The organism is [Eubacterium] eligens ATCC 27750 (assembly GCF_000146185.1).
Lineage (GTDB): Bacteria > Bacillota > Clostridia > Lachnospirales > Lachnospiraceae > Lachnospira > Lachnospira eligens.
Map to the genome: position 1 here is coordinate 1,797,740 of NC_012778.1, position 57,671 is coordinate 1,855,410.

Consider the following 57,671-nt stretch of genomic DNA (forward strand, 5'->3'; position numbering starts at 1 on the left):
CATCTGTCTTATTCAGACATCTTAATACAAGCACACACGATATAAACTGTGAAAATATTGTTGCGATTGCCACTCCTGCAACCCCTAAGTTAAACACAATAACAAGTACCATATTAAGGCATGCATTTATGATTCCCGCTGCCATAAGAAACATCAGCGGTCTCTTGGTATCACCAACTGCTCTAAGAACAGCCGCACCATAGTTATAAAGCATAAAGAATGGCATACCAAGAAAATATATTCTCATATACAGTGTTGAGAGATTAATTACATCATCCGGTGTTCCCATAAGCTCAAGTGCCGGCTTAGCCATCAGCACGCCTATCAGCGCCATCACAACTCCGCTTATTGCTGCAAATGTTATCGCAGTATGCACTGTCTCTGACATCTCTTTATGTTTGCCTGACGCATAGAATCTGGCAGCCAGTACATTTGCTCCCAAAGAAACTCCTATGAAAAGATTAACAAACATATTAATAAGCGCTGTCGTTGAACCTACTGCTGCTAACGACTGGCTTCCTGCAAATCTTCCAACAACAATTATATCTACAGCATTAAACATTAGCTGTAGTATTCCTGAAAGCATCAATGGCACTGAAAACGATATTAACTTGTCCATTATTGTGCCATTGCACATATCTATTTCGTATTTATTCTTACTCATTACCGCATTCCCTCATGAAGCATCCTTATTCCCAGTAACCCAGTTCAACACCCTTCTGATATAAACCAAGCCCCTTAGCATAATATCCATATGCATTAAAATGTGTCCAGTCCGAACGAAGTTTCCCTGATATACATCCAAATGCAGCATACAATCTGTCAAGCGCAGATGCTTTAAGTCCACAATTACTCAGTCCGTATTCCAGCATATATACTCTTGTATTAAAGAAATGTTCACCAAATGCATCTCTTAAAGCTACTTCCCAGTCTGTATAATTCTTTCCTGTTCCGCCTTCACTGTTATCCATATTTATAACACCTTCATCAGCTAAAGAACTGCCAGGATCATCCGTATCACCTACAATAATATAATCCTCACATCCTGTATAATCTATAATCGACTGATATTGTGCTATCAGCTCATCATAATTATCCCAGCCGCCATTACTGCCCATTTCGATGATAAGAATATCATCCCTATGGTCCTGTGCTGCTTTAGGAACAACCCTGCTTCCCTGCGCTACATACATGCCATCTCTATGCTGTTCATTCTCTATATCGTACAGCTTTATTCCTACAACATAATCTTCCTGCTTTAAATTATCGTAATCTCCCGGTATAAGTTCATCGCCAAAATCCTGCAATATATCAAACCAGTCTTCTCCTTCTTCCTCTGCTGCTTCCCTCTCTGCTTCCTGCTTTGCTACGCGGTCTTCATAACGGTTCTCTATCTGGCATAAAATGCCATTTATATATACTGTATCCGGATAATCATTATATTCAATACCATAGCCACTGTAATCATACATATGAACCGGTTGTCCGTCATCACCAACTAATACAACATCTGTATACTCATATGGAGTAATATATACATTTCTGTCAGTATATAGTCCCAGTCCTCCGGCGCGTATTGAAATTTCATCAGACTTCTCACCTGATACTCCGAAATTATATGTCCTGATTCCTGTAAGACGTTCTATTGTATGCGGAGATGTATAATAACTTATATCTACCCTGCCAACACCTGTAAGAATATATCCCTCATCAGTGCCCAGACCTTCTGTCATACTGTCTCCCCAGCATGCAATACCACGATCACTTTTATAATCAGCTGTTGTATCCCTGCCATCTGAATCTAAAATACTGTCATCACCGGAAATACTATCTGAAACACTTACAATATCATGAGTTCTGTCGCCTTTTGGTATTTCAATTTCAACATAACTACTGTTATCATTCTTAACAATACTGTTACCATGTGCCAGAACAAAACTTGTAACAGTCCCCATTAAAGCTAATGCTACCGCCCCCACAATAGCAAATTTCTTTAATTTCATACATATCACCTTTTTCTGCTGAATGTATCAGCAGTATTGTTATAACATTAATTTGTACTTTCTTCAATATTTCACCAGACTTACTTAACATCAAAATAATAATGATATAAAAACGCAAAAAAATAAAGCGGGTGATGGGGTGCCAGGTGCCTGTGGCACCTGCCTGGCACCGACCGGAGCGAAGCGTAGACCGAACCCGTGGGTTCGATTCACATCACCCTGAAATAGTTCACTTAGACAAAAAAATAAAGCGGGTGATGGGAATCGAACCCACGTATCTAGCTTGGAAGGCTAGTGTTCTACCATTGAACTACACCCGCATAACCACTGATATCTCAGTGCTTTGTTAAGATATCATAATTATATTATAAAGTCAAGTATTTTATGCCAATATGTTCTTTGCAACATGTTTTATCAACATATATACTTGACTTTATCTGTTCTTAGGAATAAATTATGTTAGTTGCATTTTAGTTTGTAAAATATTATGGAGTAATTTCAATGACTAACAATTCAGACCACATTTTTTCTAATATAGATATAAGGAAACTTCTTATTCCTATCATGCTGGAAAATCTCTTAGCTTCACTTATGGGAACTGTTGATACTATGATGGTAAGTAATGTAGGTGCATCTGCTGTTTCAGCAGTATCGCTTGTTGATTCCATCAATATTCTTGTAATACAGGCCTTGTCAGCACTTGCTGCCGGAGGTGCAATCCTGTGTTCCCAGTACATAGGAAGCAGCAACCCTAAAGGTGCCAACCGCGCTGCAAGACAGGTATTTCTTGTCATGACAGTGCTGTCGGTTTTCATATCAGCAATATGTCTCGTTCTTCGTGTACCAATGCTTAAGTTCATCTTTGGTTCTGTCGAAGCTGAGGTTATGGCTGATTCACAGGCATACTTTCTTTTTACACTGTTGTCATTTCCATTCATTGGCCTGTATGACGCTGGTGCGTCCATTATGAGAGCCCAGAAGGACAGCAAAAGCCCTATGACAATATCAATAATATCCAACTTCCTTAATATAGGTGGTAATGCAATTCTTATATTCGGACTTGGAATGGGCGTTGCAGGGGCTGCAATATCAACACTTGTATCAAGAGTTTTCTGTGCAGTTGTTGTAATTATTAAATTAAGAAATCCATCTCAGACCATATGCGTAAACAGATATTACGCAATCCGTCCCGACTGGGATTTAATTAAGAGAGTCTTATATATTGGTGTTCCTTCAGGCATTGAAAACAGCATGTTCCAGTTTGGAAAGCTGGCAATCCAGTCAACAGTTTCAACGCTTGGAACTGCTGCCATCGCTGCAAATGCTGTGACCAATATTCTTGAAAACCTTAACGGAGTTGCTGCACAGGGTGTAGGAATCGGACTTATGACTATAGTTGGCCAGTGCATTGGAGCCGGAAGAAAAGATGAAGCCATATATTATATAAAGAAGCTCAGTAAAATGGCTGAAGCTGCCATTATTATAAGCTGTCTTGTTGTATTTGCATTGTGCAGGCCGATTACCATACTCGGTGGAATGGAAGCAGAAAGTGCAAGAATGTGTTTTGAGATGACTCTTTTCATAACAATAACCAAGCCAATATCATGGGTATTGTCATTCATTCCGGCGTACGGAATGCGTGCTGCCGGAGACGTGAAATTTTCAATGATAACATCATGTGCAAGCATGTGGTTATGTCGTGTAAGCTTTACTATATTCTTATGCCGTGTATATGGCTTTGGTCCTATTGCTGTATGGATTGGAATGTTTGCCGACTGGTCTGTGCGTGGTATCGTGTTCACTATACGTTTCCACTCCCGCAGATGGCTTAATCATCATATAATTGACTGATCTTAACGAATTGGATTAACAATAAAAAACGCATGTCAGATTGAAAAAAATCGGACATGCGTTTTATTATTTTGTTATAAATTATAATATTGTATCGTAAACCATATTATTACAATCAGCCATTATCCTAGAATCCCTTACAGTTACCCTTAAGAGTTGCTCCTGTAATATTAACTTTTCCATTAATATTAGTACAATCCTCAATAATAGCCTTGCCAAATGTTACTTTATAACCAAGTGCAGATGGTTTTCCTGTAAGTGGCCAGTGATAATTATTACCCTTATTAGAATCTGAAATACAATTCTTCATTGTTACAACACCACTCTGGTTGTTTCTATCGAAACCATTAGCATAGTTTCCCTTAGCTGTACATCCAATAAGCTTATGGTTAAGAGGATCAAGGTGAGCTGCCTTTCCTGGTGTTTTATTATCTACTCCACCCATCTTAAATCCGTTACCATCACCATATATTCCATCACAGTATCCATTGTAGTTAGCCTGACAGTTTACAAGTGTTACTGCTCCATGAGCTGCATAACAATCCCAGCCATCATCACTATTGTATTCAGCTACACAGTTTTCAAAATAATTGCCTTCACCTGAATGAAGTTTTACTGCAAAACCATCAGCATTCTCACCCTTAGCATCTGCATTATGATGGGACTTGCAATTATAAAACTTGTTATTAGCTCCTCCGTTGCTTACCTGAAAACCTGCATCTTCATTATAACAGCATGTTACATACTTTAATGTATTATTAGAACCTGAAATAAAGATTCCATTATCAGAAGCATTCTTAACTGTAATGTTAGAAAGTGTGCTTCCATTACCTGATAATGTAATTCCTCTTCCTGAACTTCCGCTTGTCTGTGAGAAATCTATTGTCGCATTATTCTTTCCTGCAAGATTAACACCTGCTGGAAGTGAAACAGCTCCGGACTTAACTGTTCCATCAATAACTACTGTTTGTCCTGACTTAGCCTTCTTAAGTGCATCTGCTAAAGACATACCACCTGCCTTAACCACATAATCACCTGATACAGATGAACCTGTTGATGAACCTGAAGATGAGCTGCTTCCTGATGAAGAGCTGCCTGAACCTGATGAACTTCCTGATGAAGAACCAGATGATGAGCTGCCCTTAGAATCAACCTGTACTTTGTAAATGTTGATTCCGCTGTTCTCTGAATACAGATATATGTATCCCTTAGAACCTGAATATGAATATGTTCCTAAAGAAGCTGTCTTATTAGCTGCAATAGTTCCAAGCTTCTTTCCATTAGAATCAGCTACGATTAAATTACGGGTAGAGCTTCCACTGCTTCTTAACACTACCTTAATTGTATCAGAACCTGACACTGGTACTTTAACTGAACGGTATGATGTAGTGCCTGTACCAGAAAGAGCCAGACAATATGTATATGCTGTGCCATCTACTGTTACAGATTCCGCCTTAACCTTCATATTCTTACTGCTTGTTGCCATAAGACCAAGTCCGTCTACTGTAGTACTTGATTTAATAGTTCCTAACTTCTTAAAATTAGAATTCTTGAAATTCCATGAATTCTGTGTTGCCGCATTAGCTGACAACACCGGAGCTGCTGTAAAACATACTAATAATACCGCAACAACAGCTGCAAAAACCCTTCTTGCCTTCTTAATCATGATTAACCTCCCAAACATTATAGATTAAATAGCAAAAGAGGCGTTATTTTGCTGGCAGTGTCCGATATCATGCAAAATAAATCGCCTCTGATGCTAAAAATACCATAATAAGGATAAAAATGAAATGGCTTAAAATTACAAAGATTTACGCAAGTGTTTGTGCATTTTGTATAGTCAGTTCTGAAATATATCATTTTCTTGATACATTTTTACTTAAGAACTGATTTATTGTCACCTACCTTGATGTGAAAGAGGTTATCCTATGTATAATATTTGATTCCTTTAAGAGGATATGGTCAACATTTTTATGGACGTAAAAATGTGTTTTGTCACACTTTTATGTACGAATTTTTGTGTTGCATTACATTTTTCCGCACTAACTTTTATATTATATCACATTTTTCTGCACGAACTTTTCTCAATCCACTCATCTGGCATCTCAAAATGCTGGTAATCTTTTGCATGTTCCCAGTCGCCGCCCCACTCAAATCCATGTTCTGCAAATACCTTATAGCACAAATCGTCATGGTCGATTTTGTGTGGAAATTCAATGCTTCTGTCTGTATACTTTTCAGCATTGGCAGGCTCTACATTTCTTCTGCCATCAACATATTTCACATAAGGATTATAAAGCGTGTTAATGTCAACCGCCAGCCCTAACGCATGCTTTGACAGCTTCGTTGAATAGGAAATGTATCTAAAATTAAACGCTGAAGAATTATTATCCCTCATCGACTTCTCGTCATCAGCATCATATTCATCAATAAGTCTGATTTTTTCAATCTCATAGCCAGCCTCGTAAAGCTGCTTAAATATATCAAGCACATCATCAGCAATCAGCCTGTTCACAACCAGCTCACCTATGTGCGTTTTCCCATCAAATCCGACATGCAAAACTTTAAGATACCGCAAATCTTCTCTTGGCACGGTGCAGTTGTCCTTAAATGATTTCCCCTGCATCTTTGCAAATATGTCGTCTGGAATTGGTGATATGGTAAATGGTTGGGTGTTCATTTGTGTGCTCCTTTTTCATATGGATATATTAATTTATGGTCTATATTATAGAAAATGTCAAGGTCATAAACTTTAAACATATTATTTTTGTTATTTTAAATCAATTCGTATTTTGCACATAATTTTTATTACAATATTATTAATTTTACATATATACAATAAGTTGCATTATGTTTATATTATATAAAAATAAAAGGAGATTAAAAAAATGAATAAAATTACTCGAGTCATTGATTTTCAAAAAATGTACAAATTAAAAACACCTGCATCAAGATATTCTGAATTGAGTGTGTCTATTTCAGAAAAAGGTATGCTTACTATAAGTTCATCTCTTTTTAACAAGATGGAAAAATTTGATAACAAAGTTATAGCGGATTTTTATTTAACATCTGATATGAAAACTCTTGCTATAAAATCCTCTGCTAATGCAAACTTTAAATTCCCTAAAAGCAGACGTCTTCAATGTAATGAATTATTGTACCTACTTGATAGAAATGGTTTTTCTACTCCAGTTAAATATATTGTTGACTGGAATGATGCTAATAATTGTTTCACTGGTTCTCTTGCAACATTATAAAGCACGACACTGGAGGCGCATGAATATGCTCATACAATTAAGCACTTGGGAAATTTCAAATATTTCGAATTTAATCAATAGTATTTATGAAACTTATGATTGTAATCTTGATAAATCATCCTGTTTAACTATCGGATGGATTTCATATTTAGAATGTAGAAATTTATATCCGTATAGTCTATTTTCAGACGACTTCATACAATATGTTTCTGAAAAAATATCGGCTTCTTTTTCAAATTTAAGAAAAGATAGAAGTAACAGAATACGAATCACAAGTAAGTGCTCTCTTTATTCAACATTCAACGAAAATGGCGAAGAACTTATTAATTTCTTGCCTGGCAATAACGGTTGCTTTGAAAACTCAGTTTCACTATGGGATTACGCAGAGCGCTTGGGTAACTTAAAATACAAAATATTAAAATTAATGTACCATAAAGAATCTGATCTAGAAATAATCGAAACATTACATTTATGTCCTGATGATTATTTCGTTATAAAGGAACAACTAAAAGAGGATTTTCTCAACTACATAAACATTTAAATTGGGAGATAACTTATGAAAAAAACTTCAACAAATAATAATTCATTCTCAGAAAAACATCCTGTTGCTAATTTTGTATTAGGCTGTTTTATATTATTTTCTTTGCTTATTGCTATTAGTTCATTATTATTTTTGTTTCTTTCTTTGATAGGAAAAGGATTAAATCAAGGGGCAATATTTTTAAAACATTTTGTCAGTACTACAGATAAAGTTATTATAGTAGCAATGATTACTGGTTCTGTTTCCATAATTGGTGTTGTAATTTCATCTATTATTGCTAAAATCATTGAGTATAGATACAATGTCAAAAAATATATGTATGATAAACGCGAACTTCCATATGAACAATTTATCAATATGATATACACAATAATGGAAGATACCAAAAAACCTAATTCTCTAAAAATGTCCGAATCTGAAATGTTAAAACAGGTATCAGAATTTTCCAAGGGACTTACTTTATGGGGATCTAATCGTGTAGTTAAAAAATGGCTAAAATACAGAAAAGCATCTCAAACCCAGCCATCATCAGAAAATCTTATCTTATTAGAAGATATCATATACGAAATACGTAGAGATGTTGGTCAACGAAAAAGACTTAAAAAAGGTGATATGCTATCTTTCTTTATTAATGACATTGAAACTATTATTAACAGCAAATAATAAGGAGCAGTAACTTATTTTAGTTACTGCTTTCTTATTTTAATATTCAAACTCTCTCCATATAATCAAGTGTTTTTTTCAATAAATTCAATACTTTTTGATACCTGTCATTGAATAGAATTACGGTTATGGAGTGATCTTTACCTCATACAGGGCAGATATATAGTAATAATGGGTACACCAAATAAAGCGTCATCACTATCCGTTTTAAATGGCTTCGATGTATACCCATCCCTATATGGCAGCTCACCTCTCATGTCCAACAGGATCATCCTCCTTGCGGTGGGTCCTCACTTCCTTCGTTCTGCCTGTCCATAACCAGGGTGCCAGCTTAGCTACTATTCAGGGTCATGCCCTCTGGTTTAATTTCCTGCCGGCTACCAGCTCATTCTTTGTACTTTCATTACTGATCCAAACACTCCGATTACAGCACCTTTCGGCGGACGCTTACTGTAATCATTATGGTTGTTCTTTGTTACTCGGTTACGCAGCCTTTAACTGTTCTCCCGGATGTCTGATATCTTTCAACATCTTTGATGCATCATATCTGATTCCCTTAGTTAGAATCGCATGGAATACTCTTATCAGCTTACATGCTACTACTATCAGCGACTGCATCTTTTTTAATGGATTCTTTTCTCTGGTGGTATAATACCTGTGGATTTCTTTGAATTCTTCATTTTTTCCCACCACCGATATCGCTGCCTCGAAAAGTAAATATCTGAGACGCTTGCGCCCTCTTTTACTTATCTTTGTCTTTCCGTTGTGCTTACCGGAACTATCTGCCACCAGTTCCAATCCCGCCAGTTTCTGAAGTTCTTTCGTGCTATCAAAGCGCGTAATATCGCCAACTTCTGCTATGAAACCTGCTACTGTTGTTATTCCTATGCCTTTTATTTCAAGCAGCTTATCCGCATACCTGACCTGTTGGCACAGTCCTTTGATCAGGTCATTGACCCTTTCAAGGCGTTTTGTCTGGAGTTCATAATCCTCTATCAGATCCTGTATCTCCATCCGGGCTTCTGTAAGACCTGCTTTTAATCCTATGCTTCTCATTGCTGCCGCAAGAATCAACATAGCCTTCTTATGACCATTTCCTCGAAGTTTAGCGTCTTTCCATATCTTTATGATACCTTCCACTCCAAGTCTTACTATCTCCTCAGGTGTTGGTGCCTTTTTTAACACCAACATTCCTCCCTTGGCATCTATGTGTGTATAAATTCCCTTATATTCTGGGAAATACACTGCAATCCATTTCTGCAGACGGTTCTTCGCCCTTGTCTGTTCTTCTACAAGCACAAATCGACGGTTTGACGCATTCCGCAGTTCTGCATATGCACCTGTCGGCATATATGAATAAAAATACCGTCCATCCCTTACAAGCCCTGCAATAACACGAGGATCTTTCCTGTCATTTTTAGATGGACTGTTGTCATCTAATTCTTTGGTCTTATGCACATGGTGCGGGTTTACCATTACAAACTTTATGTCCTTTTCACCCATGAACTGCCCAAGATCAAACCAGTAGTGACCAGTTGGCTCTATTCCTACCAGTGCCTCTTCAAGTTCACTTTTCTGCATCAGTTCCACAATCGTATTGTAAAAGCTGTTGAATCCCTCCATAGAGTTTGAAAACGCTACAGGCTTTCTGGTAAGTTCGATGCCTCTCCAGTTAAAAGCTCTGAAATAATGCTTTTCACTGCCAACATCAATGCCAACAATCATTGTTGTTTCTTTTACTTGCTCAATCTTCTTGTTTTGTGTACAATTCATTTATAGATACCTTCCTTATTCTGTTCATTTGCCAACTTGCCGGTCAGCAATGACAGTTTAACTTAGGTATCTATTTTTGTAAAATCATTTACTCTTTACACTTTGAATTATACAGGAAGCTACTATCCTGCAATTCTCACATATGCATGCTTCCACTTTCGTTCTGTGGCTCGCCTTAAGCGGTGTGATTTCAACAAATCCTTTGGCTGTTTTCGCATTTGTGAATACTCCAGGCACTTCATCGGCAAAGCTGAATGCGCCGTCTTTACTGCTGAAAAGGTATCCTTTTCGCATTTCCTTATTACATTTTGGACAAATCATACATAACACCTCATTCCTTAATATCTTTACTAAGAACCGACATTGCCATGCTAAGTTTCTCTTCAAACTGCTCCGCTTTAACAAGCGCTATGCCCTCATTGTCATCGCCAAGCACAACCAGCCTGCTGCCATTCACCAGTCCAAAAGTCTCTCTAGCCTCTTTAGGAATAACTATCTGACCGCGGTCATTCACTGTGACAACACCCCACATGTGTTTGCCTTTCGGTGCTGGTGCCATCTTCTGCCCTTCAAGCTGCACATCATCCTTTATTAAGGAATCCATCGTCACGCCATAAAATTCTGCAAGTCTGCCGCATTTTTCAATATCAGGAATTGTTTCACCACGCTCCCATTTGGCATACGCCTGCCTCGATATTCCAATAACCTCTGCGATATCCTCCTGAGTCTTCCCCGCAAACGACCTCAGCATAATAAGATTCTCCTGTAGCATAATGTCAGTCCTTTCTGTTGTTATGTATGTATTATAATCCTTGTAAATGCGAATTCTACCAATTGTAGTTGTCAGAAAAATTGGAATTGTGTTGGCGTTGGTTGCGTAATAAAGCATATCATCTTATACTTTTAAAATACTGTATTAAAATATTTTTTATATAATTATATCTACGTGCATATGAATTTTCTACTCTTATAAGTTCAAATCCATGTTCCTTACATATTTTGTTTTTCATTTCATCTCTTGCTTTTACCATTGAATTTTCACGATGTTCTTTTCCATCCAATTCAATTGCCAATATAGGAATATCCTGCCCTTTATATCCTTTTTCATATACAACAAAATCAAATCTTCCCGTGTAAAATAAATCATCATAAGATGTATTTTCTTGAAAAACATGTGCAATACTAACTTCCTTTTGAACTACACATCTGTTATTAGTATTAAGCACATTATTCAATGCATGATTTAATGTTGTTAAAAATGCTGCTTCTGTTTGTGTACTATATGGTTTAATTCCTAATGCTCTCGAAGATGTTTCTCTAGCAGTTACCTGTGATTCTCCATTTGTATTTACATATTTAACAAGTTCATAAATATCATCATCTTTATCATTATGTAGTCTTCTTAACTGATTAACATCTGTCAATATAACCAACTGATCTTTTGCTCTAGATGTAGCAACATTTATAAGTTCTTTATTATTCTTTAGCCAGTCATATGTTCCTTGGTTTGTTTGTTGAGTTAATGCTAATGAAAATAAAACCACATCTTTTTCGTCTCCTTGAAATGCATGAACTGTACCACATGGAACATCATCAATTTTATTTTCCTTTAACATTTCATTGATTAATTCTTTTTGATTTGAAAATGGAGTTATTATTCCGATACTTTTATCACTATTATTTTTTATATATTCAATTATCTCTTCTGCCTCTCTTGGCGCAGTATTTTTATAATGCGTTGTTTCTCCTGTAATATTTTTTAAAATAAGAGGTGTATCTGATTTTCCCGCACTATTAATAACTAATTTGTTATTATAATATTTCTTATTATTAAAAGAGATTATCTTTCTATTACATCTGTAATGATGGCTTAACAATATTTCTTCACTTACTGCATCACATGCGAGATAAGTTTTATATATTGAATTTTTAATATAATCATATTCTGATGTTATACCATATATTTTCTTCAATTTTTCATTATCAGTCTGATTTAAAAGAATTACTGGGCTCAATTGTTGTGGGTCTCCAACTAACATCAGACTTCTTCCTCTAATAATTGGCACTAGTGACATTGCAATATTTCCCTGACTTGCTTCATCCATAATAACCATATCAAAATATGTGCCTGGTTTACCAATTTTATGAGCTGATATAGATGTAGTAGCAATTATAGGAAATATTCTTTGAAATTTTTTCAAATTTTCTTCTTGTCTAATATAAGAATTAAATTGTTGAACCTTTTTTCGTTCGTCTTCACATTCTACAATAGCCATCAAATCCTGATTCTTTGGCTCTTTAAGTCTTTGTATATATTTAGCTGATGTATAATATAAATACTTTTTAAATACTTCCTCATCTTGCTCCACCAATTTTAAAGCTTGTTCATCTGTAATATCACCTATCTTAGATAACTTATCTTTAACTTCTGCTAATTGTACTCCTTGAAGTTCTGTCTGAAATGTAAGATGATTATTCACATCTATCATTTTTTGAATTGCTTCTTCTCTTTCCTTTAACTCAATCTTATGCTCATGTTTCTCAAGAAGCTTTGTTAATTCTGCCGTCCTTTTTGTTTTATCATCTTTGTTTTTTTCAAGAGTACTATCAAATATGGTTATATCCTTGGTTTTTTCATATAACTCTTTAATATAATTTAATGCTTCTAAAACACATCTGTCGTTTCCTAACCTAATAATTGGGAATGGTATAGCACCTTTATTTCTATATTTAATAGCCTTCAATTTGTCGCATACTCCGTCTATCGGATGATTATTATATGATGCAAACAAAACAGTTTTTTCGTTAAAAAAAGCTGTCACCATTGTATTAACAATTGTATTAGTTTTCCCTGTTCCCGGAGGACCCTGAATATATGCCAATGGATATTTCATTGCATTATGTATAGCCAATAACTGATCAAGATTAATTCTTTTATCTAACAATGTTATCGGATAATTCTTTCTTCTATCTACCTGCTTGAGAAGTTCACCAAAAAAAGCTTTTATTGGTATTGTTACCTCATTATTCTCATACATTTTATTTATGGCTTCATATTCTTTATGAAGATCAACCATAACATTTCGACCTATTGCAATTACATAAGGCATATCATCTACACCATTAATATGGGAATTATATTTTGTAATTTTATCCTTTATTAATTCCTGATTTTTATCAAAATCATTTAACAATTCATAATCATCTGCATCCAAAAATTTTCTTACACTAAACTTTGCTTCTGTTTTATTCTTTTCAAGTGCAAATTCCATACAAATAGTTATTTCATCATCCTGCCTCAACATATGTTTAGCTACATCTAATCTCAACTTACGATAAGCTAATACATATAGCCCTTTAGGTGTATTAATACTCAAAACATTAATAGCAAGCTGCTTAATAGTTTTATTTGCATATTCATCATGTGTTTTATATTGAAATTTTGTAACAATCTGCCTGAACTGAGTTTCATCAAGCTTATAATTTCCATTCCATTCACCATCAAAATTATCAATTAATGCATAATCAGTTTTGTATGGAACTGAATCCATTTTATTACAATCTATTAAATAATTTAGTATTTTCAAATTGGCAACATTATCAAATATTCTTTTATATTTAACAGGATTCTGATTGATATCATCTATTAATTTCTGATTTGGCTCAAAATATGAACCCTCAATAACACATGATGATTGTATTGAATCAATAAAAACATATAAATTTCTGGTTGTATATTGTGCCAAATGTAATCCTTGTACTATCATAGATTTTTTTATTGGATCAATTTCAACAATTCCTATCCAGTATTTTGTTATTTCATTTTTCCCATTTTTATATTCAATACTTAACCATTTCCCCTCATGAATGGCTCTGAATATATCTCTGCAAACTGTATTCATACTTTCATCCCCAAAATGTATAAATTTTTAACCATATTATACATCTATTTATGACTAAAATCATTATCGTTATACACTATTTCACATTTTCTTTCGACAAACCATATCTTATCTCTAATCCCCCCAAACCTTTCCATTGTTATTTTTCCCAGCCTATATTATAATTTTTATTAACTACACCAATGAAGGAGATTTATTAAATGAAGAAAAATAGTATTTTTCGCAGCCTGCCGTTTAAATTGCTGGTGGGCGTTATTGCCGGCGTCCTGGTGGGACTGCTGTTAAGTTCAACTGATGGCAATGCATTTTCACGCGCCATTTTGAATATTGTTGTAACTCTGAAATATATTCTCAATCAGATAATTAATTTCTGCATACCTCTGATAATCATTGCATTTATTGCACCTTCGATTACTCAGATGGGTAAAAATGCATCAAAGCTTCTTCTGATTGCAGTTACAATCGCATATACATCATCAGTTGGTGCTGCATTTTTCTCTACAGCATCCGGATATCTTTTGATACCACATTTGTCAATATCCTCTACTGCTGATGGATTGAAAGAGCTTCCGGCTGCGGTTTTCGAATTATCAATCCCGCAGATAATGCCTGTTATGAGCGCACTCGTGTTCTCAATTATGATTGGACTTGCTGCCGCATGGACAAAAGCAGAATTGATTTCAAATATTCTTGAAGAATTCCAGAAAATCGTGCTTGCGATAGTTTCAAGAATCATGATACCGATTCTTCCATTTTTCATCGGACTTACTTTCTGCGGACTCTCATACGAAGGTTCAATAACAAAGCAGGTTCCTGTGTTCCTGAAAATCATAATTATTGTATTAATCGGACATTACATTTGGATGACTCTGCTTTACACAATCGCAGGATTGTATTCTAAGAAGAACCCGATTGAAGTAATCAGACATTACGGTCCTGCATACCTGACATCAATTGGAACAATGTCATCTGCTGCCACACTCGCAGTTGCACTCCAGTGTGCCGGCAAATCAAAGGTTTTGAGAAAGGACATGGTCTCTTTTGGAATTCCTTTGTTTGCAAATATACATTTATGTGGCTCAGTGCTGACAGAGGTATTTTTCTGCATGACTGTATCAAAGATTTTGTATGGCACTATTCCATCAGCCGGAACTATGATTCTGTTCTGTGTGCTTCTCGGAATATTTGCAATCGGCGCACCTGGCGTACCTGGCGGAACAGTTATGGCTTCGCTCGGACTTATTACCGGCGTGCTTGGATTTAACGACACTGGAACTGCCCTTATGCTTACAATATTTGCACTTCAGGACAGCTTCGGAACAGCCTGCAATGTAACAGGCGACGGTGCGCTCACACTTATCCTGACTGGATATGCAGAGCGCCACGGCATCAAAGAAGGTACTGACAATTAATATATTTCTTTGACATATGTAAAGTGCTATAATCATCACATGAATACACGCGCCTGCGGCGCAGAAATGAGGTAACATATGCCATTTATTAATTCAAAGATAAGCACTTCTCTTACAGAAGCACAGGAAACTGAAATCAAAACCCGTTTAGGTCAGGCTATCCAGACAATTCCCGGCAAGTCAGAAAGCTGGCTCATGGTCGGCTTTGAACCTGACTACAAGCTCTACTTCAGAGGAAGCAATGCCGAGCCTATAGCTATGGTCGAGGTCAGCGTTTACGGAAGTGAGAACCCATCTGCCTTTTCTAAACTGACTGGCCAGATATGTGACATTTTTAAAGATGTTCTTGGAATTGCACCAGATCATGTATATGTAAAATATCAGGCTGTTTCTAACTGGGGATGGAATGGAGATAATTTCTAATATGCATTAATAAGCGGGACACTCATTTTTTTATGAATGTCCCGCTTAAATATTTTTTTCTAAAATTCTTTCTTTTCCATAATCCGGACACTAATTGCATAAGAGAGCAGTATGAGAAGTACTGTCACTACCACTGCAATTCCTGCAAGTATCCAGCCATTCATTTGGTTTAAAAATGAAAAGGCACTTAATACATTTGTCTTTACCAGCTCCGCAAATGCAATGACAGACGCTCCCATTACACCACATGCCCCCGAAATGACTACTCTGCTCTTTTCTACTCCGGATACTAGCTGCAGCGGAATCAGCAATGCAATCAACAATGCCGTAACCGGCAGAAACACCAATACCACAGGAATCTGGGAAGCCATGTCTACCGGCATCTGCTGTTTCATTTCTAGGATCATGTAAAGTCCCGCTGCCACAAGCCATGAAACCGTTCCTCCTGTAAGACAGAAAAAATATTTTTCCCTCACATACGTTTCTGCATCAATCGGCAAAGTCATCAAAAATCCATATCCTTTATCAAGCTCGTCATAGGTAACTGTATTTATCAGAAGAATACTGATTGCAAACGGTAACCACCCCAGGATAACCGCTTCATTCTGTAATCCTATCACCACTCCAATGATAAGAAGGAAAATTAATGCCTGTTTATTACACCAAATTAACCGGAAATCTTTTTCTACTAATCCTGCCATTATCTGTACCCTCCCGTCATCATAAGAATTAATTCATCAATTCCGCCCTGCTCCACCGCAATCTGCGGATAATTTTCCTGATAAAATCTTCTGTCATTAGTAAAGCAGGCATAACCATAAGTTTCTTTCTGTACTTTTATGACTGCTGTCTTGTCTAATGTCCTGTATTGTTCCTCATTCACCTTCAAAATACCATACTGTTCTAAAATAACATCTGTGTCCTCATGCAAAATGATTTTTCCGTCATGAATGAGATAAATGTCGTCACAAAGTGACTCCAAATCTGTGGAAATGTGCGATGTAATCAATATTGTGCGCTTCTCGTCCTGCGCTATATATTCCCGTAGCAAATCAAGGATTTCATTCCTTGCCTCCACATCAAGCCCTGCGGTCGGCTCATCTAAAATCAACAAATCAGCTTTATGGCTGATTGCTGTCAGCACCCTCAGTTTTGCTTTCATACCTGTGGAAAATTCTTTTAATTTCTTCTTCCGTGGAAGCTTTAAAGCCTCACATTTTTGGTCAAAAAAATCCTTCTGGAAATCAGGATACATTTTAGCAAGGATATGCCAGACATCTTCCACCGTAAATTGTGAACTAAAGCCTGCCTCCGTCAAAGATACTCCGATTTTCTGCTTTACCGCAGCCGGAAGCTCTCCACCTTCATTACCAAACACACAAATCTTTCCAGCATCCGGCTTTACCAGTCCAAGTATCAGTTTAATTGCCGTACTTTTTCCTGCGCCGTTTTTTCCTACAAACCCTGTAATTCTCCCCTCTGGTATTTCCAAGGATAGTTCCAGTTCAAAGTCCTTATATTTTTTTCGGACATTCTGCATTGTTATCATAATTCGCCTTTCTATTTCTCATCAAGTATGAGCTTTACAACCTCTAAGATTTCTTCTTTCTCCATCCCAATTGCCACTGCCCGGTCAATGGCTTTGTCAAAGTCCTCTTCCACAGCAATTCTTCTCGCCTCCGACGCAAGCTGTTTATCCGAAGCAGTCACATATGTTCCCTTTCCGTGAACAGTCGTAACAAAGCCTTCCTCTTCTAACTTGTCATAAGCTTTCTTTACAGTCAGCGCGCTGATGCGAAGTTCCCCTGCAAGCGTCCTCACAGACGGAAGTGCCTCTCCCTCTTTTAATACAGACTGGATAATCTCTGACTTTATCTGCTCCATAAGCTGTTCGTAAATCGGAACCATGGAAGAATGATTTAATATAATATGCATATTTTTGTTTTCTCCTTTGTGATAAACAGTATATAACAGTTGATGTGTGTTGTCAACTGTTATATACTGTTTATTAAAAATATACAAAATAAGAGCCACTCTAAGGTGACTCACATTTATTTTTATATTTAACTTAACTAAAATATTTTACCTATTTTTCTGTTAATCTACAAGAAGTTCCCTACAATAATATTTTAATCCTTTTTGAGCATTCTCTTTCTTATAAATATAAAAATCGTACCAAACTTTCAAAGTTTAGTACGATATCTCCACTATAATAGGATTATTTCCTCTCGACTATCCAACCAGCTTATCTAACATTCCTACAATCTTTTCTCTTTCACCACAGCCATTAGTCTTAAATCTTAATAATGGAATTTCATACAAATCCATTATGCGATCCTTTAATAAATCTCTTGAAGCCTGTACGGTATCCTTTTTATGAAATTCATATCCATCAACTTCAATCGCTAAAACCGGCTTTTTACTGATTCTGTTGTAAATCAGAAAATCCAGATGTGTTGCAGGATTCATTGCATACTGGCACTCCCTGTCATTTAATAGTTGAGGATTTTTAATCAGCATATTCAATGGAAAATGACAAACAACATCTAAACTTAAGACATTTCTTCCTTTTATTTTCGTCAAATGTGTGTCCCAGCAGAACACAAGTGAGGCGCCTTTGCTTTCTTCAATCTTTGTTGTTTTTAGTCGATCTTGAACTGCTTTTGTTGCACCAATCTCCATATGTATCACCTGCTCATCTCAAGTATTCTTTTTACTTCATTCTGTAATTCATCACTAAAGTCTGATAAATCATTATATGTAATTACTTTCAGTCTAATGAGACGAACAATATCCCATATTACCTCTGATTTTTTCAGTTCCATGACAACTCCCGGATGACGTTTATCTTCTTTTATCCGTTTTTCAAGTTCCCAGAATTTCTCTGATGCAGGCTTTTTATCACCATTCAGAAAATTTACATACTCTTTAACAAGACCTTCCATGTAATTTTCCTGCCAGCCTGATAATTTTTCTCGAAATAATTTCCAATCCCTTTTACTTATGTCCATGATTTTGAACCTCCTCAGTCTCATGTTAGTCTCAACAAACGATTTCAAAAATGAGACTGTCTTGAGACTACAACTTTATAATTTACCTGCAAATCCCGGTTTTATCGCGTTTTGCTATATCATAGAGTCTCACTCAGTCTCAAATCTCGTGAGACTTCGTTGAGACTAACTTTGAAATATTCGTTTTTCAGAAAGCTCTTTAATCGTCTCTCTTTAGAAAGCTTTTTCTTAGAATATTCTGATTTTAACCACTTGATTTTTCTCAAAATTTCTATGACATTTTCTATGACATTTCTACGACATTTTCTGTGACATTTCTACGACATTTTCTGTGACATTTCCCATCTTCATTATAAGCGTTACCTAAAACAAATTTGTGCCTTTAATCAATTCAATTTTTACCTTCTCCCTACTTCCATACATAGAGCTTTTACTTTCATCAATAGTCTATACCTGATGTTTATTCTATGAATACATACTTTCCCTTTCCTTTACCATTTACCACTTTAACAACTTTCATGTCTCTAAGTTTTGTCATGACTGCTCTTGCTGTGGATGGTGAGCAATCAAGAATTTCTTTTATTTCTTTTGTTCCAAAAATCTGATTTTTCTCTATTTCATCATACACCTTAAGAATATTTGCTTTCGAAGGTTCATTATATTTTTGTTGCTCAATCGCCGACTTTATCATATCAACCGCCGATTTTTTATCGTCAATCGCCGACTTTTCTTCTCCAATCGCCGGCTTTTGGTAATCAATCAACGACTTATTGACTGCAACAGCCAATTTTTTAAATGAATCAGCGGTTTTTTCAACAATAGTTTTTCCAACTTTTGAATTATAAATAACTGCCTGCAACATAAAAGCATTTGTATGATAAACAGGATCTTTTAGTCCCACCTGCTCCAACTCATTACGCAGTCTTTCATTAACGCTTTAAATGTTTCTTATTGACATTATGAATTTATCGTACTAACCTAAACTCGTAGAATATATTTCAATAAAGGTAATGTTTCGAAAACTTTTGGTTCCGATTATAATAGAGCAGCTTTTAGCATCTCTCATTGGAACCTGCCAGTGCAAATCTCTGCTTTGAGACGGTTCCCTTTATCACAATTACCAAGCCAATCTGCTGGGTACCATTCTTCATTATTCACAATTCTGTATAAATAAAGAACAACTCATGTGGGATTGGGGATATGCCTCACTCATTATTGGAACAAGAAAATAACTGCAAAGGAGATTTTTACTATGAAAGAAATAATTTTAGGAAATCACATACGAAAGGTTCCTTCAGTTGCTGTTGGATGCATGCGCCTTTCTGAAAAATCGAAGGATGAGATGAATCGTTTTATTCATGCAGCTCTGGAACAAGGTGCATATCTCTTTGATCACGCGGATATCTACGGTGATGGTATGAGCGAGAGCATATTCGGCGAAGCGTTCGCAGATGATTCATCCATAAAGCGTGAGGATATTTATCTTCAGTCAAAATGTGGCATCCGTCAAGGCTTCTATGATCTCTCAAAGGAGCACATTCTGAAATCTGTCGATGGCATTTTACAAAGGCTCCATACAGATTATCTTGATCTTTTGCTTCTTCACCGTCCGGATACACTCGTAGAACCGGAAGATGTTGCTGCTGCATTTGATGTTCTTTATGAAAGCGGAAAGGTACGCCATTTTGGAGTTTCAAACCATAAGCCGATGCAGATTGAACTGCTGCAGAAATATGTCCGCCAACCACTCGTTGTCAATCAGGTTCAGTTCAGCATCCCTGTTTCCAATCTTGTTGCAAATGGCATGGAAGTCAATATGGAAACCCCAGGTTCAATCGATCACGATGGAAGTCTGCTCGACTACTGCCGCCTCCACAATATCACTCTCCAGGCATGGTCTCCGTTTCAGATGCCGGCATGGAAAGGCTGCTTTCTCGGAAGCGACGAATACCCTGAACTGAATAAAAAACTTCATGTGATTGCCGAAAAATATAATGTCAGCGATACTACTATTGCGGCTGCGTGGATTTTACGTCATCCGGCAAATATGCAGATTGTTACCGGCACTGCAAGTGAAAGCCGCTTGAAAGAAATTATCGCGGCGTGCGATATTACTCTGACTCGTGAGGAATGGTATGAGCTGTACCTGGCGGCAGGTCATCTGCTTCCGTAGGGATTATCGATTACCAGCATTATTTTCAAAATGCTGGTAATCCTTAGAATTAGCAAGTTGTACAAAAGAATCTTCTCTTTTACGAAGTCTGGTCTCATAAACGAGATAAAGGTTCTGGCAGATGCAGAGCTTGTGTTGAGCAGATCAGAGTACACGACCTCAGACACAGTCACGCCAGCTTACTTATTAATCAGGGCTGTGATGCCTTGATGTTAGCAGACAGGCTCGGACATGAAAAGGTATCCACAACACTTAACACATACTCCCATCTGTTTCCACATAAACAGCAGGAGCTTGTGCATAGTCTGGAATCATTGCAGGCAACAGATTCGCCAACACCTGAACCACCATCTGATAACCCTCTGCTTGAAGCCGCAGGTATCACATGTGAAGTGCCGCAGACTCAGAGCAACGGCTCAGATGTAACAATCCGACCTCAGTTTGGACCTCCGTTAGTACCATCAAATACCGCATCAGGGAAAATCATCCAGATGCCACAAAGAAAGATCATATAGAAGAAATCCAGCAGTCATCAGGGTTTCTTGCTATTAAAGTTAATGACAACCATATGAAAACGATAGAAAAAAAGTAGTTGCTATTAGTAGCAAATTAGTAGCAGTGCAAAAGAAAAAGTCTCGGAATCCGCTTGTTTAGCGGGTTCCAAGACTTGTGACTTCTACTCAAACTCTTGGGCGGAAAGATTTATCTGGCTGTTTCTTGGTACACATTTGTGTGTTTTATTCTTCACATTCATCTTATTTTGCATTTTTGTGTACCTAATCTAAAATTTTTAGAGCCAAAATGGAGCCATCAATCAACTTGTTTTTTATGAGTTTTTCCAACTACTAATTTAGAGTATATTAACCAATTTCTTAACAGCTTATGTTTCCATTTTATACTTACTTCGTTCCACTTATCTACTTTCATTTCATCCAATATATTAGTAAATACCTCTAAAGGTTCCTTATTTGTCGTTTTAATTTGTTCTAAATACTGACAGACATACTCTAAACCCAAAAGTTTTTCTCTAATATATGCTCTTTTTTCATTGGGTTCCTTGCCAAGAAACTCCAATCCGTTTTGTGTTATTTCATATTCACTTCTAGATATAGGTCTAACAAGCCCTAAAAAACATGCATCTATTAGATGACCATTTAAACTTGATCTTTTCATCGATTTTTTTAGTTCTTGAATTGTCATACCTTCTTTATTATCAGCCAATAGTTCCACTACTTTGATAATTTGTGCCAACATCGTCGTTGGGAAAAAAATTTCATCACTTAAAAAATCACCAATTTCTCTTCCCAGGTTATTCGTTGAAATAGTATTATTTTTATCCATATTAACCATTGTAGCAGCAGATAACCATTTACACATAACCTTACTATATTGCTCCCAAATTTTATCTGTTGCATCTATAAACGGCATTTCACTTATTAATATATTTTTAACTTGTTTCAAAGTTAATTTCTTATTTTTCTCCAATTCCAAAAGTATTTTTTTAATCAAAGTATTATCCATTAATATATTAGCTAAATATTTTACAATATTATTTTCTGTATAGTATTGATAGGCATATGGATTAAGTGAAAAATTATTATTAGACCCTTCAATAAATTTCAATTTTTTTAATTCTCCCAATATATTTATAATACTCGTTTTCTTAACCCGAGAATTTTCAACAATCTGATCTACATTACATAAATTCTTACTTACAATAATTTTATACAAATTTAAAACAGTATTTGGAGTGTAACGAATAAGATATCTTCTTGACAAATTTACATGCCCAGTTTTTACAAACTCTTTCAAAATATCATTATAAGTATCATATGTTCTACCAGTTAGTCTTATTAATCTATAATCATTCTGCAATATTTTTAATTTAATTGATAAATCCTCATCTGTAAAAATTTCAGATAATTCTGCATATGTAGATGGCAAATATGCAATTAATCTATAAAAGAACTCCCTAATAGCTTCATCCAATGCTAGAATATCTTCGTTAAATAAGTCTTCTAACTGCATTCCTGATTGAACAATATTCTTTTGTTTTTCACCACTTCTAACAAGTTTTATTATATGTGCACAATATTTTTTTAATAGCCAAGGAAAGCCATTTGATATCTCTAATACTTGTTCTTTTAATGGCTTAATTAGAGATGTTCCTATTTCATCATTTATATGGCTTATCAATTCTATCGCTTCTTCTGTCTTAAAATCTTGTAGGACAATTGGCTTAGAAATGCTCTTCAATCGATTCAAATCAATCAATGATGACTCATCATAAGTTGTTGGCTGATCATTTTTACGAGCTATAACAAAAATAAAACTTTTAAACTTAACATTAAACTCCAATATTATATCAATAAGTGTATTATAAACAGATGGTCTAGCAAAAACACTTTCAAATTGGTCTAAAAAAATCAAGGACATTTTACCATTTTCTGTATTAAATTCATCTATTGATTTACTTATAATATTAATCTGCTCTTTCTCTTTTGGTACCTCACAATTCAAATTACAATGAAAATTAAAATCTTTTACTAACATTTGAAAAATCTGCAAAATATCAATATCTGACCGTATATTTCTAGAATCTACAATAGCAGTTGAGAATCCTTTTTCTTTATATAATCTTTGAAGTTTTAAAGAAATTGAACTTTTACCCACTCCCGAACGACTTAATATTTCAATAACTTTAGTACTTGTAATTCCATTCTTTACATCGTTTACAGAATCATTGAATGCATTAATCAAAGAAGTTCGTCCTATAAACCTATCTGGGTTAGCAGGAAACTGGTAATCAAACCATCCTTCTCCATGCATAACTCCTAAATATGAATTATCCACTTCACTTTCACTATATTTAGTTTTTTCTCCGTGTTTATAATATTTTAGTTCTTTTAGCAATTCTATTTTGCTAGAAACTCTCAAAATGAAATCCTCATCTTCTATAGAGTTTCCAAACATATCATAACAAACAAAATATGATGGTAGTGTTTTCCCATCCTCAATAAGCAATTGAATATAATAATATCCTCTATCACTTACTAAAAAATACACATCTCCACTACATAAATTTATATTATTTTGAGAAATATCTCTAATTTGCTTTACACTCAAATAATTTTTTTGAGAAACCAAAGCATCTATTATTGAATCCCCCACTATATATCTAATATGATACCCAGCATCTACCAAATCATCTACCTGTTGTTTCACATCGGATGTTAAATCACTTATAGATATAAAAATCCCCCAATCATTGGGTTCCTTTGATAAAGTCCATATAATGGTGTAAATTACAAATTTATATAAAAAAGAGCCGAGAGCTCATCTTTCAGTTATAATTAAGTTACCACACAAAAACATAATTGAAAGGATGAAACTCATGGCTCAATTACATTTTACATTAGATAGTGATTTTTTTGTAGGACTTTTTTCAGAAACTAAGGATGAAGCTTTTGGCAAACTTATGGAAGCTTTACTTAATCAGGTTCTTCAGGCTGAATCTACTGAACAGCTTGGAGCAAGTAATTACGAACGATCTCAAGAACGTTCTGATTATAGAAATGGAGTTAGGACAAGAACATTAACCACCCGTATTGGAAAGATTGAATTACAGGTTCCAAGACATCGTAATGTTCCATTTAAAACTTCCTTGTTCGAAAATTATCAGCGTAATGAACAGGCTTTAATTACAACAATGATGGAAATGGTTGTGCAAGGCGTATCAACCAGAAATATAAAAAAAGTAACTGAAGAGCTTTGTGGAGAATCTTTTTCAAAATCTGCTGTTTCTGAAATCTGCAAGGAACTAGATGTCCCTGTTAAGCATTTCAAGGAGCGCTTATTGCCGGAACACTATCCGTTTATTATTGTTGATGCGATATATTTAAAAGCTCGTGAAGATCATCGTGTTAAATCAAAAGCGTTGTTTGTTGCAATTGGAATAAACAATACCGGGCACAAAGAAGTCCTGGGATTTGAAGTTTATGATTCAGAGAAAGTGAACACCTGGAGAGACTTTTTTGAAAATCTTAAAAGTCGCGGTTTGCGCGGTGTAGATATTGTAATATCTGACGCACACGCGGGGCTTGTTGAAGCAATAAAGGAGAGTTTCTCTGGCTCTTCATGGCAGCGATGTCAGGCTCACTTTACAAGAAACATCATAAATAAGTGTCCTAAAAAATACAGCACTGGTTTAGCTTCTGAGTTACGAGACATGTTTAACGCAGCTACTATTGAAGAGGCCCGTCGTTTAAAAGAATCTATATACGATGAATATCAGGATGTTGCAAATGAAGCAATGACTGTCCTTGATGAAGGATTTGAAGATAGTATTACCATCATGGCACTTCCCTCAAAATATCGTATAGCATTAAGAACCAGCAACATAATAGAACGCGAGAACAGAGAAATCAGAAGACGCGAAAAAGTTATTCAGATTTTTCCAAATACAGAATCTATTATTAGATTAATTGGTGCAGTCCTTCAAGATGATCATAATGAATGGAGTGTAGGTCATAAAATCTTTGATATGAAAGAGTACTATGATAAACTAAGCTCCATTCAGTCAAATCTTTTGAAGATAAAAGTAGCGTAGATAAAACCACATAACTGAAAGATGAATTTACACACAAATTTGGACTTGACTGTTCCTTTATCCAAAAATGCATCATTTTTGCTATAAATGCCATAATTTCCGAAGATATTTTTTTATCCCAAGCTTTAGCTTCTCCTATTAACTTTTGATTTGTAACCTTATTATTAGCCACAATATCATATTCAAGATTATTCGCTTTAACCCTCATTTCTATATCATTATATCCACTTGCATCTAACAAGTCTTTGCACAATCTTTCAAACAATACACCTTTGTCATAATTTTCGGATTTAGTTGGCGTATCAAAATTTATAAAATAGAACATAATTACACCTCTCACAAAAAGTTTAAAAATCATTTCAATTTCTACACATAATACTCTCATTACTCGCTTTCAAATTCTTTTTTATTATACTACTTTTCCATCCATCATACCACTATAAAGTATATCTCCCACATTCACTGTAACTATCATCAATCCATCCTTCCCATTATCTTGTCCCATAAGACCTGTCATACCGCCTTATCTGCTGTTCTGTACGCTCCTGTTCCCTTACCTTACGAATAATCGTATCAATCTGCTCTGCACCGGCATATCTCTTCACACGCTCCAGATCATCAGCCTTTTCCTGCAACAGCTCTGTCCTATCCCTCATATCCTTAATCTTGCCCTTGAAAAACTCCACATCATCTGACAATCTCTTCTTTTCCTTCCTTAGCTGTAATACTTCCTCTTTTAGCCTTACACACTGGATTGTCAGATTCTTTATCAACAACTTCAGCTTATTCACAAATGGCATAACCACCTTATCCCGAAATGACTTAGCACTTGCAAATGCTCCCGGTTCCGGCAATTGCCACTCCGGTGCTTCATCATACTTTCTTACATCACGCTGTAATAACTGCTCCGACTGTACTATCTGCTCTATATGGCTCTTAAGCTCATTCTGTTGCTTTTCAAGTTGAACATTATTCTGTTGCAAATCATTGTATTTCTGTCTTAGTGCCTGATTATCAGATTTCAATGAATCATTCCTTTGCTCCAGAGTATGATTGCCAGCAGATAACTGAACATTCACATTCTCCAATTCACTATTCTTGTATTGTAAATCTTCATGCCGTTGTTCCAGTTCTTCATTATCTGTCTGCAACTGTAACTGCTTCTGCTTCAAATCATGATTATCCATACGAAGTCTATCTTTGCGACTCCCAACTCTTTGTACCAATTATTACATTATCAACACTTTTGTCGGCATGCAACACAAACCTTTGATTAGGATATCCAAATTCTTCAATCAGCTTGCCCTCTTCAAATCCAAATTTCTTATATAATTTTCTAGGTGCAATTCCTTTAACATCATTTTCTCTAAATGTAGACACAGTTATATCTTTATCTCTGTCAAGCTTATCAATTGCTTCTCTTAAAAGAAGCGAAGCAATTCCCTTTTTTCGATAAGCCGGATCAACAGCCAAACAACATATCATATTATACTTCCTTGAATATAAAAGTACGCCAACAATCTCTTGTTCGTTCTTCACGCACAAAGCACGTTTGTCATTCATGAATTTCAGTACTATTATTTTGTGTTCATCTATACTCTGCTCTGTCTCTAATCCTGGAAAATTCCAACTTGCTTTTCTCACTAATCGCATCCATGAATCAATATCTGATGTTCTGCCAAATTCTACCTTCATATTTTCTATCATTGACTATCTCCTCAAATCTACTTTGAAACAAAATGTACAATTTCTTTCCCTGACTCAAGGATATATGGTATCAACTCTAAAGGATATACCTTAGTACCCTTCTTTAAATCTTCTAGTGAAACCCAACAGAAATCCAAATCAATTCTTTCATTATCCAGCTCATCATATCCATGAAACACACCATCTAATGGAATATTATCATCCATCAGATGTACATTATAATATAAGCATATCTGATGACAGGGTCTTTTTCCCCATGGAAAATAAATTTCTCCGATTGCTAACAGATTATCTACCTCTATCTTAGCATGAAGCTCTTCTTCAAATTCCCGTTTAAGAGTTTCCATACTTGTCTCCATAGCCGCAACATGTCCGCCAATAATGGCATAATCATCATTCTTCGGACGCTGTAACAAGATTTTACCATTATGTTTCAATATACCGCCAACTCTGTATGAAAATACAAAATCATCATTTTTAAATAAAATATCCACTTAACCACCTCCAACCTGTTCATAAAACTTGTAGTAAAAATATATTTATAAGATCATAAATCTCCTGGTGCAAATGTATCTTTCTCACATATAAGGTAAATGTCTTTATTCATTTTCCCCTCAAAATATTGCTTCAAATTCATATTGGAATTCCACTTGTCCTGCGGATAAAAGCCATACCTTTTCTTTACGTCATTCATCCTATTTTCTATATCAAGAACTCCTTCTGCTCCTGCCAAACAATCGCACAATTGAATTAACCGGTCATATTCATCATATATGGTCTTTGCTAATTCAGTTTTTATAATTGTCAATTCTTCATCTATAACATCAAATTTTCCGATGTATTCATCTATCGTATGATTATTAAAAGAATGGGTTAAACATATCTTTGCTACTTCATCATATCCCAATGATTTCATATATACGTATCCATCATAAACATGTCCAAGATGTCTTACACCAAATTTTCTTCCTATATCATGTAGTAAACCTAATATATATGCTTTCTCAACATCCATATCACCACATGCACTTGCTATTTTTTCTGCACAGTGTGCTGCTGTTAAACAATGTTTTCCCCAAGGTCCCGGATTAAATAATAACCCATCACGAATTAACTTCAGTGCTTCTTCTCTTGTTGGCAACATAGCTTATACCTTCTTCCTTTTTTATTTACCTTTTCAAAACTGATAACTCCATTACTCTCCCCACAAATAGAGCCAAACTAGAGCCATTTGATAAAACAAATGCCGGAAACCCGCATAAATACAGGCTTTCGGCATTTCTGTCCGTTATTCAAACTCCTCTTTGCAAAGTTGTTGTGTGGTGTAATGTGTTGATTTTAGTAGTAAAGTTCCAGGATTTTTGTCTGTATTCTACCTGTTGCGTAGATTTTTAAGAGATTGTATTGTCATTTTGTTGTCACTCATCTTTCATTTTTTATGCATTTAATCTAGTTAATAAGTCCAAAACTTGACTTCCAGGTTTCAAACTAATAACCGTATGTTTTCTAGCTAAAGCAACAGGAACCACTGTATTTTCATACAAATCACACTCAAACTCGTTAAGCAAACATAAGCTTTTGTTCAAATTTTGATATTTTTTGATATCAGATTTATTTAAAATAAAACTTTTTATATCTCCCTTGCTTTCAAATGGATATGGCAGATTAAACACAATTAGTTTTCCCGACTTTGCTTTATATATAAAGTCCTGACCATAATATGTTTCACTACCAAACGTTGAAGACGAAGCTTTTCTATCATAATTCACATACTTGTTTCTCACTTCATCAGACAAACATAAAATAGTTTCCTCTTTTATATCCTTCTCAATCATCTTAAAATAATCAACGATAGCACCACTTTTTACTAAACCAATTATTAAAATAGGATTTTTATTATGCTTTTGCATAACCACATTTATCTCGTGAAGATATTTCATGATAGCATTATGCACCCATGCAGCATTCCCATAAATTGCAAGTGGACCATCCATAAAAAAACATATATCACTTAATGTTTCCACATAGGATTCTGGTGAAAAATCAATTATCATCCTTATATAGTGCATAACAAATAGATGTTCTATAACATTTGTAAATCTCGTGAGTGCTGATTGATTTGAACCATTATCCTCAACTTCTTCCCAAATTCTTAAACAATCTGAAGGATAAATAGTTTCTCCACACTCTGGACAAAATTGTTCTTCATCAATATTCCAAACAGAAATATTCTTCGCGTTACATTTTGAGTTTGGACACTTATGTAAAATAAGTTCATTATCACTATTCGTACAATTAATTCCTGTACGATAACATGCCAATTTAAATAAAGTTGTGCGCAAACTTGTTTTTATATCGCTTGGATTATTTCTATATTTAAATAAATAGTTATCAAGTGCTAATCTAAAACCATCCCTTACCGATTCCTTACCTCCATATTGCATATTACTACTAGGTAAAGCAAACACAGTAGATGATGTAGCTTTCTCCATTTCCGCTACCAAAAATGGATTTATGTATTTCTGTTTGCCTAAATTGTTATATTCATCTCGCTTAATTAGTATGTTTCCAACCTTTACATATCCAACTCTTGTATGTGGCAAATTATCACTAATACTAGCCTCATAACTGCTACCATCTATGGAAATAATATTGACAGGTAATTTCTCTTGCTGTAACGGATACTTCACAAACAAGTCTGCCACTTCTTTTGCTTCTTTCCCTGATGGTTCTACCATATATCGACACTTTGATAAAAATTCTCTTACATCTGGATTATCTATAATTTCAACATGTGCCGTTTTATCAATCGCATCAGACATTTGCATCCCCCTTGTTCATAAATTTCTCCGGAGAAAATTTATCTATTTGCACAGGAACAACAAACGGACTAGACAATGTTTTGACTCTTGTAAAGCCTACATCTTGTGAATGCAATAATGATTTACTAAAATCCGAAAAATCATAAAAATGTGATAGTTCTTTTATTTCTGTATCACTATTCAAATGAGATACGAACCAGTTTTCCGTATTTGCCAATATATTTTTATGTACGGAAGATACTTCTTGTGTTGCATATACAAGTGCAATTTTATATTTTGCTCCTTCTTTTGCTAATCTTGGCCATGTTTCCGTTAAATCCATCCCTTTTCCAATTAAATTGTGAGCCTCCTCAATATATATCACTATGTTTTGTGGCATTCTTCCTTCCGTAAATACTTCCATTGATTTATGAAAGATATAACTTGCAATATTTTTAGAAATACGTTCTCTTAAAGTCGCATTACCAACCGAAAGATCCAAAATAACTATTTTCCCTTGGCACAAATAATTATAAATTTCATCGCATACCTCCGTTGTTTTTGCTGGTGAATGGTATTCCTTTGCAATTTCAATTGTTCTAAATCCTCTAATATAGCCATCATTCGCACTTAAACCAACTAATAAATTTAGCATAGCAATACATTCGTTATCTAACCATGCATTCTTACTCGCTGTTAAAATAGTTCTTTCTTTATTGGCTATTCGAGCTGCAGCAAACCACTTTTCTGCTTCTGAAAAAGACATACCCTTATTAGGATCTATAGTTTTGTCTTCCATTTTATCATTAACTGTTTCTACAATTTTTTGTGCTACTGTGAACTGCACTCTAAATACACCAGAATATTCATATCCTGATTTTTTTAATAATGTTTTATATAGTGCAGTTTTAACTTTCCACCTAGTAACCTCTCCTCTTTCTGATTCATCTGGTTTTTCCAACGACATATTTATGAATGTATCAATATCCGCAGAGCCATCTTTTCTTGCTTCTTTTATCAGATCTCTAATTGTATATAATCCTTCTTGTAATTGTTCATAAAAATTATTAAGCAATGGTTCAAATCCTTCTGAAACTTTTATGCGATACTTGACACACTCATCTTTAAATATTGTTGATATCGATCCGCTATCTTGTTTATTTGCATTTGCGTATTCTCCATTTATATCAAATATAAGCTGACCTATTTTTAAATTATGTTTACTTGATATTTCTTTCACGACTGAAACAGTTTGCTTAATCATATTTGATTTACCAGTTCTTGTCATACCAAGAACTGCTGTCCTTCTCGCCAAGAAATCAGCCGGTTGAATATAGAATTTTACTTTTTCAACATTTTCTGCTCTATGCAGACGATCAGTAGAAGTGTATCTGACTGTTCCAATACGAAACGGAGAAACTTCCCCCTGAATTCCTAATTCTCTAAAATCTTCCAAAGAGCGTTTTTTCCTAATTGGATCTACAAAATTAACCACTTTCTCTAAAGAATTCGATGTAGGCATAAATACACGCATTTGTAGTGAGGTATAAAATGTTTCAACATCACTACCTAAATTTAGTTCCTGCTGCTTCATGTAGAATGTCCCTAGTACTCGGCATTCCAACCCTCCAAACTGTAATCGATTTCGCGTCAAACTATCAAAACCAGATTCATCATTAAATACTCCAGTTTTATTTTGATAATTATCAATTTTAGTTTTTATCATATCATCATCTTGTGGTAATCTACACGAACCAATAACTCTTAAAAGAATGACCTCTTTATCCGCTTCCTCCGCCTCACCATATTTATCCGGTTCAAATGCTGTTGCCAATAAAAAACTGTTATGAGGAATACCTTTTACGTTACTTTTCCACAAATCATTGGTAATTACTAATGCCTTTTCATAATCTATTGAATAAATCCAACCAACAAAATTTTCTTTCTGTATCAATGTTAATAATTCATCTTTAGCTAACTGACTAGTATTAAGCATGCATTTCCTCCCTTAAGTTTAGTTTTATTTTTTTCTTCTGCATTTCTTGTTTGTTTGGCCACAAATCTCCCGTGCATAATATCATTACTTCAGATGCTTTCTTTTTTTCTGCTACACTATATGATAAATCAAAATATCTCTTTGAGAATCGCTCATACAATTTAGCTATTTCTGGTTCTGCATCATATGTAACCATCCATATACTTTTTTCATTTTCTAATAAATCTGCAATTTCCTTATGATCTTTATCAACAAAAAAATTCTTGTATAATTCTTGTCCTTTTTTATAATATGGTGGGTCTAGATATAAAAAAACATTCGAATATCTATGTAAATAATTTTTCATGAAAGAACGAACATCTTTATTGTAAACTGATATATCATCTTTTCGTTTAGCTATTCGCAAAATGCGATTAATCAATTCCTCTTTATTATATCTTGCATCAATTAAATAATTTCCGTTTTGCTCATATCCGCCAATTGGGCCTGCTGCTAATATTCCAGAACGGTTAGTACGATTAAGAAAAAAAGTTGCAAATGCTAGTTCAACCGAATATCGATTTGATTGATTGGTATATATATTCTTTTGTCTATACCATTCATCAATTGACACTTCGGTGTTTTCTATTAAATCAACAAACTGATTTGTATTCTCTATGATTGCTCGCCAAATGGAATAAATTGCCTTGTCGTAGTCATTTATAACAATATGGTCGACCTCACCAGAAAACAACAATTCCAAAGAAACCCCTGCACCTCCCGCAAAAGGTTCAACATATGTAACATTTTTCATTCCTGATTTTTCAATTAATAACTTTACCATTGGTGCAATCTTAGTTTTGCCACCTGGATATCTTAATGGAGAATAATTCACTTTTTCTACCTACCTATCTATTTACAAAGTTTAATGGTACATTTTTTCTCTTGCGAACATATTTTTCTTTTTTTCACATCATGTAATTCTATTCCAACAATAACTTCACTTTCCCTTAAATTATATTCTTGTATTTTTTCAATACAAGCACTAGATAATCCAAAGCGCAAATTTTTCTGTATTGTTGTATATGGATCAACGGAAAATGGTATATTACTAATTATATCATTTTCAGCCATCCTCTGACTATCTATATCGATTATGTCTTGTACACATGCCGAAAAACAATGACCAAAACATTTAAATATCACTTTTATTTCCTCTATCAAGAAATTGTCCTTAGCATTATTTTCGAAGAGAAAAGTTAGTAAAAATAATTTTCTAACTTGATTATTTATCACAAACTCCCGTTCTTCTATTTCACCTTTACATACTTGTATGCTCCTTTTTTCTCGTGATTCATATATTTCATCCAAATCTCTTCTATTTGCTTTATAATTATCTGAATTTCTCCGAACAAATACTTGCCCTTGCTGTAATAACGTCCTTCCCTCTCGCACATAGTCTTTTTTTACCATATATGGTTTGTCAAAATAATCTGCTGAAATTTTTATGTATGCCACATTCGTTTCCTTATAAGAGAAACAACACAGTTCTATTCCAATATATGGTTCACAATACTCTCTTAACAATCCATTTATTTCTGATACATCTGGAAGAGAATCTATTTTCATATTGCATAATTGACGTGTTTCATCATCAACGTTAAATATTATATACTTATCACCACACATAGTACTATTTGCAAAAGAAAGAATATCTTTTATCATATCTGCTTTCTTGGCTGTATGGTAAAATTCTCTCTTAAAATCACAAAAATCTGTTTCTTGTCCACGCTCTATTAATTCAATAACTTTATCTTTATCGACCATATATGCTCCTATTCAAATAATTTCTGCATAACCCCATTCTCCATATCATTGATACTGTAAATCGTATCCATAACCTCAAATGTCTCTCTTAAATTACCTCTTGCACTCTTCCAGCCAATTCCATCCGTAAACCACACAAATGTAAAGCCCTCAATAGTATCTGCCTCTTGCGCAAGCATTTTATAACTTCTTGCAGTTTCATTTAGTTTTGAACCGCCACCGCCATAGAAGTTTGTTTCTATACCATAAATCATCTTATCCGTCTTGATTACAAAATCAAATCTCTTTGCAGCTTTTCCCTGATTTGAAAGTGCCGACAAATCAATATTCCATTTAGATTCAATATCTTTTAAGTACATCTCTTTAAAGTAATTCTCGTTCTTTTTGAAACCTGCTGCCACAATATACTTCTCGACCAAATCTTCCATCTGATGACCGCCACGATTCTTACGACCATTAGAGTCCAATCCGGTTTCGATACCCAAAGCATAATCCACAAGATTATTTACCAAATGATTTGCAATCATATCAAACAATCCGGTCTTACGCATAAATACCTTGTACTGTTCCACACTGTAATTCATTTTCTTGAAATTATATAGGAAAGCTCCTTCTTCATCCTGGGCATATATTTCATGACCTCGCACCGCAAGAAGCAGAGGAACACATTGTAAAGTTTCCGGATACTTTGTCACTATCTTCTCAAATTCTTCTTCAATATTTTTAGAAGCAATCAAGGAATTTAAGATGTTTAATTCCACCTTGATTTCATCTACATTTCTTACGACCTTTGCAAAGTCGATATAATAATCATAACTTGATATACTCGGTCTGAACTTACTCAGCCATTCATCAAAATTTCTATTTGTCATTTGCTACCTTCTCCAATCTCCTCTTGGATATCTCCAAGTATTCTTCACTTACATCTATTCCGATAAATTTTCGTCCAAATCGTACCGCCTCTACTCCGGTAGTTCCTGATCCACAAAAAGGATCCAAGATAACTTGTCCTTCCTCCGTCGATGCCAGCACAATTTTTTCAAGCAAATATTCCGGTTTCTGCGTAGGGTGCTTACCTTCTGTTTTCTCCGAAGGTTTCGTCAATGCTCCTGTCCACACATCCTTCATCTGCTTTCCACCGTTCATTTCTTTCATTTTCTGATAATCAAAAAAATGCCGAGACTTCTTATCATTCTTCTGTGCCCATAATATGGTTTCCGTAGAATGTGTGAAGCATCGACATGCTAAGTTTGGTGGTGGATTTGTTTTCTGCCATGTAATGTTGTTGATGATTTTGAAGCCTTCCTGCTCCAATGCCATACCAATCGAATATATATTGTGTAATGTTCCTGATATCCATATTGTTCCGTTCGGCTTTAGTACTTTCCTACATAACTTAATCCACTTTCTGTTAAACTTGTGTTTTTCTTCGACGCCGGTTCCACTTTCCGAAAGCTTATCCCATGAGCCTTTATTTACCGAAACCATTTTCCCACCCTGACAGGTAATGCCATCATTACTTAAAAAATAAGGTGGATCTGCAAATATCATATCAACAGATTCCGGTTTCATCTTTGTTAGAATTTTAAAGGAATCACCTAATACCAACTGTGATTGTTCTGTCTCGAAATATAATGGCACCTTTGAACCCCAAACTTGATTCATATATATTTCGCCTCTCTATAATTAACGTTTTATTCTTGAAACGATATTATACAATTCTCCTACATCATTCCAATTTCTAGGTATATATCCATATGCAACAGCTTTATCTATCGCTTCTTCTATTTGATGATTAGTATGTACTTTACAATATATTGCTTCAAGATACCTATAAAAACACATTTTTCTTCCTTGGAAACGTTCCCCTGGATAATTGATATCTTCTTGAATTGCAATATAAAACATCAAATCGGTCAACACTTCAAATGAAAAACCATATTCAAATGCCGAGAGTAAAGATACATCAATATTAATATCACGACCTATTGTCGCAACATCCTCAATATACTGTTTCATGTGCTTATAATTTTGCATAGTAGTTTTATTATATAGATCAGTCATAATCTCAACATGAGAAATAGGATGTTCACCATCTTCGTCTACTAAATATACACAATAATCACATTTAGCTCTAGTTGTCTTATATCCAGGATATCTTATTGCCAATTGAGAAGAATCTGCATAAGTCTCTAATACCTGATAATTACTTTTCAAATTATCCTTATTTTGTGTTAATTCTATTATCATACCATCGTGAGTGACATAATCAACAATTCTTTGTTGTTCATCAAAATATCCCATTGCTTTATCTCCTTAATAATTGCATATAATCACTTCTTCGCCAACTCTGTTAGATGCATCTGAATTAATCATACGCTTTACACTTACAACATCTATTTTATAGCCTTTGTTACCATACAGTTCATTTATCAAGTCTGTATTATGGTTTGTGAGCATACAGTAGCAACCTCTGGCTGTTAATTCATCGAAAAGATTTGCTAGTCGCTTATGACTTTCTATATCAAAACCCTCTTTTGTGTATGATTCAAAAGAGGTAGGATTCAATGGTGCATACGGGCTGTCAATAAATACAAAATCGCCCTTCTTTGCATCCTTACAAGCCAGTTCAAAATCACCATCTATAATGGTTACTCCCTGCAAGTAATTTGAAGTAGCCATAATAACCTCTGCATCAACTGAAACCCTACGACTATTGTTGTATGGAACATTGAAAAGTCCCTTGCCATTTACACGATACAAGCCGTTAAAACAGTGCTTATTGATAAATACAAACAATGCAGCCAACTCCACATCAAACTCCGCTTTCATCAGCTTATCATTGTAATGCTCCCTAAGAGAATAATAATATTCTTTGCCGTCCTCCCACATTTCCTCATCCAGCTTCTTTACTGCCTTCAGAAATGCTTCCGGTGCATTACATATCTGCCTGTAAGCATTTATCAACGCTTTGTTGATATCGTTTATCAAAGCATTTGCAGGTAGCAATTCGAATGTAACTGCACCGCCACCCACAAATGGCTCATAATAATCATTATATTTTTCAGGCATTCTCTCCTTTATTTGCGGAATTAACTGACGCTTCCCACCAGCCCATTTCACAAATGGAGCTACACTTGAATTACTCATTTTGATTCCTCTTCTCTATGTCCGCAAAAGGACAATCTTTTACTCATTTATTATACTTGCAAACATACAAAATAACAACCAAAACTTTCACTCTTTGTGAATTATCTTACTTCTGAAATACAAATATATACTCATGTGCCAGAAGCAGAAAATTATTGTTTCGTTTTTCCCAAAAATCAGTAGAACGACAATTATGCTGCTCCTTAATTATAATTTCTTTATTTGCAAATCCTGCCTGTAAAAAGCATTCCATCATACGAAATCCTAACGGAATGACCTTTCCATATTTTCTTAAATCCCCAATCATTACAGCACACATTTTTCCCTTCTTTAACACACGATATGATTCCTCTGCCACCTTCTGCATTTCTGTCAAAAACTTTTCTACATTAAGCAATGAAATATCCCCTTCTATCCCTTTGCTGTATTTGATGATATTGGCATATGGCGGATGCGTACAGATAAAGTCAATTCGACTATCTTTGATAAAATGCAAATCTGTAGCATTTCCATTTCGTGTAAAGATTTTTGAATTTGTTTCACATCGGAATTGTAAATTCGTTTCAGAGATTGAAACAGATTGCGGATTGATATCAACACCTACCGCATGACGATTGAGTAGCTTTGCCTCTACTAAGGTTGTTCCACTACCCATAAATTGATCTAAGACCCAATCACTGGGATTAGAATACCGAAGTATCAGATTTCTTGGTACATATGGCGACCAATTTCCTCGATACTTTCCTGAATGTGTTGCCCAACTGCCTCTGTCCGGAAACGACCAGACTGTTGTTGGTTCAAGCCTAAAATTATTTGGTTGTAAACTTATAAGACATACCTCCTTCTTTTTTGTTCATTTCTACATTGTAACTCAATTTCATACAAAAATCCATAGTGTTCTTCTTTCACTATAAGTGAATTTATGTGTTATACATCTCATGAGATAATATTCACAAATAGTGAAAGAGGCAAATCCATGTATTTCGAAAACGATACTGACCTATATCGTGTTATAGGTGCAAATATAAAAAATTACAGAGAACAAGCAAAATTAACACAGGTACAACTTGCCGAACAGGCTAAAATCAGCATCAGCTATCTCTCCAAAATCGAAGCTGCCGGATGTGATAAGAGTCTTTCTATTTCTGTGTTGAATCAGATCGCAAATGTACTTGGTGTTGAGATTAGTGAATTTTTTAAGGAGGTTGATAAAACATGAAACTAATAGAAGCTCAGAAAAGAATCGAAAAACTTGCTTATATTCCATTTAAGGAATACCTTACCGAAGAACAGTTTAATAATATTGTTGTTAATAAAGGTAAAACCGGACAGATTTTAGAACTCACTATTGGACTTCAACTTTCCAATACTACTCTCGATTTCGAAGATGGAGAGCTTAAAACTAACAAATGTAATAAACTCGGAATTCCTGCTGAAACAATGTTTATCACACAAACCGCATCTATTATTGATGAATTACTATCTTTCAAGCTCTTTGAAGAAAGTAAGTTATATAAAAAAATCAATCGAATGTTATATGTTCGCATCAACAAAGAAGGAGCGCCTGAGAATTGGATGTTTTTGCCACCTATATTAGTAGACCTATCATTGCCAAAATATGCCGAACTTGCTGCCCAACTAAAATTTGACTACATAGACATATGTGACATTCTAAATGACCAACTTTGTCTTTCGCCTGACGCAATGTTACATACTGCAAATGGAAAGTATATTCAAATCAGAACGAAAGATTCCATTCCTTATCATGCAATTTATTCAAGGAAATATGACAGAATCGTATCAGACAAAAATAGAGCTTTTTATTTTAAAATTCCCTGCTTAAAATATTTAATTACACTCGAATAGTAAAAAAATTATTTTGAAATATAGGAAGGTGCACATCACCTTCCTCTCCCCACATCCTTGACCTTCTCCCCGAGCCACTCCATAAACTTCTCCAGCAGATTAATCCCACCAATTACAAACTGTCTCATAAACTCATACGCCTTTTCCAGCTTTTCCTTGAGGCTACGGTTTTCCTCCCGCAATATCTGGTTTTGATACCTCAGTTCTATCACCTGCTCCTTCAGATAATCGTCGCCATCGACCGCTCTCAGAAGTTCCTTCTTAAGTCTTTCTGCCTCTTCCAGTTCAAATTCAGCCCGTTCAGTCTGTAATTTTGCAGTATCCGATATCATCATCCACTTGTCTGCCTCTTTTTGCGCAGCCTCAATTTCCTTCTGTTTATCCGTGAGCTTATCTACATTCTCATAATATTCCAGTCGTAATTCAGAATTCTTTAAGCGTAAATCCATTGTTTCCGACTGTAATTTCTGATTTTCGGCTATGGTATCATCCAGCTTCTTTTGAGCCTCAGACTGTTCTTTTCTAAAACATTCCCGCTTACTTTCAATTTCTTTTTCCAAAGACTCTATCTGTTCCTCTTTTAATTCCAGAACAACCTGTGCGCCCTCCAACTCCTCCTCAAGTACAGCCACTTCTTTTGCCCGTTCCTGCTTCTTATAATCCAGTACGGATAAATGCTGATTATGCGTGTTTTTCTTCTTCCAGTCAATCCCGTACCGACGCATGATAAGGGCAATATCATCTTTTTCAGTCTCTGCCCACTGCTTCCATTCGGTGTTCCCTTTACCCTCGCTTGCAAATCCTCTGGTAGCATGTGCCGCCTTAAGACTTGTCTTTGTCGCCAATCCTCTCTTGCAACCGGATACCCAAGGGATAAAATTCAGATGCAAATGTGGTGTTTCCTCATCCAGATGAATATAAGCACCAATCACATAAAGCTGTGGATTGCGAAGTTGAAACTTTTTCACATAATCCTTTAGCACCCATGTTGCAACCTCTGCAGAAGAACTACCTACTCCGGTATCATCCCTATTGCCTATCTGAACGATAACCTCATAAAATAATTTTTCCTGCTTGCTTCGGGAAATCTTATCATAATAACTTTTAATCTGCCTGTCCTTGCGTTTCTGTTTTGCATTGTATTCCTTAAGTGCCTTGTCAAACAATTTATGATAAGCCTGCTTAATATCCTCGTGGATAAGAGTGATGTTATTCTTGGTACGGCTGGCATCTACATTGTCAGCTATAAATCTCCTAGTGTTGTGCCCGATGGAACCTTCTCCATTCATGAAACTGATTGTTCTTTCCATTGTCAAAATCCTCCTCTTTTGGTATGTATATAGGCACCACCTTCTTATCCGTAATGAGTGCCGGATACGGCACGAAACAGCAGATTTCCTTGGGAAGGTTTTGTTACTTTTGTCAAAAGTACGTAAAAGCACTTTTGACAGCTTCGCCATCAAAAATGCAGACCCGCAAGCGGGTTTTGCGCTCCTCGCCGGAGTGGCTATACGGCTCTCGTCGCTGGATAAAGCTCCCTTTTGTGAGCTTATGAGTCGCGTATACGCGACATACTATTTACCAGCCACAGCTCCGATACAGAACTCCACTTATCCCCTAATGAAAACAATTCACCACATCATGCAGAACTACTTCCTCTGCTATCATTCTCGCCTGAGTCCGTAGCTGATACATTTCCACAAAAGAATTCGACTGCTTGGGTTTGTGTTTACGCAACCACTCATTTTCAATATCCTCCAGCAATTCATAAGCTACTTCATTTACCTTGGTCGCCTTATCATGTAATTTGCCAAATCGTACCAGACTTCTGTATCGCTGCGGATATTCCTTCTGTATGTAATCCATCCACATACGACCATATTTCCCAACATCTGTACTGTTTTCCTCTCCACCTAATGTAATCAACGGATAAAAAATGCCGTCTTTTTCTATGTATTTCACACCTAATTTTTCAAATAATGTTTCTTCGCTCATAGCAGTCACTTCCTTTATACAGAATATCTGTTATTCCCCATTTGGTACTGTAAGTTGCTTCATATCTGCCAATGTTTTCGGTTGCTCCTTGAATCCTTCCAGTATTTCCAGCATGGAGCGGATGGGAGTTAGCAACTCCCCATCCATATCCGATGCCTTTTCAATTCTTTCAAGCTCACGCCCTATCTGTTGCAGATTCTTCCGAAATTGCACCAGCATCAACGGATTGCCCGTTGCAACCACCTTCTGATGAAGAACACTCTGGATAATATAATCCTGCTTGGTGCGAAATCCGCTGAGTTTCACCCGGTTATTTAGTTCTTCATTCTCCTCCGGTGACATGCGAAATGCGATTGTCACATTACGCCATCTGTTTTTATCATCTCTATTCTTTTCTGACATCGACCAACGCCTCCCTTTCTGTTTCCAGTTGTGCTGCCATATCCGTCTGCACCGTTGGAAATAAATGTGCATAATGATAAGTGATATCTACCGACTCATGTCCGACTCTTTCCCCTATTGTCAATGCTGAAAATCCTAAATTGATTAACAGGGAAATATGCGAATGTCGTAATCCATGGATTCGGATTCTTTTCACTCCTGCAAGCTTCGCTCCCCTATCCATTTCGTGATGCAGATAGCTTTTTGAAATGGTAAAAATTCTGTCATCCATCTTGATTCCATATATGTTTTTTATAAAATCCTCCATCTCTATAGTAAGGAAATCCGGCATGGCAATGGTTCTGTTACTCTTTGGTGTTTTCTGGTCTGTAATTACATCTTTACCTTCCAACCTCTGATATGACTTGTTTATCCGAAGCGTTTTCTTTTCAAAATTGAAATCACCCAGTGTCAAGGCAAGCAGCTCACCTTCACGAATACCAGTCCAATAAAGTATTTCAAATGCATAATACGAAATAGGCTTATCTACCACACACTCCAAAAATGCCTGAAATTCCTCCTGTGTCCAGAACTCCATTTCCTTATTTTCTTCCTTACCCATAGTTCCGGCTTTTCGTGCCACATTATCTTTCAGGCCATACATATTTACCGCATGATTTAATATGGCACTAAGCTGATTATGAATGGTTTTCAGATAGGTAGGGGAGAATAACTCCCCGTTATCTTTTTTCAGCTTCATAATCTCATTCTGCCACTGGATGACATTCGAGGTTCGAATATCATCCAGTTTTCGTTTCCCGAAATAAGGCAGAATCTTTGTCTCAATAATGTGCTTCTTTGTCAGGAAAGTATTGCGTTTTATTTTTGGCTCTAAATCCGTCAGATAAATATCCACAAAACTTTTGAAGCTCATACTGATACTCTGATCCTCTTTCAGCTTGAAATTACGCTCCCATTCAAGGGCTTCGCTCTTCTTTGCAAAGCCCCTCTTGGTTTTCTGTTTCCTTGCTCCGGTCAAATCCTTATAATAGGTTCTCACCTCACACATTCCAGTCTTATAATTCTTGATAACCGCCATCTATCCCACCTCCTTATCCGTAGACAGCCCGTAGATTCGTTTCATAAAATACTGTGTACTGACACGCCCTTTTATTGTCACGAATCCATCCGCCTCAAGTTCTGCATTCAGCCGTCGTATCAGTTTATAGGAATACGATAGCGAAACTCCCAGCATATCCATGACATCCTGTGCTGTCAAAAATCTCTTGTTCTCCATAAGCCAATGCCTCCTCTCTTTCGTTTTTATTATTCAGTTCATTTCCGAACGGTTTTGATGTGCATTATATTAGCAGTTCATTTTTGTACTGTAAATACTTTTTACTAAAAAACATTTCATTTTTGCACTGTTGATGATATAATATACACAGATGCATGTTTTGTACCTCGTGTCTTCGTGCATTCTACAACACTCATTACACTAATAAGGAGCAGTAAAAATGAGCGAGAAATTCACCAGCCGGGTAGGCTATTTGATTCGAAATTTCAGAATTGCATCTGATATGACGCAAAAGGAATTAGCAGATAAATGTGGATTAAACGAATCCACTATCAGAAACTATGAGCTCGGAAACAGATATCCGGATGAAGCAACTTTATTAAATATTGCAAACAATCTGGGAGTCAGCTTTTATGCATTATCTGACCCTGATGTTGCAAACATATTCAGCGCACTTCATGTGCTGTTTGACATTGAATGGGCATATGGACTACGACCTACCCTGAAACATGGAGAAATATGCTTCAAATTTGAAGAGCGGCTTCCTAGTGCCGGTCCCCGTCCACAGGAAGACCTTGATAACTTCCGAAAGATGGTTGAGTATTGGGCACGTTTACGAGACAAACTGGAAGATGGAGAAATATCAGAAACGGAATATTATCTTAAAGAGGTAAAATACCCAATGAACCCAACAGACCCAAATAAAGAGTACACTGTTTCGTTGAATCTTGATGATGACGACCAGCTACTGGTTCAAAAAATGAATGAAGATGACGATGTAGAAGAAGCTGCTGAATTGTTAAAAGACTTGTTTCCGGATTTCTCTTATGTGAAAAGGAAAAGGAAACCGAAAAGAGAATAATCTGAAAGGACACAATTATGGATAAATTACAATACGATAGTTTTTACAAATTTCTCGTTTCACTAGGCATGTTGCTTATCACACTACCTGTATTGGCATATCTTTATATACTTAACACAAACTACAAACTCATAAGCCAAAATGATTACGATAACCTATCCGAAATTTCAATTCAAAGGATGAATGATAATTTAAAATTATTAGATTTCACAACCACAATTATGCCTGTAGTTTCCATTCTACTTATTGTAACAGGTCTAGTCTTAATAATTATTGGCTGTTGTAAATGGTATAGCATTCAAAAAGAACTTGACGAGCAAATAAAATCTGATACCATTACCAAAAAGATTAACGCCACACAATTAAGTTCTTCAGAAACTGTTGAAAAAGTAGCTAATGAAATCTCTACAGAACAAAACAATTCAACAAATGTTTCATCCGACAGAGTTGTAAGATACATGCAAATAGAGGATAAATGTTACAAATATTTTTCCCAAAAGCTTTCTCGCAGATATCTTCTCAAACAAAACTTGCGTATAGGCAGACTCGAATACGATATTATCGCTCTCTCAAAACATACCAAGAATGACTTGATTTTTGAAATCAAATATTGGACTATTACTAATATTACAAATAATAGACTTGAACATTTGATAACGAATGTTAAATATATGTGTGAAAACTATAAATCTAATACAGACCGTAACTGTGAATCTGTGATAGTCATAGTTGCACCCAAAGAAAAAATCGAGAAAATTCAAAACTGCTGTCTCAATCACTTTGATGATTATGAAGATTCACTATTAGAAAATGTTAGCTTTGAATTCTTTGCAGAAGAAGATTTATAAGCAATTCCCCAAACCCCTTTTGGGAATCTTTTGTTTACAAAAAAAACAAATAAAAAACTTTAGAGGTAGAAAATGATTGGATTGATTGTTGCAAGGTCAAAAAATAATGTTATTGGTAGAAATGGTGAGATTCCTTGGAAAATCAAAGGTGAGCAAAAATTTTTTAAGGAACTTACAATCGGAAATATTGTAGTTATGGGAAGAAAATCTTATGAAGAAATTGGTCATCCACTTCCAAATCGCCAAAATATAATAGTATCAAAGACAATGAAATATGAAGGCGAAAACCTAATTACTGTATCATCTTTGGCAGAAGCATTGGCACTTTCTGACAATTCAAATATTTATATAGCAGGAGGGTATGGAGTATACAAAGAGGCTATCCCTTTTGTTGATGTAATGTACATTACAGAAGTAGATATGAATATCGAAGATGGAGATGTATTTTTTCCAGAGTTTGATGTAAATGATTTCGATTTGATTATAGGTGAAACATTTGGCGAGAATACTAAGTATACGAGGACTACATACATAAGAAAGAAGTAGCCATTGTAACCAGGACCTTCCAAGAACGTCCAGACAAATACAATATACTGCAATTTGAATTTGATACTGATCAATCTTGCTTGTTGAGTGTTATTCAAGATATTGAAAATGAAAATATGGTGATATGGAATGATTACACCAAAAATAGGAAGGCGGAAATTATATGCTCAATATAGATGCAAAAGGAATATTAAAAACACTGGTAGAATAACCCCCATCTTTCCCGACATTCGTCCTACCACAATGATTAAAGAAAACTGTATGACAACCTCTGTTCTTAGCTTTGATAGTGCTGTATCCTTGAACGAATCTATCCCCGCTTCCATTACTTTTATTTCACCGAAATATTATGCAAATATATTATGGCTCAACAAGTGTTTGGATATATATGAAGGTCCAAGAGTAATAGGCACTTTCATAGTAACTGAAATAACAAATCCTATCCTTGATGCAAATGCTGAAAAGTGGATATTCATTGATGGACGTGATATCCATACGCTTAATGATTTTTTTGACCAAATAGAACAGAAATTAACTTCTAAAATTGACTTCAAAATAGGTCGTAATATGAATGCTTTTAGCGACTTGCTGTGGGGTGGATTTGGCATTCACGAATATGCTGAACCGCTTCACATTGTTTGGATATATTCCACACAAAGCAGAAAGGCATTGGGAAACAAATATTTCGATACAATCATATCAATTATTGAAAACCACGAAAGTAATAACAAATACTTGGAACTATACGATGAACATATATTTTGATCTGTCTTTACGGGGCATCAGATTTCAAATATTAGATAAAATGTCCCTTTTTGACAAAGACTATCTTTCTTCCCTATGAGATAATGCTATATATACGGAGGATGCAAATGGAAAATACAATCGCAAAGAACATCATCTATTATGCTTATAACAGAACTAAACAACATGAAGTAGCAAAAGCGCTAGGCTATTCGACAAAGCAATTGACTAGAATTTGCAAGGTCGTTTTTAATCGTACCTATAAACAATTTCAGCGAGAACTAATTTTCTCCACCATTTTAGAACGAATACGTGACTGCAATACACCTCAATCAATTGCAGAGGAATTCTTTAACGGGAATGTACATCAATTGTATGCCTATGTAAAATCTTTCTTAAATGTTCCTCCTAAACAAATCTCAACCAAAGGAGGGCACTATATGACTGCAGCCGAAATACAAATTCTCGAAACCAAAGTAATTACCATGTTGGCTACAAATCCAATCAAAAATCTTACTTTAAAACAATTAGGAGTTCCAAGATTTATTATCACAAATTTAAGACAAAAAGGATACAATATTATCTCAGTTCCAGGTCGTTATAATGGCGGATACAACCTTAACTATACCTCAAAGTCTAATTGTCTTAGCTGGATTAACAACATCCGCATATATCGATATGGATTACCCGGAAATTATTCCTTCTAAATCAGTTTTCAAATATTATTGTCATTTGATTGTCACTCAACCAAAAATGAGCCAAGAAACGCCTTAAATTCAGCATTTCTTGGCTCTTGTACCTTATTCAAACTCGCAAAGTTTGGTTTGATGTAGGTTATTTTAATGTGGTTATCTATACTGTTTTGTATTGATAATCTATACTTTTTCCACACGTTATTTTTCGTTTCACATATTTTTAGTACCAATCCAGTACCATTGCATTTTTTCATTATTGTGTGTAGTTCAGGTGGCTTGCAGGTTTCTTTTACTACTCACAGAATAATTTTCTGTCGGTTTGCTTGTCCACCTATGGAAATTATAATCTACATCCAATATTTCTGCAAGAAAAAGTTTTGTGGTACTAATCGTTAGTACCAGTCTCATGCAAACTCTTTTTCCTGTTTGTTTTTTAATAAATATGGTGTTATTCAATCACAAAATTGTATCATCTTGATGCGATTTTTAATCTTGATATTACAAAACTATTGTATCCAAAACAGAATGTAAGCTGAAGGGCATTTTCACGTTACTAAACAATCCCCCAACTTTTATACGCTTCGTCTGAGTAACACCCCAAAGCACCCCCCTTAGGATACTTTGAATTAACAACAGAAAACTGATTAATCGCGTCAAAAATCGGTTCCTTTTTAAAAGGTATATGTATACAATGGGCATTTCCATTTTGTATTCGTTCCGCTAAGGATTTTGGCCACATGGTATTCAATTCTGAAGGTGCCCCAATCTTAGAATACCCTGGATACGCTATTATGATTGGTAACTCATAATAATCAACGGCTTTTTCAATTTCCCAATTAAGAATTCCTCTATCATAATTTGTCTTATCCGTTATAATCAAAAGAAAATTCTTACTTGCTGATAATCTAGTTTCCAATCTGTTAAAAAGCGTTGCCTTTGATGAGCTATCCCGCACTTGATAAGTTTTTTCATGTGAATTAGTAAACTTGAAATCTATACTTCCTAATCTATTCCATGCCTTCAGCAAGTTAAAATAATGAATATCGCTTTCTGTAGGATCTGTAGTTCCTTGCCCATCAAAAGCAACATATGTACCTGTTCTGTTCATGTGTGGTCCCTCCCTATAACATTTTTAGGTTCATCAAACCTATTTTTTCTTCTTTATCCCTTACAACAATATGTATATCACAATCTATTTTATCCTTAAAAAGTTCAATTGTTTTAACAATATAGACAGCTAAGTCATTTGCACTGCCCACATCAGCCCCTCCCGTTCCAATTACAGGCATATATGTAGGAAAGCCTTGAGAACGTTCTGAAATATATTTTACTAAAGAAGCTATCGCTTTTATATAGTCTTCTTTTTCGACATGGGCTCTTAATTCATTGTCAAAATATGTCAGTCCTAAGATAAAATACTGTTCATTGTTGAGGCCCTTTATTTCAGCAACCGATCCGATATCATATCGACGCAAGTTTCCACTTCGCTTTTCTTTTTGTTTAATATTCGTATACTTATATCCATGCAATAACAAATTGTTTTGTATTTCATTTGAGACTGTATCAGAATCTCTGTTGTTTTGCTTATATATTCGTTCTAATGCCAAACCATGAATTTTTTTTGATCCTACTAAGTCATCATCTACTATCGTGTCAAAGCATCTATTCCCAGCAAAAACAATGTTCTTCTTTTCATTTGGATTTCCATTATTAAATAAATCCCCATATTCTACAAACAGCGAATGATTTGAGTGAAGATCAAAAATTTTCACTTGTTTTCTTTGCTTAGTATATATTGTGACACCTATCACTATGGCAAAATAGATTACCATCAAAATAAACACAGCTACAATCATTCGCATAACTACATTATCAATACAATTTAACATAATGTCTGTTGGTGTAACTAATGTAACGAATCCCCAAACAGAAAAGAGGGATGCAGTAATTTTGTTGCTTGTAATAAATATGTAATGCCAGTTATATCTCATCGTACAAAATAATACTTTCATCGTATCTCTCCTAGAACTACTTCTTTCATCGGTCTAAATGTATCTAAGATGTCATTTCTTGGCTCTATTTTATCATAAAAGCTTGTGTAATATTTTTCTTCTTTATGCTTTGTGTAAAAATTCCCAATTTCCCAAGCACACCATTGGCGAATGCTATTATTACCACGAATCCGCAACTCACTATTTGTCGTTCTCAGAAACAAAAACTGATTGCTATCTTTTAAAGCTTCTTCCAATTTCTCTTTGGTGACGGAACTGTGATTATTTACTCCATCCCACATCCAATTAACATATAATAATCCAGAGCGACGCCAAAAATAGTAAAACAAAGCTTGAGTTAATCCCTTGTCGTAATATGCGTATGATAAAAAGGTTTTCTTTCTCGCGGTACGAATGCTTTCATCATCCGAAATTTCAATAAAATTAGTTTCTATAACTTCTTCTTGATAATCTGCAATAGCCTTTAATAAGTATTTAAAATATGTTTTAAATAAGTTGGAAAAAGACTGTTCTTTTTCCATTTTTTTACTCATTTGCTGTTGTATTTGATTTGTTACTCTATGCACGAAAACTAAATTTTGGACTTCTTTTACATTGCGATCAAACATTGCTTGGTATTCTTCCATTTGTGGCATTCTCTCCCCATTGTTAATTATGTCTTCAAAGCCACGTAAAAGTCGTGCAGAATCATAATACATATTCTTAACCGATAGATAATCCCTAAAGCGTACTATTCCCTCACCACTTTCTATTAAATCTCCGCTTTCAATAAAAAGATTATATCTTGTCAAAGAACTTAGTCCCATACTGTATACCTCTCGTCTTTATCATATTGTTACATGGCAAATATCTATGCCACTATTGCGTTATCGTTTATACTTTCAACAATCTTCTAAATTTCTATCCAAACACTCAGGTTAGTAAATATATACATCTCACTTCCCTAATATGTTAACAAAGCTTACTGTATTACAGAAAACACTTCATAATATCATTATGGAAATAAACTCAATGTACTGATTAAAACCCCAAATGTATTTACATCACTTCACATATATCTTAATTCAAAAATACATAGTTTTTTTGTTATTATCCACTTAATATACAACACTTTTGCCAACTTATAGAAACTTTTCTACACCTTCAATATTTGTTTTCTCATCATAATCAAAAACAATTCCTACACTATATCTTGCTCTTGTTATTGCAACATAGAATTGAGATCTTGTTTTCGGTTGTAATTTTTTTGAATGATCCATCATCCACTTTCTCATTGTACTGGTTGGATAAATAAGGACTCTATCATATGTCAATCCCTTAGCTTCACCCATATTTATTACTGCATATCCGTCATTCACTTTTATTGTTCTCTTCTCTCTTAGTTGCATTGGTTTAAATTTTTCTAAATATGCATCAACATCATCTGGTCTCACCAAAAAAACTCCGTCATGTCCGGTAATATCAAATTGCTTTGTTCCAGTTTCGCCATATTCTTCATACAACTGCGATGAATATGAACATATACTTTGGTTATTTCTGTAAGAATCATTCAAAGTCTCTTTATCAATAATGCAATCTATTTTTTTACATTCACTTCTAATAAATTCTTCCATCTTACCATCTGCATACTTCTTATACTTTGCTTCGTTATGCGTATGATATGTTACCTGTCTAGGATCCCCTACCATTGTCACATCACATTCCGCTTGCAATAGGCTTTTTATTATGTCTAAATCATATCCCGCCAAGTCTTGAATCTCATCTACATATATCCTAGGATAACTCTTGCTAATTCTTTGCGAAACCTTTCCTTTTGTCTCCTTTTCACAACGACATACAAATTTCGCAATCTTATCAGAATACATTTTCATCCCATCGGTGAAATAGAATTTTCTATAATCTGTTTCCGCATAATACACCGGACCATATTTCCCATCATATTTTTTCCCAGACTTTTCATTGACTAATATCATACCATTAATCTTATCATCTAAGATCACTCCTTGAAATGGTCTAACACCATGCTGCAAAAGAAATGAGTACCATGTTTGTATGGTAACATTATGCGGAACACACCCATTAAGTTCTACAAATTTTTTACGAATTTCCAGTTCATTAGCAATAGTATATGTTGTTATTAACACACTGTCCGATTGTTGCATCGCCTGTCTAACCAAATATGTAGTTTTACCAGATCCTGCTGCCGCAATTATCAATCTATTTACCATCTGATAGCCTCCAAAATATATTCTGGTATTTCTATCTGTTCAGTAGACTCAAAGATTTTCAATCCACATTCCGTTTTATTATGCTTCATAAACTTTCTCAAATCATCCTCATCCGTATAGTCAGTTCCAAAAATACGATTTAACTTATCTAAACCATTAGCTTTCAAAAGTTTGGGTTCTAAAGTGTTATAATTATAATCATTATTGCCAATCTTAAGCGTTCCTGTGTCCACAACATCATCAACACATATCTTTATATAATCTTTCTGATTTGCACCCATATAATTTTCATACTTTTTGTTGATAGCTGCCATATCTCCATCGTTATCTGTAACAACCGCAATTTTTGTCCGAATACAATCTGCAAGCTCAAGAAAGCGTAAAAATGATACCCCGACGGAAATAACTTCTATACCATCCTCTATCGGCAATCTCCCATCATTAAGTTGCATATATGCTTTTTGAATCACCAGCTCGTCCGAATCTCCTTCACACAAAATAGCTTTCTTACATAAAATCATTCGCAACGTATCATACCCAGCCACCTTCTTAAAGAAATTATATGTATCTCCCGATAGTTCAGAAAATTTTATTATCTTTAAATTCTCAAGCAGCATCACTTTCCTCAATCCTAACTTATTTGCAACAAAACTACTATGTGTTGAAATAAGTATCTGCTTTTCTGCATATTGCTCCGAAATACACTTAATCAATTGATTCAATCTTGTATGTGACAGATGATTTTCTGGTTCTTCTAACAAAATGATACTTGCATTTTGTGAGGTACGTTTTGCTAATGCCAGTTCCGTCTTAACAACACATTGCTCTCCCTTTCCCACATAATGAAATGGTATTTCATCCAATTGTGTAACAAGGCTATTCTCCCATGCATTCTTAGTAACCAGTTCTACTGATAATGCTATTTTTTTATCTGTCAAACTTGCATCCTGATTTATTTTATTGTTAATGGCTTCTATTGAAGGATCATTAATAAATGTATCCCTCATTTTTCTATGTGCCTGTGCAATAGATGTTATATCTTCCGGTTCCAATGACCCCTTTATAATTCTTGACAAATACAGATCATTTCCACTTTTATATCTATATTCAGATGAATCAATCAAACTTGATTTATAAGGTATACTACGTGTTGTGATTGCATCTCTGGCAAAGGTTGTCCATGTAATATCATAATATTCAATTGGTAAGCTTTTAACATTTCTCTGTTGCACTAATGCCTCATATTCATCTGCATATTTGTCATTAAATGCAATTTTGAAGCAAAATCCTTCCGCACTGTTATCTCTATCTGAATTTGCATCCCCATTCATCAAAGGATTTTCATCCCCACCAAAAAAGATTTCTATTGTTATGTATGGAAGTGCTATAGGTGCAGTGCCTAACGAAACAATATACTCATCTACTGCCTCTTTATTAAAAATATACTGTGAAATTTCATTCCAAATACTCTTCCCGCTAATAATTCCGGTTAGTGCCAGATTTATAGCTTCTAGTATTGTAGATTTTCCCGCTTCATTATCTCCTACGACAATATTTAAACCTTCTTCAAGAGTAATTTCAAAATCTCTATAGCATTTAAAATTATGAATTTTGACTTTTCTAATAAACATTCTATGCCTCCTCATATTGCCCATATGTAATTCTGCCAAAAAATATCTTTTTCCATCATGATTACCCATTTTATCACGCTAGCATATAAATCCACTCCATCTATATTTTTCTTCTACTCTTCAAATTCCATACTATCAAAAATTGTCTCTTCCACAACCTTAACACACTCATCCGTATGTTTCTTTATATCTTCACCCCAAAACCGGATTACAGTCCAGCCCTCAAAGTCCAATTTTTTATTTATCTCATCATCCCGCTCTATGTTACGGGAAATTTTATTAATCCAAAACTCACTGTTGTTGCTCTTTTCCAGTCTCTTCTTTAAAGTATCCCAATCTTTCCCATGAAAGAATTCTCCATCACAGAAAATTGCAATCTTATACTTTGTCAGTGCAATATCCGGGCTGCCCGGCAATTTTTTATAATTCTTACGATACCGGTATCCTTTGCTCCATAAAGCCTTTCTCAATATAACTTCTATTTTGGTATCCTTTCCATGAATATTTTTCATATTCTTATGCCGCTGTTCTTTTGTTAAAACATCCGCCACAAAATCACCTCAACAATCAGTTTTCAATCAATTTTGCCAATTTTTCTATCTCTTTCATTTCCTGTCTGACATTTATGCTCATAAGAGTCTTTACATCAAGAAGAACACCTTGAATTTTATGATATTCTTCAGTATTATCTTTCCAGTTACTTACCGCTTGACCAACTTTGAGCATATTTGCATTATTCGGATATTTACTTTTTAATGAATCAAAAGGCATAAGAAAAGCATTATATACTTTCATATTTTCTCCATGCTTTTTCTTAAATTTATCCTCATTTGCTATATATTCACCATATGTAATCTGCTTATTTATTGATGTGGATTCTGGCAGATCCCAGGTCTTTCCTGTTACCCCATATTTATAATATTTTGCATCAAGTACATATACATCTGTTCCATACAACATAACCGTATCTGGTTCAAGTGAAGCATTATCATATTTACTTCCATTAACATACCATGTTGTTTTAGGAAAATAATCTGCTTTATTCTCAATGCCAAATACCTTATCAATCATTTTCTCCCATATATATTCAAAACGATATGTTCCATATCTGTAGTTTTTATCAGAATCTTTATCTCCTTCAAAATCAATAATTGCAAGCATATGACGGAATAGCATCCTGTTTTTATCATTAAAAGTATTGGCAATTTTATCTTTAAGAACAGAACGGAATAACCTTTCCTGTTTAACAATTACTGGTTTCTTCGGCATCATTTCCGTATAGAGCCAGCCTATCCGTTCAAAGCTTTCATATACACAATACTCATGTATTAATGTAATCAGTTCATTCTCTTTTACACTATTCTTCTTTGTAACGAAATCAAGATAAAACACGTCCATATCCTGTACATATGGTTTCTGGGTCTTTATTGTCCTGTTCCAATTGATCTTTCCCGATTTAGCAACTTTATATAAAACTTCCTGCTCCTTATAATAACCTCGTACAAAAAAATCCTTTATAAGATACATATATGACTGCAATGGAAATTCTACTTCATCAAAAGCATTACCTTGCTTAAGAATTTCTGACTCTTTTCGTTCTGTGTTAGCTGAAAGTGTTGTAAGTAAGAGCATTATATCCTTGCGAAGCTCATTGTCATCTTCAGATATATGATATCCAAGCGGAAAATTGATACTTATGTCACCATCATTACATCTTAACCCTACAAATGTATCCATTTCACGATTAGAATTCACTCTGCATTTACTTCGAATATCAACTTTCCTCAAAAAATCACCACCTAGTTTTCATTATTATCTGTATTCTTTTGTTGCATTTTTGAAAGCATTTTCTCATAAACGCTCATTCTCAATACCGCTGCCAGTTTATCTGATGTTGCAGTCTCATATGTAATAACCACATCTTCAAGAGACTTACAATTTTCATTAAATATAGCTGTCTTGTCCATTTTAAAAGCATCATCCCATAAATATTTAAGTACCTTTTCAGAAAATCTGCCCGCCTCCAGCTCTTTCTTTCTGGCAAAATATGTTCCAAGCCGCTTATCCTCAGAGCTTGCCATATCAACATTGATATCAATGACCATATCATTGATTACTGTAGCAAATGCTCCCCAGCTTACTTTTGTACCCGCAATTATATCTTTTGAATGTTCAGACTTATCAAAATTATTCTCTATCTGTCTCATATTCCACCTACGCTGAAAAGCAGTGTCCAATGTAAATACATTCTGATCTGCTGTATTCATCGTAGCCAGAACATACATATTTGATGGTATTCTTACCTGATGTTTTTCATCCCCGTAGACTTCCTTTGCAACCTCATAATTTGAAATTCCATATTCACTTTCGCCTACTTCTTCAAGAGGAAAATCCTCTTCATCTTTTCTGTCAAGCAACTGGAATACCTCTCCAAATATTGCAGGAGCATTACCTCTGTTTAATTCTTCTATGACAAGATAATAGTAGTTACCCGGATCATTTTGTGCCTTCTTAAGCAACTTAGTATATGGTCCAGGAGTAAATACATATTTCAGCTTATCGTTACCATCTCTATCCTTTTCCACTCTCGGTAATATTTGTCCCACAAAATCTGAATATGTATAATCCGGATGAAAAACCACTCTCTCCATGTATTTTTCATCATCGCAATATTTTGTCTTTATTTCATGACTTTTTCCAGCACCTGGAACGCCATAAAGAAGAATATTTTCTGCTCCTGTTTTACGCTTAACAGATTCTTTATTTTCTTCCAGTACATTATCACCCTCAGAAATAGAGATTCCGTATGTATTTTTATTGAGACACCTATATATATTCAAAGCCTTCTGTAATTCTGTGGAGTATGACTCATTCAATCCTGCTGCTTTGATAATATCTGGTGCCTTGAATTCATTTTCGATTATATTTTTGCCATATTTTATTCCAAAAATATGTATAGATGCTACCTGCATTTTATCTTCTGCATTGCCATACATTTCTTTAAGAATAGTCCCCAATTCATCAACTGTGAATTTCTTGTTTTCTATTTCTGCATTTTTAATTTCAATAAGTTCCTTTATATCTACTTTTGTATTTGTCGGCAGCTTATAAAATTTATTATTAAGTGCTGAAATATTAAACTCTCCACGAGTTTCATCATTGGCTTTAATGCCTATACAATCATAAACCAGCTTTTCTTTATGCTTCAGAATCACCAGATAATCTCCTGTATGCAATAATCTTCTGAAGCTGACAAATGCCGGATCATCTATTGTAGTCAATGACAGCTGTACCTGATCTGCCTGCTCTTTTCTTCTACTTCTCACTATACTCGCACGCACACATCTGCTTTTTTCATCACCAAAGCTGATACCGCTCTCTTCACCATCTGCAAGATACAGGACATTATCCTTGTAAATATAAAGAGGTATCTGTGTTATAAAATATTTTTTTAACTGCTCATCCCTGTCATTATAATCGCACTTAAAATAGCCATCTGCCATAAGATAAGGGAACATATTCATCTGTTCTCCTGATATTGCTATATGGGTCTGATTTGTTGTTCTGCCTTCATCCAATGTGTTAGATGCTTCCAGTCTTTTTACCATTATTCCATCATATTCATTTGCTGAACTCTCCGGAACTATGTTCTTTATTATCTCTATTGCCTCTGTAAACTCCATCAGTCATTACCACCTTTCATATAGCTTTTTATCACATGTGCTATCGCTCTTCCCAGAAGTGGAGGAACAGAATTTCCTATCTGCATATAAGTCTTCGTATATGCACCTCTGAAAAAATAATCATCAGGATAAGACTGCACCCTTGCTGCCTCCCTTGGTGTGAGTCCTCTTGCCTGTGTTGGATGAATATACATATTACAATCGAACTTCATATGTGCGGTTATTGTTTTGCAAACCTTGTCATTTTCAAGTTTAAAATATTTATCTTTAAAAATACCATTTCTTCTGGCATATGGCATAATATCTGCAATTTTTGGATCATCTGAGCGGTCTCCCGGCTCCATGCGGCCATAAATTTCTATATCACGATCATTATTATATCTCGCTTTATGATTTGATACTACATTAACCACCTTATCCTGATTAATATATGAAATATAATCATTGGTTTCTGTAATATTATTTTTTTCTATTTTGTATCCGCTCTCTATTGAACCACTTTCTGTAGAATTTTTTACTCTTGAAGCCTCCAGTTCCCTAAGTGCAAATAGCGCGTCTCCAAGATTATGTTCTGGTATATTTTCACTTAGTGCAAATATTTCATTAAAAATTTGTTCGTTATCTACTCCCATGCAATTTCCTATATATATAAGTCTTTCCCTGTTCTGTGGAACCCCAAAATTCTTGGCATTTAATATATGGCATTCTACCGAATATCCGATGGCACGAAAATCTTCTTTTACCTGTTCAGCTACAGATAACATTCCTTTAACATTTTCCATAACAAAAAATTTAGGGTGTACTTTTTTTACAACTTCAACATAGCTCTTATACAGATGATTTCTAGGATCATCTATCAATCTCTGTCTGTTAGCCATACTAAATCCCTGACATGGTGGTCCACCAACAACAATATCAACGTTCCTGCCTGCCAGTAGCTCATCAAGATTTTTTACCACATCTTTTATATCACCTAGCACTATGTGATCTCTTGGTGTCTCCGGATGATTGTGAGCATATGTGTCCACACAACAGTCCTGTATATCATTTGCCAGACTTGTCACAAATCCTTCCTGTGTAAAACCTAATGACAAGCCACCAGCCCCGCAAAACAGATCTAACATCTTTAACGAATCATCACTTACATTTTTTCTGGCATTTTCAATATATGTATTACAATATTTACTTACAGGACACTCATAGCATTCCTGTTCTTTTTCATTGCATATAAAAGCCAGTCTTCTAAATGCTTCCATAAGTTCCGAATCATTATCCACATCAGTCTTATATAGATCTGCCCTGTCATTAAGGAATTTCTCTGTTACAGGCTTTGTAACTCTTTTTAGGCAGACATCTACATGATTATTCTCCTTATCGCCCAATCCAGCCTTTATAAAAGATATAAATTCACCTTTATCATTTTTGTATTCCATATCAGTCTTTCCACTCTCCAAGATTTATTAATGTTGCCTTTACCGATTGGGCAACAGCTTTTGATACATTAACTGTAACTGCATTTCCAAACTGTTTATATGCCTGACTGTCAGATACCGGGATTACGAATGAATCCTGAAATCCCTGCAATCTTGCACACTCACGCGGAGTAAGTCTTCTTACCCTTCCATTCTGGGTTACATAGTTATCCTGGCATGCTCTGTGCATCTTCGCCATAGTTGCACACAAAGGTCTTGCAATCTTCAGATCTATTTCCGATTTTGCCTTATATCCACCAGTTCCATCTGATAATATTGTAGGCAATATTCTATCTGACAGGAAATATTTATCATCAACTTCTGGTTCCAGTA

General features: G+C 35.1%; 59 protein-coding genes, 1 tRNA gene and 1 pseudogene (2 of these 61 running past the window's edge). 16 read left to right on the plus strand and 45 right to left on the minus strand.

Annotated features, from left to right (window positions below):
- From EUBELI_RS08330 to EUBELI_RS08340, 3 genes are all read right to left on the minus strand, one after another.
- Positions 1 to 664, minus strand: the beginning of a protein-coding gene (locus tag EUBELI_RS08330) for an MATE family efflux transporter (protein ID WP_012739955.1). Its footprint begins 692 nt before the window's first position; only the first 664 of its 1,356 coding nucleotides appear in the window; its start codon is at positions 662 to 664; its stop codon lies beyond the left edge, outside the window.
- A 25-nt stretch (positions 665 to 689) separates the two neighbouring features.
- On the minus strand, positions 690 to 2,003 hold the full coding sequence (locus EUBELI_RS14670) for an SGNH/GDSL hydrolase family protein (RefSeq protein WP_012739956.1): 1,314 nt from the start codon (positions 2,001 to 2,003) through the stop codon (positions 690 to 692).
- A gap of 249 nt (positions 2,004 to 2,252) precedes the next feature.
- Positions 2,253 to 2,323 (minus strand) — tRNA-Gly (locus EUBELI_RS08340).
- Between the two features lie 181 nt (positions 2,324 to 2,504).
- Here EUBELI_RS08340 and EUBELI_RS08345 point away from each other — a divergent pair.
- A complete protein-coding gene (locus tag EUBELI_RS08345; protein WP_012739957.1) occupies positions 2,505 to 3,854 on the plus strand; it encodes an MATE family efflux transporter in 1,350 nt (449 codons plus the stop codon).
- Between the two features lie 127 nt (positions 3,855 to 3,981).
- On the opposite strand, the gene EUBELI_RS08350 is transcribed toward EUBELI_RS08345, so the two are convergent.
- Both EUBELI_RS08350 and EUBELI_RS08355 read right to left on the minus strand, forming a co-directional pair.
- Positions 3,982 to 5,520, minus strand: a complete 1,539-nt coding sequence (locus EUBELI_RS08350; RefSeq protein ID WP_041688259.1) for a right-handed parallel beta-helix repeat-containing protein — start codon at positions 5,518 to 5,520, stop codon at positions 3,982 to 3,984.
- Between the two features lie 393 nt (positions 5,521 to 5,913).
- Positions 5,914 to 6,534, minus strand: coding sequence for a M15 family metallopeptidase (locus tag EUBELI_RS08355; RefSeq protein WP_012739961.1), 621 nt, complete (start codon positions 6,532 to 6,534; stop codon positions 5,914 to 5,916).
- A 208-nt stretch (positions 6,535 to 6,742) separates the two neighbouring features.
- On the opposite strand from EUBELI_RS08355, the gene EUBELI_RS08360 reads away from it, so the two are divergent.
- From EUBELI_RS08360 to EUBELI_RS08370, 3 genes are read left to right on the plus strand one after another with little or no spacing between them, the layout of a single operon-like run.
- On the plus strand, positions 6,743 to 7,111 hold the full coding sequence (locus EUBELI_RS08360) for a hypothetical protein (RefSeq protein WP_012739962.1): 369 nt from the start codon (positions 6,743 to 6,745) through the stop codon (positions 7,109 to 7,111).
- Between the two features lie 25 nt (positions 7,112 to 7,136).
- A complete protein-coding gene (locus EUBELI_RS08365) occupies positions 7,137 to 7,652 on the plus strand; it encodes a hypothetical protein (protein ID WP_041688261.1) in 516 nt (171 codons plus the stop codon).
- Positions 7,653 to 7,667: 15 nt separating this feature from the next.
- Complete coding sequence (locus EUBELI_RS08370; RefSeq protein WP_012739964.1) at positions 7,668 to 8,315, plus strand: hypothetical protein; 648 nt, start codon at positions 7,668 to 7,670, stop codon at positions 8,313 to 8,315.
- Positions 8,316 to 8,798: 483 nt separating this feature from the next.
- Here EUBELI_RS08370 and EUBELI_RS08375 read toward each other — a convergent pair whose 3' ends face one another.
- The 4 genes from EUBELI_RS08375 to EUBELI_RS08390 all read right to left on the minus strand — a co-directional run bounded on the left by EUBELI_RS08375 (position 8,799) and on the right by EUBELI_RS08390 (position 13,990).
- On the minus strand, positions 8,799 to 10,088 hold the full coding sequence (locus EUBELI_RS08375) for an IS110 family RNA-guided transposase (RefSeq protein ID WP_012739966.1): 1,290 nt from the start codon (positions 10,086 to 10,088) through the stop codon (positions 8,799 to 8,801).
- Positions 10,089 to 10,172: 84 nt separating this feature from the next.
- Positions 10,173 to 10,409 (minus strand): PF20097 family protein, encoded by a 237-nt coding sequence (locus EUBELI_RS08380; RefSeq protein WP_012739967.1) that lies wholly within the window; start codon positions 10,407 to 10,409, stop codon positions 10,173 to 10,175.
- A 10-nt stretch (positions 10,410 to 10,419) separates the two neighbouring features.
- Entirely contained in the window at positions 10,420 to 10,839 is a 420-nt protein-coding gene (locus tag EUBELI_RS08385; RefSeq protein WP_041688263.1) for a helix-turn-helix domain-containing protein, read from the minus strand.
- 139 nt (positions 10,840 to 10,978) lie between these two features.
- Positions 10,979 to 13,990 (minus strand): AAA domain-containing protein, encoded by a 3,012-nt coding sequence (locus EUBELI_RS08390; RefSeq protein ID WP_012739969.1) that lies wholly within the window; start codon positions 13,988 to 13,990, stop codon positions 10,979 to 10,981.
- 200 nt (positions 13,991 to 14,190) lie between these two features.
- Here EUBELI_RS08390 and EUBELI_RS08395 point away from each other — a divergent pair, with 200 nt between their 5' ends.
- Both EUBELI_RS08395 and EUBELI_RS08400 read left to right on the plus strand, forming a co-directional pair.
- The gene (locus tag EUBELI_RS08395) at positions 14,191 to 15,402 is read left to right on the plus strand and encodes a dicarboxylate/amino acid:cation symporter (RefSeq protein ID WP_012739970.1); all 1,212 of its coding nucleotides are present in this window, start codon (positions 14,191 to 14,193) and stop codon (positions 15,400 to 15,402) included.
- 78 nt (positions 15,403 to 15,480) lie between these two features.
- Positions 15,481 to 15,825 carry a phenylpyruvate tautomerase MIF-related protein gene (locus EUBELI_RS08400; RefSeq protein WP_012739971.1) on the plus strand — a complete coding sequence of 115 codons (345 nt, stop codon included), beginning with the start codon at positions 15,481 to 15,483 and terminating at the stop codon, positions 15,823 to 15,825.
- Positions 15,826 to 15,884: 59 nt separating this feature from the next.
- Here EUBELI_RS08400 and EUBELI_RS08405 read toward each other — a convergent pair whose 3' ends face one another.
- The 6 genes from EUBELI_RS08405 to EUBELI_RS08430 form a co-directional block, all read right to left on the minus strand.
- Positions 15,885 to 16,526: an ABC-2 transporter permease gene (locus EUBELI_RS08405; RefSeq protein WP_012739972.1), complete on the minus strand. Its 642-nt coding sequence runs from the start codon at positions 16,524 to 16,526 to the stop codon at positions 15,885 to 15,887.
- Complete coding sequence (locus EUBELI_RS08410; RefSeq protein ID WP_012739973.1) at positions 16,526 to 17,374, minus strand: ABC transporter ATP-binding protein; 849 nt, start codon at positions 17,372 to 17,374, stop codon at positions 16,526 to 16,528. The genes EUBELI_RS08405 and EUBELI_RS08410 overlap by 1 nt, the downstream gene beginning before the upstream one ends.
- Before the next feature lie 11 nt (positions 17,375 to 17,385).
- A complete protein-coding gene (locus tag EUBELI_RS08415) occupies positions 17,386 to 17,760 on the minus strand; it encodes a GntR family transcriptional regulator (RefSeq protein ID WP_022097118.1) in 375 nt (124 codons plus the stop codon).
- A 297-nt stretch (positions 17,761 to 18,057) separates the two neighbouring features.
- Positions 18,058 to 18,507, minus strand: a complete 450-nt coding sequence (locus tag EUBELI_RS08420) for a DUF2726 domain-containing protein (RefSeq protein ID WP_041688265.1) — start codon at positions 18,505 to 18,507, stop codon at positions 18,058 to 18,060.
- A gap of 5 nt (positions 18,508 to 18,512) precedes the next feature.
- Positions 18,513 to 18,836, minus strand: a complete 324-nt coding sequence (locus tag EUBELI_RS08425) for a hypothetical protein (RefSeq protein WP_041688267.1) — start codon at positions 18,834 to 18,836, stop codon at positions 18,513 to 18,515.
- A 460-nt stretch (positions 18,837 to 19,296) separates the two neighbouring features.
- Positions 19,297 to 19,737: a hypothetical protein gene (locus EUBELI_RS08430; protein ID WP_041688269.1), complete on the minus strand. Its 441-nt coding sequence runs from the start codon at positions 19,735 to 19,737 to the stop codon at positions 19,297 to 19,299.
- A gap of 351 nt (positions 19,738 to 20,088) precedes the next feature.
- Here EUBELI_RS08430 and EUBELI_RS08435 point away from each other — a divergent pair, with 351 nt between their 5' ends.
- Complete coding sequence (locus EUBELI_RS08435) at positions 20,089 to 21,009, plus strand: aldo/keto reductase (protein WP_181968746.1); 921 nt, start codon at positions 20,089 to 20,091, stop codon at positions 21,007 to 21,009.
- Positions 21,010 to 21,194: 185 nt separating this feature from the next.
- Positions 21,195 to 21,524, plus strand: a complete 330-nt coding sequence (locus tag EUBELI_RS08440) for a hypothetical protein (protein ID WP_242827279.1) — start codon at positions 21,195 to 21,197, stop codon at positions 21,522 to 21,524.
- A gap of 295 nt (positions 21,525 to 21,819) precedes the next feature.
- Here the strand turns inward: EUBELI_RS08440 and EUBELI_RS08445 are convergent, their stop codons facing one another.
- Complete coding sequence (locus EUBELI_RS08445) at positions 21,820 to 24,234, minus strand: hypothetical protein (protein ID WP_012739980.1); 2,415 nt, start codon at positions 24,232 to 24,234, stop codon at positions 21,820 to 21,822.
- Between the two features lie 169 nt (positions 24,235 to 24,403).
- On the opposite strand from EUBELI_RS08445, the gene EUBELI_RS08450 reads away from it, so the two are divergent.
- A complete protein-coding gene (locus EUBELI_RS08450; RefSeq protein WP_041687873.1) occupies positions 24,404 to 25,618 on the plus strand; it encodes an IS256 family transposase in 1,215 nt (404 codons plus the stop codon).
- A 67-nt stretch (positions 25,619 to 25,685) separates the two neighbouring features.
- On the opposite strand, the pseudogene EUBELI_RS14980 reads toward EUBELI_RS08450, so the two are convergent.
- From EUBELI_RS14980 to EUBELI_RS08515, 14 genes and pseudogenes are all read right to left on the minus strand, one after another.
- Positions 25,686 to 26,003: pseudogene (locus tag EUBELI_RS14980) on the minus strand (restriction endonuclease); the annotation flags it as partial.
- A gap of 106 nt (positions 26,004 to 26,109) precedes the next feature.
- Positions 26,110 to 26,805 (minus strand): hypothetical protein, encoded by a 696-nt coding sequence (locus EUBELI_RS08455; RefSeq protein WP_012739981.1) that lies wholly within the window; start codon positions 26,803 to 26,805, stop codon positions 26,110 to 26,112.
- 7 nt (positions 26,806 to 26,812) lie between these two features.
- Complete coding sequence (locus EUBELI_RS08460; RefSeq protein ID WP_012739982.1) at positions 26,813 to 27,325, minus strand: GNAT family N-acetyltransferase; 513 nt, start codon at positions 27,323 to 27,325, stop codon at positions 26,813 to 26,815.
- A gap of 17 nt (positions 27,326 to 27,342) precedes the next feature.
- Positions 27,343 to 27,819: an NUDIX hydrolase gene (locus EUBELI_RS08465; RefSeq protein ID WP_012739983.1), complete on the minus strand. Its 477-nt coding sequence runs from the start codon at positions 27,817 to 27,819 to the stop codon at positions 27,343 to 27,345.
- Between the two features lie 53 nt (positions 27,820 to 27,872).
- Positions 27,873 to 28,469, minus strand: coding sequence for an HD domain-containing protein (locus EUBELI_RS08470; RefSeq protein WP_012739984.1), 597 nt, complete (start codon positions 28,467 to 28,469; stop codon positions 27,873 to 27,875).
- Between the two features lie 292 nt (positions 28,470 to 28,761).
- Positions 28,762 to 30,147: a DNA double-strand break repair nuclease NurA gene (locus EUBELI_RS08475; RefSeq protein WP_049777964.1), complete on the minus strand. Its 1,386-nt coding sequence runs from the start codon at positions 30,145 to 30,147 to the stop codon at positions 28,762 to 28,764.
- Positions 30,140 to 32,122, minus strand: a complete 1,983-nt coding sequence (locus tag EUBELI_RS08480; RefSeq protein ID WP_012739986.1) for an ATP-binding protein — start codon at positions 32,120 to 32,122, stop codon at positions 30,140 to 30,142. The genes EUBELI_RS08475 and EUBELI_RS08480 overlap by 8 nt, the downstream gene beginning before the upstream one ends.
- On the minus strand, positions 32,115 to 32,996 hold the full coding sequence (locus EUBELI_RS08485; RefSeq protein WP_012739987.1) for a DNA adenine methylase: 882 nt from the start codon (positions 32,994 to 32,996) through the stop codon (positions 32,115 to 32,117). The genes EUBELI_RS08480 and EUBELI_RS08485 overlap by 8 nt, the downstream gene beginning before the upstream one ends.
- A 17-nt stretch (positions 32,997 to 33,013) precedes the next feature.
- Positions 33,014 to 33,928: an AlbA family DNA-binding domain-containing protein gene (locus EUBELI_RS13700; RefSeq protein WP_012739988.1), complete on the minus strand. Its 915-nt coding sequence runs from the start codon at positions 33,926 to 33,928 to the stop codon at positions 33,014 to 33,016.
- An 8-nt stretch (positions 33,929 to 33,936) separates the two neighbouring features.
- Positions 33,937 to 34,800 carry a type II restriction endonuclease gene (locus EUBELI_RS08495; RefSeq protein ID WP_012739989.1) on the minus strand — a complete coding sequence of 288 codons (864 nt, stop codon included), beginning with the start codon at positions 34,798 to 34,800 and terminating at the stop codon, positions 33,937 to 33,939.
- Entirely contained in the window at positions 34,790 to 35,593 is an 804-nt protein-coding gene (locus EUBELI_RS08500; RefSeq protein WP_012739990.1) for a DNA-methyltransferase, read from the minus strand. Before EUBELI_RS08500 ends, EUBELI_RS08495 begins: the two co-directional genes overlap by 11 nt.
- A 21-nt stretch (positions 35,594 to 35,614) precedes the next feature.
- A complete protein-coding gene (locus EUBELI_RS08505; RefSeq protein ID WP_012739991.1) occupies positions 35,615 to 36,232 on the minus strand; it encodes a hypothetical protein in 618 nt (205 codons plus the stop codon).
- Between the two features lie 12 nt (positions 36,233 to 36,244).
- Entirely contained in the window at positions 36,245 to 37,078 is an 834-nt protein-coding gene (locus tag EUBELI_RS08510; RefSeq protein ID WP_012739992.1) for a DNA adenine methylase, read from the minus strand.
- Positions 37,079 to 37,184: 106 nt separating this feature from the next.
- Positions 37,185 to 37,907, minus strand: a complete 723-nt coding sequence (locus EUBELI_RS08515) for a TRM11 family SAM-dependent methyltransferase (RefSeq protein WP_081458306.1) — start codon at positions 37,905 to 37,907, stop codon at positions 37,185 to 37,187.
- A gap of 147 nt (positions 37,908 to 38,054) precedes the next feature.
- Here EUBELI_RS08515 and EUBELI_RS08520 point away from each other — a divergent pair, with 147 nt between their 5' ends.
- Positions 38,055 to 38,297 (plus strand): helix-turn-helix domain-containing protein, encoded by a 243-nt coding sequence (locus tag EUBELI_RS08520; RefSeq protein ID WP_041688270.1) that lies wholly within the window; start codon positions 38,055 to 38,057, stop codon positions 38,295 to 38,297.
- On the plus strand, positions 38,294 to 38,944 hold the full coding sequence (locus EUBELI_RS08525; protein WP_012739995.1) for a PDDEXK family nuclease: 651 nt from the start codon (positions 38,294 to 38,296) through the stop codon (positions 38,942 to 38,944). Before EUBELI_RS08520 ends, EUBELI_RS08525 begins: the two co-directional genes overlap by 4 nt.
- A 35-nt stretch (positions 38,945 to 38,979) precedes the next feature.
- On the opposite strand, the gene EUBELI_RS14675 is transcribed toward EUBELI_RS08525, so the two are convergent.
- The 5 genes from EUBELI_RS14675 to EUBELI_RS08550 form a co-directional block, all read right to left on the minus strand.
- Positions 38,980 to 40,254 carry a plasmid recombination protein gene (locus tag EUBELI_RS14675; protein WP_012739996.1) on the minus strand — a complete coding sequence of 425 codons (1,275 nt, stop codon included), beginning with the start codon at positions 40,252 to 40,254 and terminating at the stop codon, positions 38,980 to 38,982.
- A 307-nt stretch (positions 40,255 to 40,561) separates the two neighbouring features.
- Entirely contained in the window at positions 40,562 to 40,939 is a 378-nt protein-coding gene (locus tag EUBELI_RS08535; RefSeq protein WP_012739997.1) for a TnpV protein, read from the minus strand.
- A gap of 30 nt (positions 40,940 to 40,969) precedes the next feature.
- Positions 40,970 to 41,341 (minus strand): plasmid mobilization protein, encoded by a 372-nt coding sequence (locus tag EUBELI_RS08540; protein ID WP_012739998.1) that lies wholly within the window; start codon positions 41,339 to 41,341, stop codon positions 40,970 to 40,972.
- Positions 41,325 to 42,419: a site-specific integrase gene (locus tag EUBELI_RS08545; RefSeq protein ID WP_012739999.1), complete on the minus strand. Its 1,095-nt coding sequence runs from the start codon at positions 42,417 to 42,419 to the stop codon at positions 41,325 to 41,327. The genes EUBELI_RS08540 and EUBELI_RS08545 overlap by 17 nt, the downstream gene beginning before the upstream one ends.
- Positions 42,420 to 42,617, minus strand: a complete 198-nt coding sequence (locus tag EUBELI_RS08550) for a transcriptional regulator (RefSeq protein WP_012740000.1) — start codon at positions 42,615 to 42,617, stop codon at positions 42,420 to 42,422. It lies immediately after the preceding gene.
- A 220-nt stretch (positions 42,618 to 42,837) separates the two neighbouring features.
- On the opposite strand from EUBELI_RS08550, the gene EUBELI_RS08555 reads away from it, so the two are divergent.
- The 5 genes from EUBELI_RS08555 to EUBELI_RS08575 all read left to right on the plus strand — a co-directional run bounded on the left by EUBELI_RS08555 (position 42,838) and on the right by EUBELI_RS08575 (position 46,324).
- Positions 42,838 to 43,479, plus strand: coding sequence for a helix-turn-helix domain-containing protein (locus EUBELI_RS08555; RefSeq protein ID WP_012740001.1), 642 nt, complete (start codon positions 42,838 to 42,840; stop codon positions 43,477 to 43,479).
- Positions 43,480 to 43,496: 17 nt separating this feature from the next.
- Entirely contained in the window at positions 43,497 to 44,327 is an 831-nt protein-coding gene (locus tag EUBELI_RS08560) for a hypothetical protein (RefSeq protein WP_012740002.1), read from the plus strand.
- A 72-nt stretch (positions 44,328 to 44,399) separates the two neighbouring features.
- Positions 44,400 to 44,873 carry a dihydrofolate reductase gene (locus tag EUBELI_RS08565; protein ID WP_012740003.1) on the plus strand — a complete coding sequence of 158 codons (474 nt, stop codon included), beginning with the start codon at positions 44,400 to 44,402 and terminating at the stop codon, positions 44,871 to 44,873.
- A gap of 129 nt (positions 44,874 to 45,002) precedes the next feature.
- Positions 45,003 to 45,638, plus strand: a complete 636-nt coding sequence (locus EUBELI_RS13705) for a barstar family protein (RefSeq protein WP_012740004.1) — start codon at positions 45,003 to 45,005, stop codon at positions 45,636 to 45,638.
- A gap of 107 nt (positions 45,639 to 45,745) precedes the next feature.
- On the plus strand, positions 45,746 to 46,324 hold the full coding sequence (locus EUBELI_RS08575; RefSeq protein WP_041688272.1) for a helix-turn-helix domain-containing protein: 579 nt from the start codon (positions 45,746 to 45,748) through the stop codon (positions 46,322 to 46,324).
- 541 nt (positions 46,325 to 46,865) lie between these two features.
- On the opposite strand, the gene EUBELI_RS08580 is transcribed toward EUBELI_RS08575, so the two are convergent.
- The 10 genes from EUBELI_RS08580 to EUBELI_RS08625 all read right to left on the minus strand — a co-directional run.
- Positions 46,866 to 47,420: a TIR domain-containing protein gene (locus tag EUBELI_RS08580; RefSeq protein WP_012740007.1), complete on the minus strand. Its 555-nt coding sequence runs from the start codon at positions 47,418 to 47,420 to the stop codon at positions 46,866 to 46,868.
- A gap of 13 nt (positions 47,421 to 47,433) precedes the next feature.
- Positions 47,434 to 48,324: a macro domain-containing protein gene (locus EUBELI_RS08585; RefSeq protein ID WP_012740008.1), complete on the minus strand. Its 891-nt coding sequence runs from the start codon at positions 48,322 to 48,324 to the stop codon at positions 47,434 to 47,436.
- The gene (locus tag EUBELI_RS08590; RefSeq protein ID WP_012740009.1) at positions 48,321 to 49,130 is read right to left on the minus strand and encodes a hypothetical protein; all 810 of its coding nucleotides are present in this window, start codon (positions 49,128 to 49,130) and stop codon (positions 48,321 to 48,323) included. Before EUBELI_RS08590 ends, EUBELI_RS08585 begins: the two co-directional genes overlap by 4 nt.
- Positions 49,131 to 49,445: 315 nt before the next feature.
- On the minus strand, positions 49,446 to 50,552 hold the full coding sequence (locus EUBELI_RS08595; protein ID WP_012740010.1) for a UvrD-helicase domain-containing protein: 1,107 nt from the start codon (positions 50,550 to 50,552) through the stop codon (positions 49,446 to 49,448).
- On the minus strand, positions 50,546 to 52,183 hold the full coding sequence (locus tag EUBELI_RS08600; protein WP_041688274.1) for an ATP-dependent nuclease: 1,638 nt from the start codon (positions 52,181 to 52,183) through the stop codon (positions 50,546 to 50,548). The genes EUBELI_RS08595 and EUBELI_RS08600 overlap by 7 nt, the downstream gene beginning before the upstream one ends.
- Before the next feature lie 113 nt (positions 52,184 to 52,296).
- Complete coding sequence (locus tag EUBELI_RS08605; protein ID WP_012740012.1) at positions 52,297 to 52,734, minus strand: very short patch repair endonuclease; 438 nt, start codon at positions 52,732 to 52,734, stop codon at positions 52,297 to 52,299.
- A 16-nt stretch (positions 52,735 to 52,750) separates the two neighbouring features.
- Positions 52,751 to 53,971, minus strand: a complete 1,221-nt coding sequence (locus tag EUBELI_RS08610; protein WP_041688277.1) for an LlaJI family restriction endonuclease — start codon at positions 53,969 to 53,971, stop codon at positions 52,751 to 52,753.
- Between the two features lie 11 nt (positions 53,972 to 53,982).
- Positions 53,983 to 55,866: an McrB family protein gene (locus tag EUBELI_RS14680; protein ID WP_012740014.1), complete on the minus strand. Its 1,884-nt coding sequence runs from the start codon at positions 55,864 to 55,866 to the stop codon at positions 53,983 to 53,985.
- The gene (locus EUBELI_RS08620) at positions 55,866 to 57,299 is read right to left on the minus strand and encodes a DNA cytosine methyltransferase (protein ID WP_012740015.1); all 1,434 of its coding nucleotides are present in this window, start codon (positions 57,297 to 57,299) and stop codon (positions 55,866 to 55,868) included. Before EUBELI_RS08620 ends, EUBELI_RS14680 begins: the two co-directional genes overlap by 1 nt.
- A gap of 1 nt (position 57,300) precedes the next feature.
- On the minus strand, positions 57,301 to 57,671 hold the 3' portion of the coding sequence (locus tag EUBELI_RS08625) for a DNA cytosine methyltransferase (protein ID WP_012740016.1). The gene runs 565 nt beyond the window's last position; 371 of the gene's 936 nt are visible here — the last part of the coding sequence; its start codon lies off the right edge, out of view; it ends in the stop codon at positions 57,301 to 57,303.

Excerpts from the sequence above, each read along its gene's own strand:
- EUBELI_RS14670 (WP_012739956.1), bottom strand. The coding sequence starts at position 2,003 with ATGAAATTAAAGAAATTTGCTATTGTGGGGGCGGTAGCATTAGCTTTA.
- EUBELI_RS08345 (WP_012739957.1), top strand. The coding sequence starts at position 2,505 with ATGACTAACAATTCAGACCACATTTTTTCTAATATAGATATAAGGAAA.
- EUBELI_RS08350 (WP_041688259.1), bottom strand. The coding sequence starts at position 5,520 with ATGATTAAGAAGGCAAGAAGGGTTTTTGCAGCTGTTGTTGCGGTATTA.
- EUBELI_RS08355 (WP_012739961.1), bottom strand. The coding sequence starts at position 6,534 with ATGAACACCCAACCATTTACCATATCACCAATTCCAGACGACATATTT.
- EUBELI_RS08360 (WP_012739962.1), top strand. The coding sequence starts at position 6,743 with ATGAATAAAATTACTCGAGTCATTGATTTTCAAAAAATGTACAAATTA.
- EUBELI_RS08365 (WP_041688261.1), top strand. The coding sequence starts at position 7,137 with ATGCTCATACAATTAAGCACTTGGGAAATTTCAAATATTTCGAATTTA.
- EUBELI_RS08370 (WP_012739964.1), top strand. The coding sequence starts at position 7,668 with ATGAAAAAAACTTCAACAAATAATAATTCATTCTCAGAAAAACATCCT.
- EUBELI_RS08375 (WP_012739966.1), bottom strand. The coding sequence starts at position 10,088 with ATGAATTGTACACAAAACAAGAAGATTGAGCAAGTAAAAGAAACAACA.
- EUBELI_RS08380 (WP_012739967.1), bottom strand. The coding sequence starts at position 10,409 with ATGATTTGTCCAAAATGTAATAAGGAAATGCGAAAAGGATACCTTTTC.
- EUBELI_RS08385 (WP_041688263.1), bottom strand. The coding sequence starts at position 10,839 with ATGCTGAGGTCGTTTGCGGGGAAGACTCAGGAGGATATCGCAGAGGTT.
- EUBELI_RS08390 (WP_012739969.1), bottom strand. The coding sequence starts at position 13,990 with ATGAATACAGTTTGCAGAGATATATTCAGAGCCATTCATGAGGGGAAA.
- EUBELI_RS08395 (WP_012739970.1), top strand. The coding sequence starts at position 14,191 with ATGAAGAAAAATAGTATTTTTCGCAGCCTGCCGTTTAAATTGCTGGTG.
- EUBELI_RS08400 (WP_012739971.1), top strand. The coding sequence starts at position 15,481 with ATGCCATTTATTAATTCAAAGATAAGCACTTCTCTTACAGAAGCACAG.
- EUBELI_RS08405 (WP_012739972.1), bottom strand. The coding sequence starts at position 16,526 with ATGGCAGGATTAGTAGAAAAAGATTTCCGGTTAATTTGGTGTAATAAA.
- EUBELI_RS08410 (WP_012739973.1), bottom strand. The coding sequence starts at position 17,374 with ATGATAACAATGCAGAATGTCCGAAAAAAATATAAGGACTTTGAACTG.
- EUBELI_RS08415 (WP_022097118.1), bottom strand. The coding sequence starts at position 17,760 with ATGCATATTATATTAAATCATTCTTCCATGGTTCCGATTTACGAACAG.
- EUBELI_RS08420 (WP_041688265.1), bottom strand. The coding sequence starts at position 18,507 with ATGGAGATTGGTGCAACAAAAGCAGTTCAAGATCGACTAAAAACAACA.
- EUBELI_RS08425 (WP_041688267.1), bottom strand. The coding sequence starts at position 18,836 with ATGGACATAAGTAAAAGGGATTGGAAATTATTTCGAGAAAAATTATCA.
- EUBELI_RS08435 (WP_181968746.1), top strand. The coding sequence starts at position 20,089 with ATGAAAGAAATAATTTTAGGAAATCACATACGAAAGGTTCCTTCAGTT.
- EUBELI_RS08450 (WP_041687873.1), top strand. The coding sequence starts at position 24,404 with ATGGCTCAATTACATTTTACATTAGATAGTGATTTTTTTGTAGGACTT.
- EUBELI_RS08455 (WP_012739981.1), bottom strand. The coding sequence starts at position 26,805 with ATGGATAATCATGATTTGAAGCAGAAGCAGTTACAGTTGCAGACAGAT.
- EUBELI_RS08460 (WP_012739982.1), bottom strand. The coding sequence starts at position 27,325 with ATGATAGAAAATATGAAGGTAGAATTTGGCAGAACATCAGATATTGAT.
- EUBELI_RS08470 (WP_012739984.1), bottom strand. The coding sequence starts at position 28,469 with ATGTTGCCAACAAGAGAAGAAGCACTGAAGTTAATTCGTGATGGGTTA.
- EUBELI_RS08475 (WP_049777964.1), bottom strand. The coding sequence starts at position 30,147 with ATGTCTGATGCGATTGATAAAACGGCACATGTTGAAATTATAGATAAT.
- EUBELI_RS08480 (WP_012739986.1), bottom strand. The coding sequence starts at position 32,122 with ATGCTTAATACTAGTCAGTTAGCTAAAGATGAATTATTAACATTGATA.
- EUBELI_RS13700 (WP_012739988.1), bottom strand. The coding sequence starts at position 33,928 with ATGGTCGATAAAGATAAAGTTATTGAATTAATAGAGCGTGGACAAGAA.
- EUBELI_RS08495 (WP_012739989.1), bottom strand. The coding sequence starts at position 34,800 with ATGACAAATAGAAATTTTGATGAATGGCTGAGTAAGTTCAGACCGAGT.
- EUBELI_RS08500 (WP_012739990.1), bottom strand. The coding sequence starts at position 35,593 with ATGAATCAAGTTTGGGGTTCAAAGGTGCCATTATATTTCGAGACAGAA.
- EUBELI_RS08505 (WP_012739991.1), bottom strand. The coding sequence starts at position 36,232 with ATGGGATATTTTGATGAACAACAAAGAATTGTTGATTATGTCACTCAC.
- EUBELI_RS08510 (WP_012739992.1), bottom strand. The coding sequence starts at position 37,078 with ATGAGTAATTCAAGTGTAGCTCCATTTGTGAAATGGGCTGGTGGGAAG.
- EUBELI_RS08520 (WP_041688270.1), top strand. The coding sequence starts at position 38,055 with ATGTATTTCGAAAACGATACTGACCTATATCGTGTTATAGGTGCAAAT.
- EUBELI_RS08525 (WP_012739995.1), top strand. The coding sequence starts at position 38,294 with ATGAAACTAATAGAAGCTCAGAAAAGAATCGAAAAACTTGCTTATATT.
- EUBELI_RS14675 (WP_012739996.1), bottom strand. The coding sequence starts at position 40,254 with ATGGAAAGAACAATCAGTTTCATGAATGGAGAAGGTTCCATCGGGCAC.
- EUBELI_RS08535 (WP_012739997.1), bottom strand. The coding sequence starts at position 40,939 with ATGAGCGAAGAAACATTATTTGAAAAATTAGGTGTGAAATACATAGAA.
- EUBELI_RS08540 (WP_012739998.1), bottom strand. The coding sequence starts at position 41,341 with ATGTCAGAAAAGAATAGAGATGATAAAAACAGATGGCGTAATGTGACA.
- EUBELI_RS08545 (WP_012739999.1), bottom strand. The coding sequence starts at position 42,419 with ATGGCGGTTATCAAGAATTATAAGACTGGAATGTGTGAGGTGAGAACC.
- EUBELI_RS08550 (WP_012740000.1), bottom strand. The coding sequence starts at position 42,617 with ATGGAGAACAAGAGATTTTTGACAGCACAGGATGTCATGGATATGCTG.
- EUBELI_RS08555 (WP_012740001.1), top strand. The coding sequence starts at position 42,838 with ATGAGCGAGAAATTCACCAGCCGGGTAGGCTATTTGATTCGAAATTTC.
- EUBELI_RS08560 (WP_012740002.1), top strand. The coding sequence starts at position 43,497 with ATGGATAAATTACAATACGATAGTTTTTACAAATTTCTCGTTTCACTA.
- EUBELI_RS08565 (WP_012740003.1), top strand. The coding sequence starts at position 44,400 with ATGATTGGATTGATTGTTGCAAGGTCAAAAAATAATGTTATTGGTAGA.
- EUBELI_RS13705 (WP_012740004.1), top strand. The coding sequence starts at position 45,003 with ATGATTACACCAAAAATAGGAAGGCGGAAATTATATGCTCAATATAGA.
- EUBELI_RS08575 (WP_041688272.1), top strand. The coding sequence starts at position 45,746 with ATGGAAAATACAATCGCAAAGAACATCATCTATTATGCTTATAACAGA.
- EUBELI_RS08580 (WP_012740007.1), bottom strand. The coding sequence starts at position 47,420 with ATGAACAGAACAGGTACATATGTTGCTTTTGATGGGCAAGGAACTACA.
- EUBELI_RS08585 (WP_012740008.1), bottom strand. The coding sequence starts at position 48,324 with ATGAAAGTATTATTTTGTACGATGAGATATAACTGGCATTACATATTT.
- EUBELI_RS08590 (WP_012740009.1), bottom strand. The coding sequence starts at position 49,130 with ATGGGACTAAGTTCTTTGACAAGATATAATCTTTTTATTGAAAGCGGA.
- EUBELI_RS08595 (WP_012740010.1), bottom strand. The coding sequence starts at position 50,552 with ATGGTAAATAGATTGATAATTGCGGCAGCAGGATCTGGTAAAACTACA.
- EUBELI_RS08600 (WP_041688274.1), bottom strand. The coding sequence starts at position 52,183 with ATGTTTATTAGAAAAGTCAAAATTCATAATTTTAAATGCTATAGAGAT.
- EUBELI_RS14680 (WP_012740014.1), bottom strand. The coding sequence starts at position 55,866 with ATGGAGTTTACAGAGGCAATAGAGATAATAAAGAACATAGTTCCGGAG.
- EUBELI_RS08620 (WP_012740015.1), bottom strand. The coding sequence starts at position 57,299 with ATGGAATACAAAAATGATAAAGGTGAATTTATATCTTTTATAAAGGCT.